This window comes from Streptomyces sp. NPDC037401 (assembly GCF_055602345.1).
On the sequence record NZ_JBVJWO010000006.1, the window covers coordinates 71,932 to 127,687 of the forward strand.

General features: G+C 73.7%; 40 protein-coding genes. 19 read left to right on the plus strand and 21 right to left on the minus strand.

Annotated elements, in window-relative coordinates; genetic code table 11:
• The first annotated feature begins 306 nt into the window (after positions 1 to 306).
• Together ACZ7H1_RS07425 and ACZ7H1_RS07430 are read left to right on the plus strand one after the other, a co-directional pair.
• On the plus strand, positions 307 to 981 hold the full coding sequence (locus ACZ7H1_RS07425) for a DUF6545 domain-containing protein (protein WP_470784528.1): 675 nt from the start codon (positions 307 to 309) through the stop codon (positions 979 to 981).
• On the plus strand, positions 978 to 2,168 hold the full coding sequence (locus tag ACZ7H1_RS07430) for a cytochrome P450 family protein (protein WP_470784529.1): 1,191 nt from the start codon (positions 978 to 980) through the stop codon (positions 2,166 to 2,168). The genes ACZ7H1_RS07425 and ACZ7H1_RS07430 overlap by 4 nt, the downstream gene beginning before the upstream one ends.
• Before the next feature lie 165 nt (positions 2,169 to 2,333).
• On the opposite strand, the gene ACZ7H1_RS07435 is transcribed toward ACZ7H1_RS07430, so the two are convergent.
• Complete coding sequence (locus ACZ7H1_RS07435) at positions 2,334 to 3,422, minus strand: hypothetical protein (protein WP_470784531.1); 1,089 nt, start codon at positions 3,420 to 3,422, stop codon at positions 2,334 to 2,336.
• A gap of 347 nt (positions 3,423 to 3,769) precedes the next feature.
• Here ACZ7H1_RS07435 and ACZ7H1_RS07440 point away from each other — a divergent pair, with 347 nt between their 5' ends.
• On the plus strand, positions 3,770 to 4,075 hold the full coding sequence (locus ACZ7H1_RS07440; RefSeq protein WP_470784533.1) for a hypothetical protein: 306 nt from the start codon (positions 3,770 to 3,772) through the stop codon (positions 4,073 to 4,075).
• 149 nt (positions 4,076 to 4,224) lie between these two features.
• Here the strand turns inward: ACZ7H1_RS07440 and ACZ7H1_RS07445 are convergent, their stop codons facing one another.
• On the minus strand, positions 4,225 to 4,791 hold the full coding sequence (locus ACZ7H1_RS07445) for an Imm21 family immunity protein (protein WP_470784534.1): 567 nt from the start codon (positions 4,789 to 4,791) through the stop codon (positions 4,225 to 4,227).
• Positions 4,792 to 6,050: 1,259 nt separating this feature from the next.
• Here ACZ7H1_RS07445 and ACZ7H1_RS07450 point away from each other — a divergent pair.
• The 11 genes from ACZ7H1_RS07450 (at position 6,051) to ACZ7H1_RS07500 (ending at position 20,612) form a co-directional block, all read left to right on the plus strand.
• Complete coding sequence (locus ACZ7H1_RS07450; protein ID WP_470784536.1) at positions 6,051 to 8,144, plus strand: AfsR/SARP family transcriptional regulator; 2,094 nt, start codon at positions 6,051 to 6,053, stop codon at positions 8,142 to 8,144.
• Positions 8,145 to 8,303: 159 nt separating this feature from the next.
• Positions 8,304 to 11,459: an AfsR/SARP family transcriptional regulator gene (locus tag ACZ7H1_RS07455; RefSeq protein WP_470784537.1), complete on the plus strand. Its 3,156-nt coding sequence runs from the start codon at positions 8,304 to 8,306 to the stop codon at positions 11,457 to 11,459.
• Between the two features lie 255 nt (positions 11,460 to 11,714).
• Positions 11,715 to 12,989: a cytochrome P450 gene (locus ACZ7H1_RS07460; RefSeq protein WP_470784539.1), complete on the plus strand. Its 1,275-nt coding sequence runs from the start codon at positions 11,715 to 11,717 to the stop codon at positions 12,987 to 12,989.
• A gap of 2 nt (positions 12,990 to 12,991) precedes the next feature.
• The gene (locus ACZ7H1_RS07465) at positions 12,992 to 14,125 is read left to right on the plus strand and encodes an acyl-CoA dehydrogenase family protein (RefSeq protein ID WP_470784540.1); all 1,134 of its coding nucleotides are present in this window, start codon (positions 12,992 to 12,994) and stop codon (positions 14,123 to 14,125) included.
• Positions 14,115 to 15,353, plus strand: coding sequence for a GNAT family N-acetyltransferase (locus tag ACZ7H1_RS07470; RefSeq protein ID WP_470784542.1), 1,239 nt, complete (start codon positions 14,115 to 14,117; stop codon positions 15,351 to 15,353). Before ACZ7H1_RS07465 ends, ACZ7H1_RS07470 begins: the two co-directional genes overlap by 11 nt.
• Before the next feature lie 160 nt (positions 15,354 to 15,513).
• On the plus strand, positions 15,514 to 15,969 hold the full coding sequence (locus ACZ7H1_RS07475) for a type II toxin-antitoxin system RatA family toxin (protein ID WP_470784544.1): 456 nt from the start codon (positions 15,514 to 15,516) through the stop codon (positions 15,967 to 15,969).
• Between the two features lie 66 nt (positions 15,970 to 16,035).
• On the plus strand, positions 16,036 to 17,301 hold the full coding sequence (locus tag ACZ7H1_RS07480) for a class-III pyridoxal-phosphate-dependent aminotransferase (protein ID WP_470784545.1): 1,266 nt from the start codon (positions 16,036 to 16,038) through the stop codon (positions 17,299 to 17,301).
• 74 nt (positions 17,302 to 17,375) lie between these two features.
• Complete coding sequence (locus ACZ7H1_RS07485; RefSeq protein ID WP_470784547.1) at positions 17,376 to 17,678, plus strand: acyl carrier protein; 303 nt, start codon at positions 17,376 to 17,378, stop codon at positions 17,676 to 17,678.
• Entirely contained in the window at positions 17,675 to 18,940 is a 1,266-nt protein-coding gene (locus ACZ7H1_RS07490) for a beta-ketoacyl-[acyl-carrier-protein] synthase family protein (RefSeq protein WP_470784549.1), read from the plus strand. The genes ACZ7H1_RS07485 and ACZ7H1_RS07490 overlap by 4 nt, the downstream gene beginning before the upstream one ends.
• An 18-nt stretch (positions 18,941 to 18,958) precedes the next feature.
• The gene (locus tag ACZ7H1_RS07495) at positions 18,959 to 20,023 is read left to right on the plus strand and encodes an SDR family oxidoreductase (protein WP_470784550.1); all 1,065 of its coding nucleotides are present in this window, start codon (positions 18,959 to 18,961) and stop codon (positions 20,021 to 20,023) included.
• A 70-nt stretch (positions 20,024 to 20,093) separates the two neighbouring features.
• Positions 20,094 to 20,612, plus strand: coding sequence for an NADPH-dependent FMN reductase (locus ACZ7H1_RS07500; RefSeq protein ID WP_470784552.1), 519 nt, complete (start codon positions 20,094 to 20,096; stop codon positions 20,610 to 20,612).
• Between the two features lie 373 nt (positions 20,613 to 20,985).
• On the opposite strand, the gene ACZ7H1_RS07505 is transcribed toward ACZ7H1_RS07500, so the two are convergent.
• From ACZ7H1_RS07505 to ACZ7H1_RS07520, 4 genes are all read right to left on the minus strand, one after another.
• On the minus strand, positions 20,986 to 22,275 hold the full coding sequence (locus tag ACZ7H1_RS07505) for an anhydro-N-acetylmuramic acid kinase (protein ID WP_470784782.1): 1,290 nt from the start codon (positions 22,273 to 22,275) through the stop codon (positions 20,986 to 20,988).
• A gap of 5 nt (positions 22,276 to 22,280) precedes the next feature.
• A complete protein-coding gene (locus tag ACZ7H1_RS07510; RefSeq protein WP_470784553.1) occupies positions 22,281 to 23,651 on the minus strand; it encodes an MFS transporter in 1,371 nt (456 codons plus the stop codon).
• 210 nt (positions 23,652 to 23,861) lie between these two features.
• Positions 23,862 to 25,421, minus strand: coding sequence for a DUF4139 domain-containing protein (locus tag ACZ7H1_RS07515; RefSeq protein WP_470784555.1), 1,560 nt, complete (start codon positions 25,419 to 25,421; stop codon positions 23,862 to 23,864).
• A gap of 7 nt (positions 25,422 to 25,428) precedes the next feature.
• Positions 25,429 to 27,540 carry a DUF4139 domain-containing protein gene (locus tag ACZ7H1_RS07520; protein ID WP_470784557.1) on the minus strand — a complete coding sequence of 704 codons (2,112 nt, stop codon included), beginning with the start codon at positions 27,538 to 27,540 and terminating at the stop codon, positions 25,429 to 25,431.
• A 358-nt stretch (positions 27,541 to 27,898) separates the two neighbouring features.
• On the opposite strand from ACZ7H1_RS07520, the gene ACZ7H1_RS07525 reads away from it, so the two are divergent.
• On the plus strand, positions 27,899 to 29,179 hold the full coding sequence (locus ACZ7H1_RS07525; protein WP_470784558.1) for a hypothetical protein: 1,281 nt from the start codon (positions 27,899 to 27,901) through the stop codon (positions 29,177 to 29,179).
• Between the two features lie 57 nt (positions 29,180 to 29,236).
• Positions 29,237 to 29,791: a hypothetical protein gene (locus ACZ7H1_RS07530; RefSeq protein ID WP_470784560.1), complete on the plus strand. Its 555-nt coding sequence runs from the start codon at positions 29,237 to 29,239 to the stop codon at positions 29,789 to 29,791.
• Here the strand turns inward: ACZ7H1_RS07530 and ACZ7H1_RS07535 are convergent.
• The 4 genes from ACZ7H1_RS07535 to ACZ7H1_RS07550 form a co-directional block, all read right to left on the minus strand.
• Positions 29,784 to 30,863, minus strand: coding sequence for an LLM class flavin-dependent oxidoreductase (locus ACZ7H1_RS07535; protein WP_470784562.1), 1,080 nt, complete (start codon positions 30,861 to 30,863; stop codon positions 29,784 to 29,786). The two genes, ACZ7H1_RS07530 and ACZ7H1_RS07535, sit on opposite strands and share 8 nt — an antisense overlap.
• A gap of 203 nt (positions 30,864 to 31,066) precedes the next feature.
• Positions 31,067 to 31,819, minus strand: a complete 753-nt coding sequence (locus ACZ7H1_RS07540) for a DUF6193 family natural product biosynthesis protein (RefSeq protein WP_470784564.1) — start codon at positions 31,817 to 31,819, stop codon at positions 31,067 to 31,069.
• An 85-nt stretch (positions 31,820 to 31,904) separates the two neighbouring features.
• A complete protein-coding gene (locus tag ACZ7H1_RS07545) occupies positions 31,905 to 36,101 on the minus strand; it encodes a polymorphic toxin type 27 domain-containing protein (RefSeq protein ID WP_470784566.1) in 4,197 nt (1,398 codons plus the stop codon).
• 475 nt (positions 36,102 to 36,576) lie between these two features.
• Positions 36,577 to 36,897, minus strand: coding sequence for a hypothetical protein (locus ACZ7H1_RS07550; RefSeq protein WP_470784568.1), 321 nt, complete (start codon positions 36,895 to 36,897; stop codon positions 36,577 to 36,579).
• Between the two features lie 608 nt (positions 36,898 to 37,505).
• Between ACZ7H1_RS07550 and ACZ7H1_RS07555 the strand changes: the two genes are divergently transcribed.
• Complete coding sequence (locus ACZ7H1_RS07555) at positions 37,506 to 38,582, plus strand: serine hydrolase domain-containing protein (protein WP_470784570.1); 1,077 nt, start codon at positions 37,506 to 37,508, stop codon at positions 38,580 to 38,582.
• Between the two features lie 30 nt (positions 38,583 to 38,612).
• On the opposite strand, the gene ACZ7H1_RS07560 is transcribed toward ACZ7H1_RS07555, so the two are convergent.
• From ACZ7H1_RS07560 to pgfA, 8 genes are all read right to left on the minus strand, one after another.
• Positions 38,613 to 38,819, minus strand: a complete 207-nt coding sequence (locus ACZ7H1_RS07560) for a Trm112 family protein (RefSeq protein ID WP_470784572.1) — start codon at positions 38,817 to 38,819, stop codon at positions 38,613 to 38,615.
• Entirely contained in the window at positions 38,816 to 39,727 is a 912-nt protein-coding gene (locus tag ACZ7H1_RS07565; RefSeq protein WP_470784574.1) for a DMT family transporter, read from the minus strand. The genes ACZ7H1_RS07560 and ACZ7H1_RS07565 overlap by 4 nt, the downstream gene beginning before the upstream one ends.
• A gap of 3 nt (positions 39,728 to 39,730) precedes the next feature.
• A complete protein-coding gene (locus tag ACZ7H1_RS07570; protein WP_470784575.1) occupies positions 39,731 to 40,510 on the minus strand; it encodes a class I SAM-dependent methyltransferase in 780 nt (259 codons plus the stop codon).
• Positions 40,507 to 42,030 carry a condensation protein gene (locus tag ACZ7H1_RS07575; protein ID WP_470784576.1) on the minus strand — a complete coding sequence of 508 codons (1,524 nt, stop codon included), beginning with the start codon at positions 42,028 to 42,030 and terminating at the stop codon, positions 40,507 to 40,509. The genes ACZ7H1_RS07570 and ACZ7H1_RS07575 overlap by 4 nt, the downstream gene beginning before the upstream one ends.
• Positions 42,027 to 46,334 carry an alpha-(1->3)-arabinofuranosyltransferase domain-containing protein gene (locus ACZ7H1_RS07580; protein ID WP_470784577.1) on the minus strand — a complete coding sequence of 1,436 codons (4,308 nt, stop codon included), beginning with the start codon at positions 46,332 to 46,334 and terminating at the stop codon, positions 42,027 to 42,029. Before ACZ7H1_RS07580 ends, ACZ7H1_RS07575 begins: the two co-directional genes overlap by 4 nt.
• Positions 46,335 to 46,356: 22 nt before the next feature.
• Positions 46,357 to 47,106: a class I SAM-dependent methyltransferase gene (locus tag ACZ7H1_RS07585; protein WP_470784579.1), complete on the minus strand. Its 750-nt coding sequence runs from the start codon at positions 47,104 to 47,106 to the stop codon at positions 46,357 to 46,359.
• On the minus strand, positions 47,099 to 48,310 hold the full coding sequence (locus ACZ7H1_RS07590; RefSeq protein WP_470784581.1) for a glycosyltransferase family 4 protein: 1,212 nt from the start codon (positions 48,308 to 48,310) through the stop codon (positions 47,099 to 47,101). Before ACZ7H1_RS07590 ends, ACZ7H1_RS07585 begins: the two co-directional genes overlap by 8 nt.
• A 200-nt stretch (positions 48,311 to 48,510) precedes the next feature.
• Positions 48,511 to 49,521: a cell envelope lipid trafficking protein PgfA gene (pgfA, locus tag ACZ7H1_RS07595; RefSeq protein WP_470784582.1), complete on the minus strand. Its 1,011-nt coding sequence runs from the start codon at positions 49,519 to 49,521 to the stop codon at positions 48,511 to 48,513.
• 238 nt (positions 49,522 to 49,759) lie between these two features.
• On the opposite strand from pgfA, the gene ACZ7H1_RS07600 reads away from it, so the two are divergent.
• The gene (locus ACZ7H1_RS07600; RefSeq protein WP_470784584.1) at positions 49,760 to 49,924 is read left to right on the plus strand and encodes a hypothetical protein; all 165 of its coding nucleotides are present in this window, start codon (positions 49,760 to 49,762) and stop codon (positions 49,922 to 49,924) included.
• 106 nt (positions 49,925 to 50,030) lie between these two features.
• Positions 50,031 to 51,218: a PucR family transcriptional regulator gene (locus ACZ7H1_RS07605; protein ID WP_470784586.1), complete on the plus strand. Its 1,188-nt coding sequence runs from the start codon at positions 50,031 to 50,033 to the stop codon at positions 51,216 to 51,218.
• 24 nt (positions 51,219 to 51,242) lie between these two features.
• Here the strand turns inward: ACZ7H1_RS07605 and ACZ7H1_RS07610 are convergent, their stop codons facing one another.
• The 3 genes from ACZ7H1_RS07610 to ACZ7H1_RS07620 all read right to left on the minus strand — a co-directional run bounded on the left by ACZ7H1_RS07610 (position 51,243) and on the right by ACZ7H1_RS07620 (position 55,417).
• Positions 51,243 to 51,983 carry a class I SAM-dependent methyltransferase gene (locus ACZ7H1_RS07610; protein WP_470784588.1) on the minus strand — a complete coding sequence of 247 codons (741 nt, stop codon included), beginning with the start codon at positions 51,981 to 51,983 and terminating at the stop codon, positions 51,243 to 51,245.
• A 119-nt stretch (positions 51,984 to 52,102) separates the two neighbouring features.
• Positions 52,103 to 54,172: a phosphocholine-specific phospholipase C gene (locus ACZ7H1_RS07615; protein WP_470784589.1), complete on the minus strand. Its 2,070-nt coding sequence runs from the start codon at positions 54,170 to 54,172 to the stop codon at positions 52,103 to 52,105.
• A gap of 141 nt (positions 54,173 to 54,313) precedes the next feature.
• On the minus strand, positions 54,314 to 55,417 hold the full coding sequence (locus ACZ7H1_RS07620; protein WP_470784591.1) for a TolB family protein: 1,104 nt from the start codon (positions 55,415 to 55,417) through the stop codon (positions 54,314 to 54,316).
• Positions 55,418 to 55,756 lie beyond the last annotated feature (339 nt).

A 55,756-nucleotide genomic window follows, 5' to 3' on the forward strand; every position in this document is an offset into this window, starting at 1 on the left:
GGACCGGTAACTCCCGCCTCTAGAAGCCCCCCAACCACGACACCAACCCCTGGGGTGGTGGGGGCAGGGTGGCGGGGGGAAACCCCCCCCCCCCCGGGGGGGGGGGGGAGGGGGGTTCCCCCCCCCCCGCCGTGGCACGCTCCCGTGCCTGATCGACCGGTGAGCTCGCGTATCCAACTGTGGCGAGCCAACTGTCCGCTCCTGCAACCGGGCGGTGACACCGGCCAAATCGGCCCGACACGTGGTGAGTGCGTCTACAGCCCACCCCGGGCGCGCTTCGACAGTGCGCCCTACATACTGGTGGAAATGATCAACATTCTCCTCACCGGCACGGCCGTCGTGCTGCTGTGCTTCGCCGCCTGTTGGGCTCGAGGAAGCGGCGGACACCGCCCCACGGGCACCTGGGCGGTGTCGGCAGCCACCTCGGTCCTCGCCCTCCTGCTCCAGGCCTGGGCCCAGTCCGAGCGCTCGACCCGCCGTAGTCAGCGCTGGGGCCTGCGCACGACCTCGGTCGGCTGTGGCTCCGCCCCCGTCTACGCCACGTACAAGCCCTTCGCCCTGGTCTCCATAGGCCTCAGCCTGGGCCTGGTGCCCGACCACGCCCGGTGCTCGAGCCCGCTGATCCCCTTCCCCTGCACGTTCAGCGTGACCGTGCCCGCCGCCGCCATCCTCCTCGGCACCGTAGGACTCGCCCTCAACGCCCTGCTGTGGCCGCTCGTCCAACTGCGCCGCCACCTCCACCTCCACCGCCGGGGCACGGCCGACACCCCCGAGGACGATGCCGGGGTGGAAGGGGCGGTCATCGCCGCGGCCGTCGACGTGAAGCACGCCGGACTCCCCCTCGGTGGCGACGAGGCCCCGCCCGCCGCCGGCACCCGCTCCCGCAAGGGCGGCCTCCTGGCGGAGACCGCGTGGCTGCTGCTCGTGGCGGACGCCTTTGCCCGGCGTCCGGCACTCAAGAACGCGGGCGCGGCCTCATGACCGCACCGCGCCAGGACCCCCTGCGCGACCCGCGCTTCTTCGCCGACCCCCACCCCGCCTACGACCGGCTGCGCGAAGGCTGCCCGGTCCAACGGATCCCCACCGGCTCCGGCGGGCACCACGCCTACCTGATCACCGGCCACCCCGAGGCCCGCGAGGCGTTCACCGACCCCCGCCTGTCCAAGGACACGGCCCGCTTCTTCGCCGACCGGCCCTCGAACCGCGACCTGCACCCGGCGATCTCCCGCAACATGCTGGCGAGCGACCCGCCCGCGCACACCCGCCACCGGCGGGTCACGACGCCCCTGTTCACCACCGGACGCGTCCGGGAACTGCGCCCGTACATCACCAGGGCCGTCGACGCCCTCATGACCGCGTGGCGACCGGGCACGGAGGTCGACCTGGTGGCGGACCTGGCAGTACCCCTGCCGGTCACCGTCGTCTGCGAGCTGCTGGGGGTGCCCGAATCCGACCGCGCCACGCTCGCCGGCTGGTCCCACGACCTCTTCGACGCGACCGACACCGCTCGCATCGACGCCGCCTCGCACCACATCGGCGACTACCTCACGCACATGATCGACACGGCCCTCGCGAACCCCGCCGACGGCCCGCTCCACTCCCTCCTGCGCGACTGCGACGAGGGCGGCCTCGACCGCGACGAGAGCGTCTCCCTGGCCGCCCTCCTCCTGGTCGCCGGACACGAGACGACCGGCCACTTCATCGGCAACGCCGTCCTGGCCCTGCTCCGGCACCCGGAGGCCTTCGACCGCCTGCGCCGGGACCCGGACCTGATTCCCGGCGCCCTCGACGAACTGCTCCGCTACGACTCCCCGGTGAGCGTGGCCACCTTCCGTCACAGCACGGAGGACCTGCGCGTCGGCGGCTTCGACATCCCGGCGGGCTTCCCGGTGCTCATCGCCCCCGGGGCCGCGAACCGCGACCCATCGGCGTTCCCCGACCCGCACCGCCTCGACCTCGACCGCGACGCCGGCGGCCACCTCTCCTTCGGCCACGGCATCCACCGCTGCCCGGGCGCTCCCCTGGCCCGGGCCGAGGCGGAAATCGCCCTCCGTACCCTGGTGACCCGATTCCCGAACACGCGCCTGGCCGTCACCGCGGAATGCCTGACCTGGCGCCGGACCCGCCTCACCCGCGGCCTGACCACCCTCCCCCTCACCCTCGCCTGACCCGCCCCATCACTGCCCGACCCCCGCCCGGACCCCCTCAGGGGCAGGGATGCAACCACACGGCAGGCCGACGGACGGACGGGCAGGTCGGTGGGTTCACCGGCCCGCCCGCACCCGGGGTCGCACCGTTGGGGGCGGCCGGAGCCGCCGAGGGCCAGCCGGCTGTCAGCGCTGGAAGGACACGTCGTAGTACGTGTCGGTCGGGGCGCCGGAGCCGGTGTAGCAGCGGATCTGCACGCCCGTGCTCGGCGTCCAGTAGTCGACCTTGCAGTATTTGGAGTCGTGCCCGTAGGCCGTCACCTGCACGTTTCCGTTGCCGAGCGGCATGTTGGGCGGATGGAAGCGGTAGACACCCTGGCTCACCCGGGTAATCCGGTTCACGACCCCCGAGGAGTTGTACGCGTACGCGGACGCCGGGTTGTAGGCCCCGGTGGTCGGCAGGTTCGCCCAGGCGTACGCGGCGGGCGTCGTGCGCAGCAGCCCGGTGCTGCGCGTGTACGTCATCGTGAACCGGTGGTCCTTGCCGGCGCCGGCCGCGTTCGTGCAGCGCACGCTGACCAACTGGGCCGAACCGGACACGTACCAGTTGCCGACCTTGCAGCGGGCCGCCTGATCACCGTAGGCCGTGACCTGGACGTGCCCGGCGGAGGAGCCGATCGAAGGGAGCCGGACGGTGTAGCTGCCGGTGCCGGAGCGGGTGATGGTGTTCACCGCGCCCGAGGAGTTGAACTGGTACGAGTGCGAAGGGGTGTACGAGGCGCTGGTGGGCTGGTTGGCCCACACGTACGCGAACCGCGAACCGCCGAGGGCGGCGGTGTTCACGAAGCTCGCGGTGAACAGGGTGTTCGCCCGGACACCGGCGCGGGTGAAGCAGCTGACGCGTACGTCGAGCCGACTGCCGTTGGGCGTCCAGTAGTTGACGCCGCAGGTGTGCGTGGTGGCGCCGTAGGCCGTCACGTGCACGGTCCCGCCGACGCGGCCGAGATTGGGCATCCGGACGGTGTACTGGCCGGTTCCGGTGCGGACGACGGTGTTGGTCGCTCCGGTGGAGTTGTGGCTGTAGTGGACGGATGGCGTGTACGGCGTGTTCAGCGCGTGGGCCGGCGAATTGGCCCACACGTAGGCACGCCCGAAGCTGGGCGCCGCGTGGGCAGCAGTGGATGTCAGGGCCACGTGGGCGCCGGCGAGCGCCAGCGTGGCGGCCATGGCCAGGGCGCGGACACGCCATCGCTTGAACCGGCTCGATACGTTCACGTACGTCTCCCCCTCCTCGGTACCGACGCCGTGCGATCACCGTCGCAGGTCGGCGTTCGGGAACCTACACATCAGGCCTCTGGCCGACTACCGGCCCTCGGGGGGTGCGGCGGTGCACACGAGCGGTGCCAAGGAGCAGTCGCCGGCGCTCGCCGCAACCCGAGCGCCCCACCGATGCGACGAAGAGCAGGCCCGAGGGAGGTCCGGCTGCCTGCCCCCGCGGGAGTGACCCCGCTCCACGGATGGACCCGCGGGCATGCCCGGGCGACCCGATCCACCTAGCGTCGTCGGCGAAAGCCACGTGCCAACCAGCCGCGAAGCCTGCGCCCGAACGAGAGGGACCATCCATGGCGGTCGTCATGACCTTTTCCTGGCCCGAGATCACACCCGCGGTCTACGACGCGGTGCGTCAGAGGGTGCGCTGGGAAGAAGACTCTCCGGACGGGTGTGTGCTGCACGCAGCGTGGTTCGTCTCCAACGGGCTCAACGTGCTCGACGTCTGGGAGTCGGAGGACCACTTCAACCGGTTCATCGCCGCGAGGATCGCACCCGTAGTCAAGGGCGAAATGGGCGTGCAGAGCGACCCCGAGCCCCAGTTCTTCCCGCTGCACCGGCGCTTCGTCGCACCTGGAATCAGCGGCGGCGGCGCCTGACGCGGTCACCCTCGATCGCGGCGAGCCTGGCGGCTGTGGACTGGCGCTTCGGCATGACGCATCCCCAGCCGTCCGGGCCGTGTCCCCGGACCGACCGACGGGTATCGCGACGGCGGAGCGACGGACAGGTTGTGACGGAGGGCTCCGATCTACTCGGCCATGTCCCCAAGCAATACTCCCTGCCCCTCGGGTGAGAGTCGCGTGAGTCCGACAAGGACCATGGTCGTCCCTGGCTCGGGCTGGGCATGGGCAGCGCGGACCAGGTAGCGCCCTGCCTCCAGGTCGATGCGCAGGAGGTCGAGGTCGTCGTACTCGGTGTCGGGCCCGGGAACCCCGGGCCGGCCGGAGTCCAGCAGGAAGACCGGGCCCGGAACCTCCCAGAGCGCCTCCGCCTCCCACGACGCGGCCTCGAGCGCCGGTTCGACGCTGTCCAGCATGGCGTCCTGCGAGTCGGCGCCGATCCAGCGCACGAAGCAACCGTGTTCGGGCACGTAGGTGGTTGCCCAGGGCTCCCCGAGAACCAGGCCCTGCGCGCGTCCGACGGGGATCACACCGAGGTAGCCCTCCACCTCGCATGCCCTGCTGTAGTCGTCATCGCCGGTGGTCGACTCGAAGTCGCATCCCCGCCAGGACGTCAGGGCCTGTTCGGGCACGACGATGAGCGGCCCTCCCCCGGACCCGATCCACTCCCATGACCCGATCCCGCCTTTGACCATGCGGGAAAAACTACAGCGGGGTGCTGACACCGGGTACGGCGGCCGGGGAACCGCTTGTCCGGCCCAGGACCGGGCTTCGGCGTTCTCCGCGCCCAGGGCCGGGCCGCCTTGGCCACAACGTCGAGTGGTACGAGGTCCGATGCCAGATCCTGCAGCTTGAGAGACCTGGCGGCCGTCGGTCACGGTGAGCAACGCCGCCACCGCGCAATTCCACCCTCCGGGGAGGTCCGTGACCGGCCAACGGCTCCCGTAACCCCTGGTGGATCAGCGCACGGCGTCGGATGCGGTGCATCGCAAGGCGGAGGAACATCCGCACACCGGGTGTATTCGGATGTTCCGACAACGCAGCGAGGTGCCGTAGCCGACGCCGTGCGCCCGCCGGGGGTTACGGGACAGCCCTTGGGCACTGTGCAGTGTGGACGGGGCCGCGACCGAGAGGCTCACTCGCAGGCGCCTTGACGCATCAGCTTCAGCGCGGCGCACCTGCGGATCCACACGTGGGACGCGGCGCGGCGGCCTTCCGGGGGCTGGTCGGCTCCCAGAAGGCCGCTGTCGCTCATGCCGCTGACGACGGGAGGCGGTCGAGAGCCGCAGGCAGCGGGCTACCGGACGTCGAGCGTGACGAGAACAGCCGGAAGAACACTGCCGGTTAGTGGCTGTGCCCGTCGTTGTGTTCGGGGGCCTTTGGTGTCGGCTTTGCCGCGCGTTCGATGGCGGCGAGCCCGTCCTTCAGCCGGATGATCGGACCGCTGAGGGAGGCCGTATTGCTGCTGCGGCTGGAGCACGAAGCAAGCCGTAGCGGCGCACCCCTGCCCCGGCGGTCGGACGCCGCCACCTCTACTCTCGGTAACCGCGCGGGCGGAAGGTAAGAATCCGGCCAACTCTGCGTGCCGGTGTCGGGGGACGGCAGTTGGGGTCGGCGGGACGTCGGCATTCTGGAACGCCTGTGCGGGCCTGGCGGGATGGCGTTCGCTCCGCCCGCGTCTCCTGCGGGGCGGGGTTCGGGGTGCCCGCGCATAGTCGTCACCGGGCGGGACCGTGGTGGCCGGGCGAGGCCGTCCGGACCGCGGCCATGGGAGAAACTGCTGTTCAGGCGGGCTTTTCGCACGGCCGGGGTGACTTCCCGGTCGCGTGCGGCGTAGTCCGCCGGGTGCTTGACGGGGCGACCTCCCGCAGCACTCGAACGCCTTCCCGGCGGGGAACCGGAGGAGGACCGGCGGCGCCGCGCCGGGGAACAGTACGGAACATGGGGGCATGACATGACCACCGAGGCGACAACCCTGAAATTCGCCCTGCTCGGCCACCTCCGAGCCTGGCGGGGTACGCAGGAACTCGACCTGGGGTCGCGCCAGCAGCGGACGCTGCTGGCGATGCTGCTGCTGCGGGAGGGCCGGCTCGTGGCCGTCAAAGCGCTGGTGGCGGACATCTGGGGCGAGGACCAGGCGCCCGCCCGGGCCGTGGGATCGCTGCGCACGTACATCTCGCGGCTGCGCAAGGAGATCGAGGCACCGGACGGCGAGGGGCCGCGGGTGCTGGTCTCCGAGCACGGGGCCTACGCCCTGAGGGTCCCGCCCGAGGCGGTCGACTTCGGGCTGTTCCGGCGGGACGTGGCCGCCGCCGACCTCGCCCGCGCGGCGAGCCGCCCCGAGGAGGCGCGGGCCCTGTTGCGGACGGCGCTGGCCCGGTGGGAGGACGAACCGCTGGCGGGACTGGGCGGCCCGGGTGTCGAGGCGGAGCGGGACAGACTGGCCGGACAGCGGCTCGCGGCGCTGGAGACGCGCCTGTCCCTGGATGTGGAGCTCGGCGAGTACGCCGCCGTCATTCCCGACCTGCGCGAGCTGACGGAGCGCCACCCCCTGCGGGAGCGGCTGGGCGTGCTGCTGATGCGGGCGTACGCGCTGAGCGGGCAGGACGCCGAGGCGCTGGCCGTCCACGAGCGGACCAGGCGGCTCCTTGCGGCGGAGTTCGGGATCGATCCGGGGCGCGAGATGGCCTCGTTGGCCGAGGGCATCACGAGCGGGGCAGATGGGGCCGCCCAGGCGCGCAACGCGGGCACGACGAGCAACGCGGGCTCGGCGGCCACGGCGGACGGGGGTGTTGTCACCGGGAGTCACCTCACGGAAGGGGCTGCGGGGGCCGACGGCGCGCCTCGTGCGGTAGCCGCCGCGGGGGGCGCCGTCGTCCGGTCCGGGCTGGAACCCGCGGCGGGCGGAGGCCCGAGGCCCGCTCAGATACCGCGCGATCTGGCGGATTTCACGGGCCGGGAGGAGGCGCTGGCGCAGGTGGCCGGGGCGCTGACCGGTTCGGGGGGCCGTCCCCGCGAGGGTCGGCCGGCTCCGGCTGCCGTGGTCGTCGTTTCCGGTGCGACCGGTACGGGCAAGAGCGCCCTGGCCGTGCATGCCGCGCACCGGGTGCGCGCTGATTTCCCCGACGGCCAGCTCTACGCCGACCTGCGTGCCCCGGACGGCGCCCCGATCCGCCCGGCTGTGGTCCTGGAGTCCTTCCTGCGGGCGCTCGGGGGACCCGGCGCGCCGGTCCCCGCGCAGCAGGCCGACCGTGTCGCGCTGTTCCGGTCGGAGCTCGCCGAGCGGCGTGTCCTGGTGGTCCTCGACAACGTCGCGGAGCCCGAAGCCGTCGGCGCGCTGTTGCCCGGCGGGCCGGGCTGCGGCGTACTCATCACCAGCACCGCACGGCTCTCCGGTCTCGCCGGGGCCCATCACGCGCACCTGGGCGTGCTGTCCCGCGCCGAGTCCCTGACATGGCTGGAGACGGCGATCGGCGCGGAGCGCGTCGCGGCGGAACCGCAGGCCTGCGCCGAGCTCGCGGACCTGTGCGGCGGACTGCCCCTGGCCCTGCGCATCGTGACGATGCGGCTGGCCACGCGTCCGGCATGGGCCATCGCCTCGGTTGCGGCGGCCCTGCGCGGCCGCGACCGGCTGCCCCTGCTCGGGATCGCGAACCTTTCCGTACGGGAGGCGTTCCAGCGCGAGTACGAGCTCCTGCCCGCGTCCCTGCGGGCGGCGTTCGCCCGGGTGGCGCCGCTGCGGGAGCCGGACGGGCAGTTCGGACCGACCGCGGTGGCACTGGCCCTGGGGCTGCCGTCGGGCGAGGCCCGCGCCCTGTGCGAGGAACTCGTGGACCGCAGCTGGCTGGAGTCGGCGCGGCCCGACCGCTACCACGTGCACGGCCTGCTGCGGGAGTTCGCCGTCTCGGTCCGGCAGGACGAGCTGGCCCCCCGGGCGGGCCGGGACTGTCCCGCGCCCGTGCTCTTCGCTCCCGGCGGCGCGGATCTCCGCCTGGGCGGCGGACCGCACCGGGCCCCCGCCGGGACGCGGCAGGGCCTGGCCTCCTGACGCGCGCGTCGCCGTCCCCGTCCTCGCCCTCGCCCTCGCCCCGCATCCGGCGTCGGCTCCGTACCCGGACGCCTCGCCGGAGCCCGCACGCCCCGGCGTCGTTCCGTCGGTGTTCAGTCGGCGTTTGTTCCTGCCCGTACCCCCGTTGGAGAACCTCTCGTGTCAGCCGTCCCGCCTCCCTCCCGCGCCGCCGCCCTCCACGCTCCGCCGGCCGCCCTGTCGTTCCGGGTGCTCGGCCCGCTGCACGTGTGCACCGAGGCGGGTGTGACGGACGTGCGGCCGCCCCTGAGGGCCGCCCTGCTCACCACCCTGCTGCTGCGCCACGGACGCAGGGGCAGCACGGAGGCCCTCATCGACGCCGTCTGGGGCGACGCGGCGCCCGGCGGGGCGCCCGGGGCGCTGCGCGGGCACGTGGCGGCGCTGCGCCGGATGGTCGAACCCGGTCGGGCGCCGCGGACCCCGGCGCGGGTGCTGGTGTCCCGGCCGAACGGCTACGCCCTGCACCTGCCGCCGGACGCCCTGGACCTGACCGTCTTCGACCGCCGGGCGGGCAGCGCGGCCCGGGCGCTGCGCGACGGCCGGCCCGGTGAAGCACTCGCCCTGTACGACTCCGCGCTGGGGCTCTGGGAGGGGGAGGAAGCCCTGACGGGGGTGCCCGGTCCGTTCGCCACAGCCCAGCGTGCCGTGCTGTGCGAGCGGCGGCTCGCGGTGCTGGAGGCCCGGTGGGAGGTGGCGCTGTTGCTGGGCGGCCACGCCCAGGCCGTGGAGGAGCTGCACTCGGCGGCCGGGGCCCATCCCCGGCGCGTACGGCTCCAGGAACTCCTGATGACCGCCCTGTACGAGACGGGCCGTCAGACCGAGGCCCTGGACCTGTACGCCCGGACCCGCGAGGCCCTGCGCGGCACGGGCGGAGCGGGACCGGCGACGGGTCTCGACCGGATCCGGCGGCGCATCCTGGCCGGTCCCGGCGCTGCCGGCGGTGCGGGGACGGACGGGACGGGCGCGGTGCCCGGCCCGGGCGGTGTGGCTTCTCCTCCGCCCGGCCGTGTTCCGGTCGGGGGTGCCGTTCCGGTGCCGGTGCGTGGCGCGGTGCCCGGTGCGGCTCCGCCCGCCGCGGCGGGCGGGCCCGTTCCCGTGTCCGCGCCCACGGCCGTGATGTCGCCGACGCTGAGCCTGCCGCTTGACCCGGTGGACCTGGTGGGCCGGGATGCGGAGGTCGTACGTCTGCGGCAGGCCCTGGAGAGCGGTTCGGTGGCGGCCGTCGGCGCGATCAGCGGGATGGGCGGTGTCGGGAAGACGGCGGTGGCGGTGCGCGTGGCGCACGAGGTGGCCGCGAGCTTCCCCGACGGAGTGTTCTTCGTCGACCTGGGCGGGATGGACGCCCGGCCGGCCGATCCCCACCAGGTCCTGGGTGACCTGCTGCGGGCCCTCGGGGTGGCGCCGTCGCAGCTTCCGGCCGAGACCGCCGAGCGTGCCGCGCTCCACCGCTCTCTGCTGGCCGGGCGGCGCGTGCTCCTGGTCCTCGACAACGCCCACGACCTGGCCCAGGTACGTGATCTGCTGCCGGCCTCGCCGGGCTGCGGCTGCCTCGTGACCAGCAGGACCTGGCTCACCGGCCTCGGCAGCCTGGCGGGCGCGACGCTGGTTCACCTGGAGGAACTGGCCGACGGCGTGGCGCTGGAGCTGCTGGTCCGGCTCGTCGGGGAGCGGCGCGTGCGGCGGGAGGAGGAGGCCGCGCGGGCGCTGGTGGCGGGGTGCGGGCGGCTCCCGCTGGCCCTGCGGGTCGTGGGCGCCCGGATGGCCGCCTCCCCGGCCCTGTCGGTCGCGGAGACGGCTCGGCGGCTCGCGGACGAGCGGCGGCGGCTGGCGGAGCTGGGCGGGGACGGCGGCGCCGTGGACGCCAGTTTCCGGCTGGGTACGGCGCGGCTCGGTCCGGAGCAGTTGCGGGCGTTCCGCCTGCTGGCCCTGCCCGAGGTCCCGGAGCTGGGCCGGCTGAGCGCTGCCGCCCTGCTGGACCGGACCCGGGAGGAGGCGGAGGCCCTGTGCGAGGACCTCGTCGATGCGAGCCTGCTCCAGTCGCCGGCACCGGGCCGCTACCGCTACCAGGACCTGCTGCGCCTGTTCGCCCGGACGTCCGAGGCCGAGGAGCTGCCCGCGGCGGAGCGCGGGGGCGCGATGCTGCGGCTGCTGAGCACGTACGCCGACATCGCCTGCGAGGCGTACCGGGCCTCGACGGCGGGGGATCCCTTTCCCGCCGACACGGAACCGTCCGCGGAACGGGCCACGGAACCGGTACCGACGGGCCGGCCCGGCTTCGGCACGCCGGTCGCCCGCCGGTTCACAGGGCCGGTGGATGCCACGATCTGGCTGTACGACGAACAGCCGCACCTGCTGGCCCTGCTCGAACAGGCCGCTGCTTTCGCGGGGGTCCCGGCGGCCGTCGGCGCGCGCCTGCTGCTGGCGACCGACCCGCTCGGGCGCGGCAGCGCCGGTACGCAGAACCAGGAGCGTGCCGCCCGGGCCGTCCTGGCGGCGTCCCGGCGGACGGGCGACGCGGTCGCGGGCGGCATCGCCCACTACATGCTGGGCGGTTCCTTCGCGATCCGGTTCGAGATGGGCCGCGCGGTGCCGCACCTGCACGAGGCGGCCGAGGTCTTCCGCCGCGAGGGGCGGTGGCCGCTGCTCGCGCACGCGCTCAACGCCCTGGGCGGGTGCGCGCTCGCCGGGCGGGACTTCCCGGCCGCCGTGCGCCACCTCACGGAGGCACTGCCGCTCAGCCGGGAGGCGCGCAGCCCCGCCTGCGAGGCACTCACCCTCGGCTACCTCGGCCTGGCGCAGCTGGCGACCGGGCGCGCCGGGGAGGCCGTCGTGTCGGGCCGTACCGCCGTCGAGCTGGCGCGGTCCTGCGGCGACGGCCCGGGTGAGGCCAACGCGCTGCGCGCGCTGGGGCAGGTCCTGCTGTACACGGGGCAGCGGCAGGAGGCCCTGGCCTGTCTGCGCACCAGCCTGCGGCTGTGGCGCACGACGGGCTCGGCGTTCCGGGAGGCACTGCTGCTGGGCGGGATCGCCGAGGCCCTCAACCACCTGGGCCGCCACGAGGAAGCCGCGGCCCACGCCACGGAGGCGCGGGACGTCGCCACCCGGCACGGCGACCGGTACCTGCTCGGACGGGCGCTGGTGCAGCTCGGCGACGCGGTCGGCGCCCTGGGCCGGGCGAGCCAGGCGGCGTACTACCACCGGCAGTCCCTGCAGGTCTTCCGTGAGCTGGGCATGCCGGAGGCGGCGGACGTCGAGGCCCGGCTCGGCGCCGGATGACACGGCGGCCTCGTCCCCCCGGGGCTTCCCGGGCCTTTCCGGGGGCCTACAAGGGCCTTCCCGCCGGGGGCGGCCGGTCCGGTTGACCTTCCGTTGATGTGCTGTTGAGGCCGCGCGAGCAGGGCGGTGACAGGCTCGTTGTCACCGCCCCCCGCACGGATCTTCCGGCCCCTTCGGACGGAGCCGGCGGGGGGCGGCCCGGGCACACCGCGGTATCCCGGGCCGCCGCACGCCGATCTGCCGAGGACCCCTCTTGTGAACCCCCAGGCCCTGCTCTTCTCGCTCTTCACACCGGAAGGCCGGGAGAATCCGTTCCCCGCGCTGGAAGCGCTCCGCGAGAACTTCCCGGTCTACTACGACCGGGACCTCGACACCTACTTCCTGACGACGTACGCCGACTGCCAAGCGGTCCTGACCGATTCCTCGTTCCGCACGCCCGACCTGAGCTGGTGCGAGGACAACCTGCCGGACTGGCGCGAGCACCCCGCCGCCGACTTCTTCTACGCCTCGATGCTCCGCGCGAACCAGCCCGACCACACCCGGCTGCGCCGGCTGATCGGTGCCGGGTTCACCCCGCGGCGGGTCTCCGCCCTCACCGGCGCCGTCGAGGAACTCACCGACTCCCTCCTCGACGCCTTCGCCGAGGCCACGGCGGACGGCGCCGCGGCCAACTTCCAGGAGCTGGTGGGCTATCCGCTGCCCGTCGCCGTCGTCGGCGAGCTGATCGGCGTCCCGGCCTGCGACCGGCTCCGCTTCCAGCGCCTGGGCGGTGACGCCAGCCGGCTGCTGGAGCCGGTGCGCACCGAGGAGGACTGGGCCCGCGCCGACGCCGCCGTGACCGAACTGCGCGCGTATTTCGAAGACATGGTGCAGCGCAGGGCGGCCGAGCCCCGCGAGGACCTCGCCACCGTACTGCTGGAGACCGGGGAGGGGCAGGAGCGGCTCACCAGAAAAGAGGTGGTCGACACCCTGATCCTCACGTTCGTCGCCGGCTTCGAGACAACCGCCGCCATGCTGGGCATCGTCACCCACGCCCTGCTGACCCATCCCGGGCAGCGGGCCGCCTTGGACGCCGATCCGGACCTCGCGGCGCAGGCCGTCGACGAGGCGCTCCGCTGGGACACGCCCGTCCAGATGACCGAGCGGATCGCGTCCGTGCCGACCGTGATCGGCGGGGTGACCGTACCGGCCGGCGCCAACGTCACCACCGTGCTGTCCGCCGCCAACCGCGACCCGGCCCACTTCCCCGACCCGCACCGGTTCGACGTACGGCGGTCCGGGAGCAGGGTCATGAGCTTCAGCGCGGGCCCGCACTACTGCCTCGGGGCGGCCCTGGCCCGGCTGGAGGGAGCCGTCGCCGTCCGGCGGCTCTTCGCCCGCTTCCCCCACCTCGCCCTGGCGGGGACTCCGGTACGGCGCGAGTCCTTCAGCCTGCGCATGTACGAGGACCTCCCCCTGACCACCACCGCTGCCGGACCCGGAACCGCCCGTACGGGCACCGCGGCCGGCGCCACGAAGACGAAGGACTGACCATGGCCTTTCTGGACACCGAGCGCGCGGTGCTCGAAGCGCTGCTCCCCGGCCTCGACGCCGAGCTCGCCCGCCATCCGCTGGCCGAGCTGGAACGACCGGGCAGCCCGGCCGTCGCCGCGTTCCGCGAGGCGGGCGGCGCGGGCCTGCTGGTGCCGCGGCAGAACACCGGGATCGGCGCGGACCCCCTCCAGGCCGTGCGCCTGCAGCGCGCCGTCGGCGCCCGCTGCCCGTCGCTCGCCGTCGCCACGACGATGCACCACTTCTCCGTGGCGAGCCTGGTGGAGGCCGCCAAGAACGGCGCCGGCTTCGAATGGATGCTCCTGGAGGCCATCGTGGGCAAGCGGATGCTGCTGGCTTCCGGCTTCTCCGAGGGCCGCACGGGCCAGTCCATCCTGCGGCCCGGCATCCGGGCGGAGCGGCGTGGCGGCGAGGTGGTGCTGAACGGCAGCAAGAAGCCCTGCAGCCTGGCCCGTTCGATGGACCTGCTGACGGCCTCGGTGGTGATGACCGGCGAGGACGGCAGCGAGCGGCTCGCGGTCGCCATCGTGCCCGCCGACACTCCGGGCGTCTCGGTCCGGCCCTTCTGGCGGAGCACGGTGCTGGCCGGCGCGGAGAGCGACGAGGTCGTCCTGGAGGACGTGGCCCTCGACCCGCAGATGGTCGTGGCGACCGAGGTCACCGCCGATTCCGTACTGGACTCCCTGAACGTGGCGGGGTTCCTCTGGTTCGAACTGCTGATGACGGCCGGCTACCTGGGCACCGCCAGCGCCCTGGTCGAACGCGTCACGCTGCACGGGCGCGCCCCCGCGGCGGTGCGGGCGGCCCTGGTGACCGAGGTCGACGCGGCGATGCTCGCCGTCGAGGCCGTGGCCCGGACCATGGGGGAATCCCCGGAGTGGGGCGAACCCCTGCTGGTCTCCGCGCTGACGGCGCGCTACGCCGCCCAGGACGCCATCGCGCGGACCACGGCGATGGCCCTGGAGGCGCTGGGTGGCATGTCGTTCATCGGCTCCGACGAGGGCACCTACCTGGCCTCGGCGGCCGCGGGCCTGAACTTCCACCCGCCGTCCCGGGGCCGGATGGCCGAGCCGCTGTGCGCGGCGCTCGACGGCGAGCCGCTCCGTGTCGGCTGACGGCGGTGCGGCCGCGACCTCGCCGGGCGGCCTGACCAAGGGAGCCGACGGGGCCGACGCGGCCGAGCGGGCAGCGGCGTACACGGTGGAGCGGCTGGGCCGCGCCGAGGACCTGCCCCGGCAGCTGTGGGACGAACTGGCCCCGTCCGACGACCCCATGTGGGGCCAGGACGTGTTCACCGCCATGCAGCAGGCCCGGATCGGACCGGACGCGTACGCCTACCTGCTCGTACGCCGGGACGGGCTGCCGTTCGCGGCCCTGCCGCTCAGCGCCGTGCGCGGCCTGCAACTCGACCGGGTCGTGGGGCCCCGCGAACGCCGCCTGATGGCGCCGGTGGCCCGGGCCTTCCCCCGGCTCGTGCGGGTGCCGATGCTGTTCTGCGGCAACTTCCTCGGCCAGGGCCACGTCATGGGCCGGGGACCGCTCCCGGCTCCGGCGGCCCGGCTGCTGGTGCGGGAGGTCATGGCCTTCGCCCGCGAGCACCGCCTGGGCACGGTCGTCTTCAAGGACTTCGCCCCGCATGACCTCGACGCACTGCGACCGGCCTTGGAGGCGGCGGGCTTCTTCACCGTCGCCTCCCTGCCGGACACGCAGCTCGAGTTGGGGTACACGGACTTCGAGAGCTTCCTGGCGTCGCTGCCGGCCAAGCCGCGGCGCAACGCGCGGAACAAGATAAGGAAGTTCCGGCAGCAGGAGGACCTGCGGATCGAGGTGCTCGACGGGTTCGGACACCTCGTCCCCGAGATGATGGGGCTGTACCGGCAGGTCATGGACCGCGCCGACCAGACCCTCGACGTACTCGACGAGGAGTTCGTGCGCGCCCTGGCCGACGGCGCCGCGCGCGACGGCGACAGCGACAGCGACAGCACCGAACAGCGGCTGGTCGCCTGCTTCGAGGGCGAGCGCCTCGTGGGCTACCTGCACTGCCTGTTCCGCGGCCACGGTGCGGTCGGTGCCCGGATCGGCCTGGACTACGGGCTGGCCCACCGGGCGCGGCTCTACCACAACCTCCACTATGCGGCGATCGAGCTGGCCATCGGCCGGGGCTGCCGCCACATCCGCTTCGCGCAGACGGCGTACGAGCCGAAGCGGGAGTTCGGCTGCCAGCTGGTCGAGCAGTCGTACGCGCTCACCCACACCGGACGGCTGCCCCGTGCGGTCCTGCGCCTGCTGCTGCCGCCGGCCCTCGAGGCCGCCCGCGAGCAGGCCCTCGCGCCCAAGTCCTGACGGGCCCGCCCGCACCCGCACCCGCACCCGCACCCGCACCCGCAGCATGAACCGGAGCCGGCTCCGGCTGCCGTTCCGGGCCGGCTGCGGCCCCGGAAGCCGCCCGAAACCGAAGACCGACGAGCCCTGCACGGGCTCCCCATTCCGAAGGAGAACCACCATGCCCCTCGTCCAGGTAGAGATCCCCATCGCCGCCCGCCCCGAGGACAGCTGGAACGCCGTCATCGACGTCGAGAGCTACTCCTCCTGCATGGACAGCGTCCAGTCCGTCACGATCGTCGACCACAGCGGCGAGAACGAGCGCACGACGGCCTGGTCCGTCCACCTCAAGGGCTCGGTCCTCGAGTGGGTGGAGGCCGAACGGCTCGACCACGCCGCCCGTCGCTTCGACTTCCACCAGGTCAGCGGCGACCTGGCGCACTTCGTGGGGCACTGGGCCGTGCGGCCTTCCGACGACGGCGGCAGCCACGTCTCCCTGACCGTCGAGTTCGAGATCGGGATCCCCCTGCTCGCCGACATGCTCAATCCCGTCGCCGCCACCGCCCTGCGCGAAAACGCCGAGCAGATGCTGCACGCGCTGGACCAGCGGCTCACCGGCGGCGTCGCCGCCCGCTGACGCGACCCGACCAGGCGGCCCGCGGTGCCCGCGTCCGCCATCCCACCCCTCTCCAGGAGGTCCCCCGTGGCTCCTACGTCCACGACCGCTCTGCCCACCACCGCCGCGGAAGTGTTCGACCAGCTCCGCCGTCACCAGTCCCCCAAGCTCGCCCTCACCGGCAAGTTCGCCGGCCAGGGAGCGGTGGAGGCCGGCGCGCTGGGCTCTCGCGTGACCCTCTCCGACGGCCGCTCGGCGCTCGACTTCGGCTCCTACGCAGTCGCCCTGCTGGGCCACCGGCACCCCGGCGTGGTGGCGGCGGTGGCACGGCAGCTGGAGGTGATGCCTACGTCGACGCGCAGCCTGGCCAACCCGGTGGCCGCGCGGGCGGCGGCCCTGCTCTCCGACTACCTGGGCGGCCGGCTCCCCAAGGTCTACTTCGGCCTGAACGGAGCCGACGCCGTCGAGGTTTCCGTGAAACTCGCCCGGCTCGCCACGGGCCGTGAACGGGTCCTCGCCGTCACCGGCGGCTACCACGGCAAGACCCTGGGCGCCCTCTCCCTGACGCACAGCCCGCTGTTCCGGGCCGGACTGCGGGGCGCGGTCGTCGACGTGGTCCACATCGACCCCGAGGACCCGTACGCCGTTCGCGCCCAGATCGCAGCGGCCCCCGTCGCGGCCGTCGTCTTCGAACCCGTACAGGGCGAGAACGGCGCCGTACCCCTGCGGACCGATGTCCTGCACCAGTGGTGCGAGGACGCGCACTCCCACGGCGCGTTCGCCATCGCGGACGAGATCCAGTGCGGGCTGCGCCGCTGCGGGGAGCCCTCGGTCGCGCTCGCGGACGGCCTGCCGGTGGACGCCGTGCTCGTGGGCAAGCCGCTCGGCGGGGGCGTGGTGCCGCTCTCGGCCGTGGTGTGCAGCGAGGAACTGTACGCCCCGCTGGCGCAGGACCCGTTCCTCCACTCGGCGACCTTCGGCGGCCACCCGCTGAGCTGCGCCGCGCTCCCGGCGGCCCTGGAAGCCGTCGAGGAACTCGCGGAACACGGCGCGAAGTTGTCGGCACAGCTCGCCGAGGGGCTGCGCGCCCTCGCCGAACGCCACCCCCGCGTGATGGCCGGACATCACGGCCGGGGACTGCTGTGGGGCATCGACTTCACCACCCCTGCGGCGGCCGGCGAGGCAGTGGTCGGCCTGGCCAACCACGGCCTGCTCGTCTCGCCCTGCCTGGGACGCCCGACCACCGTCCGGCTGCTGCCCCCGCTCGTCACCACCGCGGCGGAGCTCGAAGAGGCCCTGGCCATCCTCGACACCGCACTGCGCGCAGCGGCCCCCGCCGGGCTCCCCGGCTGACGCCCGCCGCCCGCACCACAACCACCACCGCAACTCACCACCACAACTCACCACCAGCTCACCGGAGGAACCAGGTGAACCCCACCGACGCCACCACCGCGTCTCCCGCATCTCTCCCGTCTCCGGCGTCCCCCGCCGACTACTTCGGCATCATCCGCGAGACCATCGCCGAGGTCCTGGGCACCACCCCCGACGCCATCACGGAGCGCACGGACCTGCGGGCCGAGTACGACGTCGACAGCCTGGAGATGATGTCGATCGGCGCCCAGCTCGAGCGCGCCCTCGGCGTACCGATCGCGGCCGAGGACCTGATGCGGGCCGAAACCGTCGGCCACGCCGTCACGCTCCTCACCGAGCGCGAGGCGGGCCGCTCATGACCCGGCAGCACACCGCCCCGGCCGCGGGCCGGGCCGCGGAGCGCCCGCGCGTGGTCGTCACCGGCATCGGCGTGAAGTCCCCGGCCGGCCTCACCCTCGACGAGGTCATGGAGACCGTCCTCGCGGCGCGCCCCGCCGCCGCGGTGCACACGGACCTGATCGACTCGGGCTCTCCCGTCCACATCGCCTGCCGGGTCCCCGAGTTCGACATCGACGCGTACATCACCCGCCGCGAGCGCCGCCAGATCGACCGGCCCACCGAGCTGGCCCTGTGCGCTGCCGCCGACGCGGTGGCGCAGGCCGGGCTCCCCGAGCTCCCACCCTCCCGGGTGGGCGTCCACCTCGGTACCGGTATCGGCGGACTGCCCACCATGGAGGGGCTCGTACGGGACAACGACGCCGACCCCACGGGCATGCCGGTGTTCTCCGTCCCCCGGACCATGGCCAATTCCGCGGCCGCCCGGGTGGCCATGCGCTTCGGCTTCCAGGGTTCCTGCGTCACGTACGCCACCGCCTGCGCCAGCGGCGCCACGGCCATCGGGGAGGCCGCCCGCCGCATCCAGTACGGCGAGCTCGACGTGGCCGTCGCCGGCGGGTTCGACTCCGCGGTGACCACCTTCATGCTCAGCGGCTTCTCCCGGATGCAGGCGCTGTCCACCCGCAACGGCGACCCCGAGAAGGCCAGCCGTCCGTTCGACGCCGACCGCGACGGGTTCGTCATGGGCGAGGGCGCGGCCGTGCTCGTTCTGGAGCGCCGCGACGCCGCGCTGGAGCGCGGGGCGACCATCCTCGGCGAGATCGCCGGGTACGCCACCAACGCCGACGCCCACCACATCGTGGCCCCGCACGCGGACGGCGCCGTCGCCGCCGCGTGCATGGCGCAGGCCATCGCGGACGCCGGGCTGCTGCCGTCCGACATCGGCCAGATCAGCGCGCACGGGACGTCCACCGCGGCCAACGACCGGTCCGAGGCCGCCGCCATCCACCGGTGCTTCAACGGTCAGGCCCCTCCGGTGACCGCCGTCAAGGGGGTCACCGGGCACCTCATCGGAGGCTCCGGAGCGCTGGAGGCCGCGATCGCCCTGGTCTGTGCCGAGCGGCGGATCGTACCGCCGGTCGCGAACCTCACCACCGCCTCGGAGGCCGACCGGATCGACGTGGTCGCAGGATCCCCGCGCCGCGTGGACGGCGCCCCGGTGCTCTCCAACTCCTTCGGCTTCGGCGGGCAGAACGTCTGCCTGGTCCTGCAGCCCTCGACCTGAACCCCCAGGAGACTTGCCATGCGCATCCTCGTCACCGGCGCCAACGGCGTCGTCGGCACCGAAGTGGCCGAGCACCTCGCCGCGGAAGCCGCCGGGGCGTCCGGGGCCGACGGCCGTACCGGCCCCGCCATCGTCCGTACCGCACGCCGTGCGGCCGGCGGCGATGCGGGCCCCGTGCCCTGGAACATCGGCGCCGAACCCGCCCCGGACGCCCTGACCGCACGCCCGTGGGACGTCATCGTGCACACCGCGGCGTCCACCCGGTGGACCATGAGCCGCCAGGAGGCCACGGACGCCAACATACGGCCCCTGCGCGAGGTGCTCGCGCTCGCCGGCCCGGACACCCACGTCGTCCACGTCTCCACCGCCTACGTGGGCGGAGTACGCGCCCCCGAGGACCTCAGGGGCGAGGAGTTCGAGGGCTACCGCAACGGCTACGAGTGGTCGAAGGCCGTCTGCGAGGAGATCGTGGCCACCGAGCACCGCGGACCGACGACGGTCGTCCGCCCGCCGCTGGTACTGGGCCGCCGCGGCGACGGCCGCATCTCCCGGTTCTCCGGCCCGTACAGCCTCTTCCCGGCGCTGGTCTCCGGCCTGGCCGCGGTGGTCGTCGGTGACCCCGACGGCTACGCCGAGATCAGCCCCGTCGACGAGGTCGCCGAGGTGATCGCGCGCGCAGCCCTCGGCACGGCCCCCGGGTCGCTGCGCACCGAGGTGATCTCGGCGGGGCAGGGCAGCATGCGCCTGTCCGACCTGGTCCGCATCACCTGCGACACCCTCAACGCCTTCCGTGCCGAGCACGGCGTCGACCCGATCGCGCAGCCCCCGACCGTGTCCACCGACAGCTGGAACCGCTTCTTCCTGCCGCTGGCCGCGCAGTGGCTCTCGCCCGTCCAGCAGGAGGCCGTGAGGCTGCTGGCGATGTTCCAGTCCTACACCAGCATGAGCGAGCCCTTCGAGCCCACGCACGAGGTCGTCGATCCGGGCGGGGTGATGGCGGCGTCGGTGCTGCACTGGGCGCGGAGCAAGCCCCGCCAGGCCCTCGGCCGTACGGTGCCGTGGACGCTGGTCAACGCCGCATGAGGACGGGGGGCGCGCCCCCACCTCGTCCGCCATCTCTCCTGCCATCCGCCCGAGGAAGGGACAACCCACCGTGCACGCCCTACTGATCAGCGGGAGCCCCCGGGCGGGTTCCGCCACCGCCGCGCTGGCCGCGCTGGTGGGCGATGCCCTGCGCGCCCGCGGCGCCACCGTGACCCCGCTCGAACTGTCGGGGCCCCCGGGCCCCCGGCTCCGGGACGCGCCGGGGGACTACGACGCCGTCGTCCTGGCCAGCCCCGTCCACCACGCCAGTTACTCGGGCCTGCTCAAGCTCGCGCTGGACGACGTGCCGGGCGACTGGCTGGCCGACACGGCGGTGGGACTCGTCGCCCACGGCTCCGGCCCCCGTACGGGCAGCGTGGTGTGCGAACACCTGCGTACGGTGGCCAAGGCGCTGGGGGGCTGGGTGGCACCGACTCAGATCGCCGCCTGCCCGGCCGACTTCGCCCCCGGCCCGCCGGGCACGGCCCCGGTGCCCGACGGGGCCCTGCTGCGGCGCTGCGACACCCTCGCAGCGGAACTCCACCGCTGCGCGGCCATGCTCCGCGCTCCGCTCCCGGAGCACGTCTGACTTCGATCGGGCGATGCCGGCCGCAGTCGGGCAGCCGCCGGCCGGCACGGCGGCGACCGCCTGCCGGATCAGATCGGCCGTCGCCCGGTCGGAGACCCGCACCACAGCCGCGCTCGACCCGAGAAGTTGCATGGTCGCCACTGGCGCGTAGGGAAGCGTGCCCGGCATGCGTCCAGGCTCCACGCTGATCGTGAAAGACCCCTGGCCGTCGGGGAGGAGTACCCGGCTCCCCACCACACGGGCCCCGGCGGGGAGAGGCCCGGCGGTCAGCGCGGCCGTGATGGCGGCCGCCGTGCGGCCCGCCCTTGCCAGCCGGGCACGAACGTACCGTCGCGGACAGAGCCGCACAATAGGTCTAGGCCAATACGTCAGATCATCCCGAACCGGAATCTCGCACCGCGGTCGGCACCACCGGGGGCCGCCCGGTCGCCGTGACCTCGCCGGAGGCGGCGGCGCCGACGGTGAGACGGGTGGGCGCAGTCGTCGGCCGCCCCGGCCCGGCCAGGGGCGGGCGACCGGGGCCGCCGGGGGTGACCGAGCCCAGGACGCTCGCGTGCCGGGCCCCGGTGCAGGAGGGGACCGTGCCGGCCAGGCCGTGCACGGTGAGCCAGCCCAGGACCGCGAAGGCGTACGCCTCCTTGGCGCCCGACGGCAGGCCGAGTTCGTCCGAGGTCCGCAGCGTCACGGGCCCCTCCTCGCCGCCCAGTTCCTCCCGCAGCCGGCGCATCAGCACCGGGTTGCGGGTGCCGCCGCCCGATGCGATGACCTCGGTCGCCCCGAACGGCCGGACGGCGTCGGCGACGGTCCGCGCCGTGAGCCGGGTCAGTGTGGCGACCACGTCCTCGGCGGGCAGCGGCCCGCATCCCTCCAGCGCCGCACGCAGGTACGGCAGGTGGAAGAGCTCCTTGCCCGTGGTCTTCGGGGCGGGCAGCGCGTAGTACGGGTCGTCCAGCAGCCGTCGCAGCAGCGGCTGGTGGACGCGCCCCTGCGCGGCGAGCAGGCCGTCCACGTCCATCGCGAACGCCTGCCCCGAAGGGTCGCGCCCGGCCAGTTCCCGTACCGCGGCGTCGATCAGTGCGTTGGCGGGCCCGGTGTCGAAGGCCAGCGGTCCGCCGCCCGGCCGGTCCGACGACACGACCGTCACGTTCCCGATACCGCCCAGGTTGAGGGCCACGGACACCCCCGGTCGCCCCCGCAGCCACAGGACGTCGACCGCGCTCACCAGCGGCGCACCCTGCCCTCCGGCGGCCACGTCCCGGGTACGGAAGCCCGAGACGACGGGGCGGCCGGTCGCCTCGGCGATCCACGCCGGCTCGCCAATCTGGAGCGTGCCGTGCACCCGGCCGGCCTCGGCCCAGTGGTACACGGTCTGCCCGTGCGACGCCACCAGGTCGGCCCGCCCTGCGCACAGTTCGGCGTCGGCCCGTACCGCCGCCGCGGCGAAGGCCAGCCCGATGCGGGTGTCGAGCCGGCACACAGCGGCGAGGTCCGTCCGCGCGGGCGGCAGCGCCGCGGCCAGCTCCTCCCTCAGGTCGTCGTCGTACGCCGTACTGACCATCCCCAGCGGCGTGAGCACCAGCGTCTCCCCGTCGAGAGCGATATCGGCGGCGGCCGCGTCGATGGCGTCGTACGACGTGCCCGACATCAGCCCGACCACGCGCAGGGCGCTCACCGCAGCGGCCGCAGGTGGTCGTCGCCGCGCAGGGTCAGCAGCGCTGCGGCACTGACCGCGCAGGCCGCCGCTGCGTAGTAGCCGGGGATGTCGACGTCCCCGGTCCGCGCGACGGCCTCGGTGATGATCAGCCCCGCGCAGCCGGAGAACACGGCATTGGAGAGCGCGTACGCCAGTCCGAGCCCCGTGCAGCGCACCCGGGTCGGGAACATCTCGGCCAGCATCGCGGGCCCGGGCCCCGCCATCAGCCCGACGACAGCCCCTGCACCGAGGAGCGCCGCTGCTTTCGCGTACCGCGGCACGCCGGGGTCCTGCACCAGGTCCAGCAGCGGCAGCGCGAGTACGGCGACCAGCAGCGCCCCCGCCGCCATCACCGTCCGCCGGCCGATCCGGTCGCTCAGGACTCCGGCGGGCAGGATCGACGCCGCGAACCCCAGGTTGGCCAGGGCGGTGGCGACCAGCGCCTGCTGGAACGTCGCGTTCAGCGTGCTCTGCAAGTAGGAGGGCAGCACCACCAGGAAGGTGTAGCCGGCCGCCGACCACCCCATCACCCGCCCGGCGCCCAGTACCACGGCCCGGGCCGTCTCCCCTGCGCGCGGCCGCGCCACGCCTCCGCTCGCCGTGGCTCCGGCCGACCCGTCCCCGCCGGCAGATCCGTCCCCATCGGCCGCCGCGACCACGGCGGGCGACTCGTCCAGCCGCAACCTCAGCCACAGGGCAGCGAGCCCCATCGGCAGCGCCAGCAGGAAGGGCACCCGCCAGCCCCAGCCGTGCAGTTGCGACGCGGTCAGCACGGTCGCCAGTACCGCCGCCGCGCCGGCGCCCGCGAGCAGCCCCAGCGCAACCGTGAACGACTGCCAGGCCCCGTACCGGCCCCGGCTCCCGGGCGGCGCGAACTCCGTCATCAGCGACACCGCACCGCCGAACTCCCCGCCCGCCGAAAGCCCTTGCAGGATCCGCAGCAACGTCAGCAGCCACGGCGCCGCCGCTCCGATCGAGGCGTGCGTCGGCAGTGCGCCGATCAGCGCCGTGGCGCCGGTCATCAGGCAGATGACCAGGATGAGCGTGGGCCGGCGGCCGATCCGGTCACCGAGGCGCCCGAACACCGCCGCCCCGACGGGCCGGAAGAAGAAGGCGAGCGCGAACGACGCGTACGTCCTGACCAGCCCCTCCACCGCGCTGCCACCCTCGGGGGTGAAGAAGTGCCCGGCGATGACGGTGGCGAAGCAGCCGTAGATGCCGAACTCGTACCACTCGATGAAATTGCCGACGGATCCCGCCACCAAAGCCCGGCGCGCCTCGGCCGGCCGGGCCGTCCGGGCGGTTGGAGCAGGCTGTACCACCGGACCGGCAGCGGGTGTGACCATGCAGCAAGCGTGCTGACAGCGCGCCCGTGCCACAAGCCCCATCCGCCATATGCCGTACACCCCGGCTGCGTCCCGTACGGGCCCGGTGACCCCGGGCGCGTACGGGCCTACCGCACGTATCGCTGTCGCACCGGGCGAGTTCGGTCGCCCTCCTCCAAGGGCAGGCCAACCCCGTGCCCGGCGGGCTCGTGTGGCGGGGCCGCTGGATGCTCAGAGGCCGGCGACCCTGGCTTTCGCCGACAGCTCGTAGACCAGGGTGACCGTGCGGCGGCCGCCGGGCGGAACGGCGATGTCCCAGCGGGCGATGCCGTCGGCGTCGAGCGCATCGGGGGCCGGGGAGCAGGCGTCGGCGTGCAGGCGTACCTCCACCGCGGCGACCTCGGCGACCGGGATCCGCTCGCGGAGGACGACGAGTTGTTCTCCGTCTTCCGCCGGGGCGGAAAAGCGGGAGACGTGCAGCCGGACCGTCCGGGTGATCACGGTCCGCTGGGCGAGTCCGGCCGTGTCTCGGGACTCCTCCGTGTCGCGGACCACCCGCCAGTCGTCGCTGCTGCCGAAGGCGAGCTCACCGACGGCGCCGGGGGCGGTGAAGTCCAGCGTGCCGCGGCCGCTGAATCCGCTGCCGCGGACCAGGTCCACGGGCCCGGCGAGCAGGGCGTGGCCCGAGCGGTTGTCGAACCGCACCACCTGGGTGACCAGCGGGGACAGCTCGGGCGCGCAGGCGTACTCGCTGCTCGCGGCGGTGGTGAAGGCGGAGACCGGCACGCGGTGCGCACGGCCGTCGCCGGGCACGGAGACGGGGGCGGGCGAGCGCAGTACCCGGGGCTCGCCGCCGTCGTCCAGCCCAGGCAGACCCACTACGGAGGCCGGGCCGAGGTGCCCGGTCTCCTCCTCGCGCAGCTCGACGTCGATGGTGCGGCGCTCCGCGACGGAGCGGTCCTTGAGCGTCAGCCGGTCCTCGGTCAGCCGCGGTGGTTCGGTGGCCAGTGCCGACCGGGCCGTCGACAGGGTCAGCCGTACGTCCGACCAGTCCTCGCCGGTGCGCTGCCAGACCATCGCCTCGGTCTCCACCGTCAGGGAGTCCCCGTCGAGCACGGCCCGGTAGGCGGGCCGCCACAGCGCACACGGGGTGAGGTGGCTCAGGCGCAGCTCGGCCGGGCCTGCGGCCGCAGCGTCGACCGTCAGCTCGATGTGGCCGACCAGCTCGGCGGGCTGCGCCTCGGTGAGGTCCAATGCCTGCCGGGTGGCGCCGAGTTCGGCTTCGAGGGCGGCCAGTTGAGCTTCGACGGTGTGGAGCCGTTCTCCGGACGCACCGCGCTCGCCGTCCACCCGGTCCAGCTCGACCGCCCAGCGGGCCCCTTCGGTCTCTCCGTGGCCGACGCCTTCACCGATCTCGCGCAGCAGATCCGCCGCGAGGCGGCCGAGCAGGTCGAGGCGGGCGGTCAGCCGATCGCGCTGCCGCCCGAGGGCGAGCCGCTCCGTTTCGAGGGTGTGCACGCGGTGACGCAGGACGGAGTCGTCGCCGGAGGGCACCGGGCCGCGCGGCGTCCAGCTGCGGACGATCCGCACGTCGAGCAGGGTGGCCGGATGGTCGGCGGTCAGCTCGGCGTGGAGGGTCCGGTCGACGGCCAGCGCGCTGACCGGTCCCAGACGCAGCCGCTGGACGCCCGCCGTCAGGTCGAGCACGGCGGAGCGCTCGACCTGGGCGCGGTCTTCCAGGCAGGTGACGGCCGTGACGGGGAGGGCGATCGGCTTCGGGGTGGGGGACACGGTTGGGTCAGCTCCTGCGGTTGCCGCCGGCCAGGGCCTTGCCGGACGGGATGCGGATCTCGTAGCCGCCGTCGAGGGCGGTGCTGCCGCCGGCGGGCAGATCCACCCGCCAGAAGCGGGTACCCGGGGCGTACTCCTCCGGCCCCGCGTCCTTCTCGGGAGCCGTCCAGTCGGACCGCTCCTCGATCCGGACTTCCGGTTCGGTCGTGACGGGCACCCGCTCGCGGACCTCGACGGTGACGGGCCTCGCCAGCCGGTTGGCCAGCTCCACGTGCACGCGGTGGGCGAGCACGGTGGTGTTGTTGCGCAGGCCGGCGGTCGACTCCTGGACGTGGACACGGCGGGTGACGCGGATCCCCTCGGCCGGCCCGAGCCCGACGCGGCGGACAGCGCCCGGGGCGAGCGTGGGCAGCGCGGCGGTCAGCAGGAACTCGTCGTCGACGGTGACCTCGACCGGGCCTGCCAGCAGGGGCCGGTCGGTGGCGTTGGTGAGCACCAGCGTCGCGTACACGGTCTGCTCCACGGACGGCACGCAGAGGTACTCGGCGTGGAGACCGACGGGGATCTCGGAGATGGTGACGGTGTGCCAGGTCCCGTCGGACGGGATGTCCGCGCGGGCCGTGGCATCGAAGCGGTGGTCGAAGGAACCAGCCGACTCGCGGGGCCGCACGGCGTGTCCGGGCAGCGGCAGAGCAGCCACGGATCCGGCGAGGCGCCGTTGCTCGGCCGTCGCCGCGTCGAAGGGCATGCCGGGGAACAACCGGCCCCTGCGGCCGCCCTGTTCTCCGGGGCCGCACAGGACGAGGGATGCGTAGTCGAGCTCGGCGCCGGTCGGCTGCGGCGGGCCTGCGGCCGGAAGCGGCGGGGGTGGGGGTGACGGCGCGGCTGCGCCCGGTGCGGCCGGTGCGGCTGCGCGGGCGGCTGCGAAGGACCCGCCGGCGAAGCCCTCCGGGGAGGGGCCGCTCGGGCCACCTGGCGCAGCGAGCGGCGGCGGGGCGCCGTATGCCTGCGTGACCGGGGCCGGGGCTCGTACGCGTGCGGGGGCCGGAGCGGGCGGTTGTGGCGGAACGGATCCGGCCGAAGTGACCGGGGGTGCCACGGGCGGGCGCCGGGCCGCGAAAACCGCCGGTGGGACGGCAGCAAGTGGGACGGCCGGGGCAGGAGACGGTCCCGGGCCGGCGGCGTCGTACCCGGCGAACAGGTCGGCGAGGCCCGCCGGCGGCTCGCGCCATCCGCAGGGCGCGGGGGCGGGCTGCCGGCGGCCGACGCGGATCGAGCGGAGCCTCGGCAGGTCGGTCCTGCGCCGCAGGTCGGCGGTGGCCAGGGCGATCCGCACGCCGGTCCAGTCCTCGCCGGTGCGCTGGGCGAGCGAGGCCCGCAGCGTCAGTCGGCCGTGGCTGTCGCCCTGGCGGTGGGCGAGGCGGTAGGACGGCACCCACACGGCGCCCGGCACGCCGTACTCCAGCTCCACCTCCACCTCGAGGTCTTCCGTCTCGAGGTCACCGGTTCCGTCGAGAACGAGGACCGCGGAGACCGTGGTGTCCACGTGCGCTGACGGTGTGTCGGTGGAGGCGCGGGCGAACCGGTCCGCGGCGGCCGTGAGCTCGTGCTCGGAGCGTTGCAGATCCCGGTCCAGCTCGACGAGGCGGGAGTGCAGCGCCGTCAGCCGGTCGTCGACGAAGTCGGCCAGCTTCAGCCACGCGTCGACCGGAGTACGGCGGTGCGGGTCCTCGGGGTTGCGGTCCGGCGGGACGGGGCGCAGGTTCCTGATCTCTTCGATCAGGCCGATCTGCCGGTCCCGGCGTCGTTGCGCGGCCGCGTGCTCGCCGCGCAGCCGCTCCACCTCACGGCGCAACGCGTCGGGTGTGTCGGTAACGGCGCCCGGACCGAGGGGCTCGGCCCCGACCTCCACGCGGGCCTCGGTGACGCGGATCCCGGGGGCGCCCAGGACCCGGGCCCGCAGCGAGTCCGGGTCCACCGAGCGGGGCAGCCCGGTCACCCGCACCCGGCCGTTCGGCGGCACGGTGCCGCGGGCCAGCCGGTGGCAGAGCGCGCCTTCCGCGTACACCACGACCGAATCGAGGGTCGACCCCCAGCGCTCTTCCGGCTCTGCCGTCATGTGCTCCGTCCCCTGCCCTCGTGCTGAGCGAAGCCTAGCCCGAGGGGCCCGCCCGTACGCATGGAGTCGCGAGGCCGGCGGACTACGGCGCGACCGGATGCGCCGGGGCTGCCGACGACCGCTCCGTGGTCGGCCGCACGGATCTCGGCGTACGCGTACGCGTCTCGCCACGCCTCCGCGGAGGCGTCCGCCGCCCGCGTCGCGATGGACGCCCGCAGCCCCGGGCACGCGACGCCTGTCGTGCCGCGGGCTCCGGCACCGTGACCCGACTCCCGCGTTGAGCTGGGGCAGTGTCAGTGTCGGTCGCTAGCGTGCTGGTGTGAGCGGTCCGGGACGGCCGGGCCAGGGGCGAGGGGGAATGGTGGCAGTCTTACGGACGCCGGTGGCGGGCGAGGTGGACGTCCACTACGGCCAGATCTGCGTCGAGAGCGACCCGTATCACCCAGGGGCCGCCTTTAAGGGGGCGTTCGCCGGGCAGAGCACGGGCCTGTGCGGCGCAGCCGTACCGGGCACGCTCGTGCTGATGACCGGCCTCCACACGGGCAGCGTCGCCTTCACCGTCGAGGTCCACGACCGGGCCCCGCATCTCGACCCACCGTGGGAGGACGTCGTCGAAGTGTCCTTCCGCCCTCTGTCGGAAAGCAGCGGCCTCTTCGAGTGGGCGGGCGAGTCGCGGGAGCTGAACCTGGAGGTGAGCGACTACCGCGTGCGCTACTGCGCCAGGGGCATGGATGCGGCCCGTCGGGTGGACACGCGTCTGGACGACGAGCCCCTGCTCGACTCGTACCTTCTGCAGTTCTGGCCGGCCCCGGCCGCGCCCGACCGCCTGCTGCGGCACACGTCGGAGATCGCCGCGTACTGGCACGCCTGGGCCGCCCGGCTCCCGCCGCCGCCCGCCCCGGCCGAGCGCGCGGAAGCCGAACGCCTCGCCCGGCCGGCCCGGGAGGAAGCCGAGCGGGAACGGGCCCTGGCCTACGAACGGTGGACGTGGGGCGGGCAGTTGCCGAGCCCGGCCCTGCGTCGGGTTCGCGGCAACGTGAGCGGTCTGCTCGCGTTCGATCCGGCACTCGTCCACGCCCTCGACGCCGCCGGACCGGACGTCCAGCGCGCCGTGGCCGTCATGGCCGCCCACCGCGCCTGCGAAGCAGCCGGCCTCCACGGGCTCGACTGGATCGCCGCAGGACTCGCCGCCCTCACCGACGGACGCCCGCTGCCACCGCCCCTGGACGATGAGGAACACGCCTTCCGGCACCTCGCATCCGACCCGCGTGTCCCGGATCGGGACGTCGGCGAAGCCCTTCCCCCGGAACGCCCGCCCCTCGACCTGCCCGCCGACGACGAGAACGCACCCTCGCCGGGGCCCGTGGAGCCCGAAGAGGCAACACTGTGGTTCGTCGGCCCGGCCGCGGCGTACGCAGCACTGCACTCCCCGGAACAGGCCGCGCCGCCGCCACCGCCCCTGCGCTGCTCCCAGCCGCACATGGCCCTGCCCGCGCTGCTCGCTGCCGCACACCCCGACCCGCTCGAAGCCGCCATCGACGCGGTGCACGCAGCCGTCTCCGCCTTCGGTGAAGACCATCCAGCGCTCCTTGCGCAGGCTTGGGCCACCTGCCGCAGCACTCCTCGGGCCGACTGCTGAAGGTTGGTCCCGGCATGATCGCTGCGCACCACCCACCAGAACTCGGACCGCTTCCCCGTGGCGCCGTTGTCGGTGCCCCGCGAGCGCGTGGCCGAGGCGGCACGAAAGCAGATGCGCAGACTGGTCGTCGAGACGGGGCTGGCCAAGTACGCCGAGGTCAAAGGTGCCCTGGACACCCTGGACCAGGGCGGGGCCGCTCCGGAGCGGGACCAGGGCGCGCCGTTGGCCTTGCGGCTGCGCAAAGTGATCGTCCAGGCGAACGCCCACCGGGACGACCACCGCAGATGGGCCGCGGAGAGGATGGCAGAAGCCGTATGGGGCTCGCCGTACGAGTCAGCGTCCGCCGTCGCGAGCACACGCAGCCACCTGAGCATCACCTGGCGCGCCGACCTGCTCGCCGACCTCGGCAACCCACCGGTACCCCCGGTACCCGATGACCGCCTCTGGGCCGCCCTGCGCAACCCCGACATCGACGCCGGGTGGTACGCAGCCAACTACCCCCAGGACCCGGACCGACAGCGACACTCGCAGGATCCAGGGCGAGGGAATGACCCTGGTGTTCTTGTGGGGGTGCAGGTCAACGACGTGCGGCACGCGGGTCACGTCAGGTGAGGAGTTTCGCGAGCAGGGCCATCTCGGTGGGCGGGTCGATCACCGGCTGGACGAGGAGTTCGTCGACGCCGGCCTGTTCCAGGGTGGTGATACGGGCGAGGAGCTCGTCGCGGGTGCCGACCAGGGCCAGGGCGTTCATCAGCGAGGGCAGAACCAGGTCCCGGTCCTGCGGTGAGATGCGTCCGAGGTAGTTGGGGTAGAGCTTGGTGTGCCGGTCCGGCGCGGTGGCCGTAGTGCCGCGCCGGTCGAGGAGCCGCCGCACCGCCTCGCGTTCCTCGGGGCGGAGCTGCTCGGCGAAGGCGGGTGCGCCGGCGGCTGTGTCGGCGACGAAGGCCAGCAGCGACAGGACGAGGTGGCCCGTCGCGTCCCGGGCCGCGTCGCCGTGGGGGTCCTCGCCCTCGTCGAGCAGGTGGAGCGAGGTGACCACGTAGGAGTCCGCCCGGGAGTCCGTGTGGGAGTCGGGGGCGCGGGTTGTGCCCTGGGCGGCGTGGCGGCGGGTGTCGTGCAGCGCGTGCCAGGCGGTGGGGTCCAGCAGGCCGAAGGAGATGAGGCCGGTGCCGCGGCGGCCGGCGACGGCGGCGGCCTTCGGTCCGAGGAGCGCGGCCACGACGAACTCGATCGGGTCGTCGGTGTTCACGTGCGCCCCGGCGTGCAGGAACCGGATCTCCCGGACCCGGTCACCTTCGCGGTACTCGGTCGACCGTCCGGCGCACAGGTCCTGCAGTGCGACGGTGAAGTCCTCCAGCCTGGCCGCCGTGGTCGGCCGCATCCCCAGGGTGCGCCGGGCGGTGTTTCCGGTGCCGACTCCGCAGATGATCCGGCCCGGTGCCAGGGCGTTGAGGCTGGCGAGCCCGCTCGCGGTGGCCGGGGCCGAGCGCAACGCCGGTGAGGTCACGCCGATGCCGAGCCTGATGCGGCTGGTGGCCTTCGCACACAGGCCCAAAGCCACGAAGGGGTCGCCGTGGACCATGGGGGTGTCGTTGACCCAGAAGCTGTGCAAGCCCAACTCCTCGGCCCGCACGGCGAGGTCCTCCACACCGGGTTGCGGGGCGACAACGACGCCTGCACGCACCAGAACCTCCAAGGTGTGAGGATCGACTCGAACCCGCTCAGCATGGCAGGTCCCGGCGCGGGTCCGTTGCGGAGTCGCGTGATCGTCGTCACCGCCGACGCGCTGCACACCCAGCGCGAGCACGTCCGCCGGGGGTGCCCTGCCGTCCCGCGAAGAAGCCGGGGGCGGCAGGTCGGGTGATCCGGCGAGGTCGAACGCCGGGCTCAGCAGGCCTCTTCGGAGGAACTGCGCCCGTCTCCCGTGCCCGGCAGCAGCCGGACGAGGGCGTCGACGGCCTCTTCGACGGTGGTCGCGAGCAGGTGCGCGGAGGCGGGTTCCTGCCGGCTGCCGACGAGCCATCCGTGCCGGCCGTCCGGTGTGGCCCGGGGGAAGTGGTGGGGGTGGGGCGGGAGGGGGGTGTCACTGAAGGCGAGGGAGGCGTGGGAGACGATCGGGTAGAGGGCGCGCAGGCGGGGGGACGCGTAGGCCGCCTCGACGAGGTCCTTGTCGATCGTGTGCTCGGGCAGTGAGCGGGCTTCCTGCCAGCGGTAGGAGAGGGCGCGGCCCTGTTCGAGTGCGAGGGCGAAGGGCGCGATGGTGAGGAAGGGCCACCGGCTGCCCATCTCGTCGAGCGGCAGCTGCCGGTGCCAGGCGTCCAGCAGGGCGACGGTGTCCTGGAGCGTGGGGGCGTCGACCGTGGCGGCGTTGCCGATCCAGGGCTTGGTGAAGCGGACCCTGACGGCGTACCGGTGGCGTTCGAACTCGACGACGCAGACTCCGCGGTCGCTCTCCACGGCGACGGAGAGCGGGTCCTGCGAGGCGTCCCAGTTGCCCCAGGGCCGGGTCGGGGCGAGGGTGACGCCCTGGGCGGCGGCGATGCGGCCGAGGCCGGCGAGGGGGTCGCCGGCGTCCGGCGCGAGTTCCGGGTAGGTACGGGGGTCCAGTGCGGCGTGAGGGGCGGCGGGCTCGGGGTGCATGGTTCTTCCGTGGTCGTCCGGTGGGGAGGGTGGTGCCGACTGCCGGGGCAGCCCGGTCAGGCTGCCCCGGCAGGGGGTGTCGCGTCTACTTCTCGATGCTGAAGGTCTCCCTCCAGTCAAAGGCCGGAGGGGTCTCCAGCTTCTTTCCGTTCCAGTACCAGTCGATGTCCTTCAGGTCGCGTACCTCGTCCAGTACGGAGGCCTTGACGACGGTCGCCAGCTCCCAGGCGGTCTGGTTCCCCGGCTGCCGGACCACCTCCGGCTTGTTGTAGGTCCTGCCCCGCGCCACGGTGTACCGGAGGGCCTCCTCGGCCGTCTCGAACGCCGATCCGTCGGCCTTCGTCAGGTTGTCCAGCGAGAAGGTGAGCTTGACGCTCGACTTCTTCGCTGCCTCTTCGACCGCGACCATCCACAGCTGCTTGTTCTTGTCTGCCGTGCTCGTGTGGCCCCACACACCGCCGTTCAGCGTGAAGTAGTCCTTGCCGGTCTGCTCCTTGAGCGCCTTGGCCAGGACGTCGCCGCTGTCGGGTCCGTTGACGCCCAGCACCAGTTGGTCGCCGTCGTTGAGGAGGCAGCCCTCCGTCTTGGGGTCGGCGGCCGGAACCGCCATGACGCCGGCCGGCACGGCGTACGTACGCCGGTCGTTGACGGACAGGCCGGAGGCGGCCCGAGCCGGCTTCCACTGGTGGACCTTGGCGGTCCGGGCGGAGCCGGTCCAGACGGCCGGCGCGGCGAACGACACCGCGGAGGCGCGCTGGGCGCTCGACTTCTTGCCTCCCGAGCCGCCCGCCAGGCAGGTGGCGGCCGACTTGATGCGGTCCAGCGCCTGCTCGTACTTCTTGAGGTTCTTGCGCGCGTCCGCGACCTTGTCGAGGAAGGAGTTGATGCCGGCGATGGCCTTCGCGATCTTCGGGATCTTGCTGGCGATCTTGAGTGCCTTGACCGGGCCGAGGTTCTGGACGATGGCCCACAGGCAGGTGCCGATGTCCGGGTCGTCGATGCAGGCCTTGATGTCCTCCAGGAAGAGCTCGACGAGGATCTCCCCGCCGTTCTCCAGCAGGTAGTCGATCAGGTCCTTCTCGGCGAGGTCCTGCATCTCCTTGAACTGCTCGGGCGACAGGCCGGCCTCCGCGAGGGCCTTCTTCACCTGCTCGTCGACGGCGGGGTCGCCCTGCCGGGGCTTTCCGGCCTCCTCGCGCTCCTTGCGCTGCTGCTCCCGCTGGTACTCCTCCGCCCGCTTGGCGGCGGCGTCGGCCTCGCCGGCGTACTGCCGGGCGTTGGCAGCCGCGGCCTCCGCGGACTTGGCGTGCTGCTCGGCCGAGTCGGCGAGCTTGGCCGCGTCGGCGGCGTCCCTCTCCGCCTGGGCGGCGGCGGCCTGGGCCGTGCTCGCCTCCCGCTCCGCGTGGGAAGCCGAGGCGTTCGCGGCCGCGGCGTGGTTCTCCGCCTCGGCGGCCGCGCCACGGGCGCGCTGCGCCTCGCCCTCGGCCGCGGTGGCGGCGTTGCGGGCTGCCACCGCGTCCGCGAACGCGGCGTTCGCGGCCTGGCGGGCCTGCTTGGCATCGGCCTGGGCCTGGGCGTCCGCCTGCAGGGCGCGCCCGGCGGCCGCACGGGCCTTGGCGCCGTCCTGTGCCGCCTGGGCGGCCGAGTTCATGGCGGCGGCCGAGGAGCGTGCGGCGGCGGCCGAGGAGCGGGCCGCTGCCGCGGCCTCCTTGAAGGCCGGGGCCACCTGGGCGTTGGCGCTCTTCGCGGCCGCCTCGGCGGCTTCCGCCGCCTTCAGGGCCTCTGCCGCCTTGGCCTGCGCCGAGGCGACCTGCTCCTGGCCCGTCTTGATGGCGGCGTTGGCCACCGCGAGCGCGAAGTCCGCGTCGACGTCCGTACCGGCGAACGGCGCGACCAGCGCGATGGCGTTGTTCGCCGGGTCGGCGATGCCGGCCGCGGTCGAGCGGGCCGCGGAGGCGGCCTGGACCGCCGCGACGGCCTGGAGCTGCGCCATGGCCGACTCGCGGACGGCGCCGTCGGCCTCGTCGCGAGTACGGCCGGCGGCCTGGAAGGCCAGGTTGGCGTGGACGGCGGCGAGACCGGCGAGGCGGGAGGCCTCGTGGGCGGCGATGCCGGCCCGGCCTTCCTGGGCGGTGGCCTCGGCGGCCTTGGTGAGGGCGCGGTGGGCGGCAGCGCGCGTCAGCGCGGCCTCGCGCTCGGCCTTGTTCGCCGCGGCGTTGGCCGCGTGGGCCGCGGCCTCCGCCTTGTTGGCGGCGGCGTTGGCGCGGGCGGCGTGTGCCGTCGCCTCGTTGGCCGCCGCCCGCGCGCGGGCGGCGGCGCCGGAGGCCTCGATGGCCGCGGCGCGCGAACGCTGCGCCGCGCCGGAGGAGGCGTCGGCGGCACTGCGGGAGGCCCCGGCTGCCGCGCCGGAGGCGTTCGCGTCCGAGCGAGCCTGGTTGGCGGCCTGGCGGGCCAACCCTTCCTCGGAGGTGCCCCTGACCGCGGCGGCGAGCGCCTCGGTGGCCTTGGCGCGGGCCTCGTCGGCCTTGTGCTGCCGCTCCGCCTCGAAAGCGGCATTGCGGGCGTTGCGGGCCTTGGTCTCCTCGCCACGGGCGTTGCTCGCCGCGCGGGAGGCGTTGCCTTCCTGGGTGGCGGCGCGGGCGCGCATCTCGGACGCGGTGGCCGCGGCGGCCTGCGCCTCGGCCCGCATGGCGGATGCGGTACGGGCCTCCGCGTCGGCGCGGGCGCGCGCCGAGGCGGCGATCTCCTTCTCGCGTTCGGCGCGTGCGCGGGCGGCGGCTGCCAGGGCGCGCTCGCGCTCGGCGATCGCTCGCTGCTCCGCGGCGATCTTCGCCTGCCGCTCGGCCTCGATACGGGCGTCGCGGGTCTTCTTCGCGTGCTCCCAGGCCGCCTTCTCGGCCTGCTCGGCCTCGATGCGGGCCTGCCGGGCCTTGGCCGCTGCGTCAGCCGCGATCTTGGCCTGCTTGTCGGCCTGGCGGGCGAGTTCGGCGGCGGCCTTGGCGTGCTCGGCGGCATTCGCACGCCAGGCCTTGGCCTGCTTCTCGTGCAGCTCGGCGCGGTTCGCCGCGTTGAGGCCGGCCGCGTCGGCGGCGGTGGCGTCGACCGCGTGCTTGGCGGTCTCCGCGGCGCGGGCCGCGGCGTCGGAGGCCGCGGCGATGCCGGCGGCGACCTCGGCCCACTGGACCCCGTGGGTCAGGCCGGTCTCGACGAGGACGTCGGCCTGCACCTTCGCCTGCCCCGCCGCCACCTGGGCCTGCTTGGCCGCGGTCTCGGCGAAGCCGACCTGGAGGGCGACGGTCTTCTTCACCTGGGAGTAGTCCGACAGGCGCTTGCCCGCCCGGTCCGCCGCCAGCAGCCGGTCGGCGTCGCGCGAGGCGGCGGCCGCGAGGCTCATGGCGTTGGAGGCGTTCTTGAGGGCGCGGACCGCGTCCCCGTGCGCGGCGATCAGCTTGGTACGGGCCTCGGCCGCGCGGGCGGAGTTCTCCGCGAGCTTGCGCAGCCGGTCCGCCGCCTCCGCGGCCTCCTTCTGCGCCTTCTCGTGCGCGGCCCGGTCGTCGGCGTCCTGCTGTGCGGCGACCAGGTAGCCCTTCGCCAGGAACTCGGCGATCGCCTTGTCGTCGCCGGTGGCCAGCGCCGCCTGAGCGGCGCGCTTCACCTCCGGCCCGCCCATCGCCGCGAGCATCTCCACGCGCTTGCGGTTCTCGGCCGCGCGCTGCTGCTCGTTCTGCTCGGCGGCCTTGTCGCGCTGCCGGGCGATGTCCGCACCGAAGGCCAGGAAGTCCGCGCGGTCCTGCGCGGTGCCGACGAGAACGCGCTCGACCTCGGCGTTGAAGTGCGGGCCGCCGGTGCCCCGCAGGGCCTCGACGGTGCGCCGGTTCTCGACGTCGGCGGCGTTCCGCTTGTCCTTCGCCCGCTGGCGCGCCTCGGCCTCGCCACGCTCCAGGAACTCCCGGACGGCGTTCGGGTCGGTGCTCTCCAGGGCCTTGCGGGCGGCCTCGCGCACCTCCTCTTCCTCGTCGAACTCCGCGTAGTCCTGCACGAGTTGCCGGTCGCGCTCATCGCTGATCCGGTCCAGTTCGGACCGGGCGGGCGCGGGCGGGACGGCGGCAGCGGCCCGGGCCCGGGCGATCGCGGCGTTCCCGCGCTGGACGAGCTCCAGGGCCCGCGAGTCGAGGACCGCGGCGTCGGGCCGCTCGGCAGCAGTGGCGGAGGCCTGTCCTATCAGGCCCGTGAGCAGCGCCACGGCCATCGCCGTGGACACCGCCCTGGCGGCGGTACGCACGCGGCCGGGCCGCCGCCTTCCGGCCCCTGGCCGGAATATCTCATTCATTGATAAGTCCCCCTGAAAAATGACATGTCGATTGAAACGGGTGGAGGAAAGAGCGGGCCAAGACGCCGGGCGCCCGCCCCTCTCGGGGTGGGAACCGGCTGTCGTCACCCGCTGCTGTCAGGGCCCGGAAGGACGGAGAGTCCGGCCGACGGGCCCTTCGGCGATGACCCCTGAGGCGCGGTCAGCTCCTGGAGCGCGTCTCGCCGTGCTGTGCCTGGCGCAGGATCTCCTGCCAGAAGGCGGCAGCCGCTGCGGCTGCCAGGCCGCGTCCGACTCTCGGGCGTGTCCGGCCACGGCCGGCCAGGCGCGTTCCGCCCCGGCGTGGGCCGCTGCGGCGCCGGATGCGCCGCGCAGCGCCCCCTCGGCCGTGATCGCGGCCTCGAGCAGAAGGGTCAGGGTCCGGTGGGCTGGGCGGTCCGCGCGCCCGTCACGGTGCGAGGGGAGGCGTGATCTCCCAGGCCGGGTAGGCGTGGAGAAGGTCGCGCCACTCGACGTATCTCCCGTCCTCGTGGTCGCTCAGCAGCATCGCGTCCGCCGTCGGGTCCAGTCGCACCACGGCGGCGGCGTCGACGCGCTGGGGCTCGGTGGTGCCGAGGCCCACCGCGCGCGCCTCCTTGTGCGGAGGTGCCGGCACGGCGAACGCCGCGGTCTCGGCGCTCACCGCGAGGACGGCGGCCGTGGCGGTGGTTCCGACGGCGGCACGACGGACGGCGCGACGGTCGGCCGTTGTCTGATTTCCTCTTCGCACGATGGTGTGGATCCCCCGTAGTGATGTTCCAGAGAGAGATCCGGCGCACGGCGAACCGGCCCGCCCGCGTGACGCGAGGTCGCGGAAGACGGGCGCGGGAACGCGCAGCAGAGTGACGACTCCCCCTGTGGTGGGTTCCCCGGAACCCACTGAATAACTGTGCGTGCGACGAGTTGCCACCGGTGACACCCCGCCACAACAAGGTGGTTGGTCAAGCCACCTACACGCACTTTATCAAGACGAAGGAGGAAAGAGGGGGCGATTTCAAGACACTCGATCTTGGCTGACTGCTCTGAGCAGCCACCTGTGGCCCGACGGATCGGTGTCCGTGATCGCGGGCACGAGTCGCGGCAGCATTGCCTGCCGGCGCGAGCCTGGCCTCAGTTCGCACCCTGCCCGCAGGCAGCGACGGGCACCTCGCCGATCCCGTGCCCGCTTTCGGCGGGCCGGCGGGCGTGGGCGCCGTCTCGGTCCGGATCCGACCGCTGCGACTCGGGTCGCTAGCCTCTTTCGTATCGGCCGCGGTCCTTCTCAAGTCGCACGGTGGCGGCCGGGAATCATCATCCGGGCGCTGTCAGCGGGTGATCGCACGCCCGCATGATTCAGGCATGGACAAGGCTCGGGAACTCGGCGCTCTCGCCCAGAAGACCGCGGACCGGCTCGCGCAGCGGCACGTCGGCGTCGTGGTCGCCGCCGTCGCGGACGGGCACGTGGGGTTCGCGGGAGCGGGCACCACCGGCGGGACCGGCGGCGGGACACCGGGGGCGGACACGCTGTTCGAGATCGGCTCGGTGACCAAGACGTTCACCGCGCTGGCCCTCGCGCGGATGGCGGTCGCCGGGACGGTCGACCTCGACGAGCCGCTGGCCCGTCCCCTCCCCGACGGCACGGCCGTACCGTCGCGGGGCGGGCAGGAGATCACCCTGAAGCACCTGGCCACCCACACCTCCGGTCTGCCACGGCTGCCCAAGGGCATGCTGCTCCGGTCCCTGCTGCACCCCCGCACCCCGGATCCCTACGCCGACTGCACCGCCGACGTGCTGCTGTCCGGGCTGGCCCGCACCCGACTCGGCGCTCCCCCGGGCCGGCGGGTCCACTACTCCAACCTCGGCGCCGGACTCCTCGGACTGGCCCTCGCCCGCCGCGCCGGCACCACCTACGAACAGCTGATCACCACTCAGGTGTGCGCCCCGCTCGGCATGTCCGACACCCTGGTGGCAGCGCCCACCGAGCGGCCCGGCCGGCTCGCCCGTGGACACGACGGCAGGCACCGGCCCACCCCGCCGTGGAACCTGGCCGACCTCGCCGGAGCGGGTGGCCTGTGGTCGACCGCGACCGACCTGGCAACGTACGTACGGGCCCAACTGGACGGCGCAGGCCCCGCCGAACTCGCGCAGGCGATCCGGCTCAGCCGCGAGGTCGAGCACCGCCAGAGCCGCTTCGCCTGGATGCACCTCGGCTGGACGGCCCACCGCCTCCACCCCGGACAGGGCGCCCACCTGCAGATCTGGCACAACGGAGGCACCGGGGGCTTCTCCTCCTTCGTGGGATTCGACCCCGAGACCGGCGCGGCCGCGATCGTCCTGAGCAACACGCAGCGCCCCGTCGACGCCCCTGCCTTCGAACTGCTGCGCACACTCCAGAACGAGGCTCCCCCTCGTGAGGCTGCGCCCGGAACGGCCTGAGGGACCGCGTTCCACGGGCGACCCCGGAGCTCATGCGTCGTGTTCGTCCCCCACGGCGGGTTCCTCCGCGAGGGCGGGTATGCCGGAGGAGGGGAGCAGCTGCGGGATGCCGTCGACGATCGGGTAGCTGCGGCGCAGGCGCGGGTTGTAGAGGGCGCTTCCCGTCTCGTCGAGGATCAGCGGGCCCTTGTCGAGCGGACAGGCGAGGATCTTCAGCAGCGGGTTGTCGGGGTTCATGGCCGGGTTCCTTCGGGAGAGGTGTGGTCTGCTTCGTGTCGCGGGAGGGTGAGGAGGACCGTCAGGGCCAGGGCGGTGCCGCCGAGGCGCAGGAGCAGTCGCAGGGGGTCGTCGGGGAGGGGCTCGTCGAAGGCGATGGTGCCGGTCACCACGGCGTAGATGCAGGCGACTGTCGAACAGACCGGGACGATGAGCGACGCTCTGCAGCGTTGCAGGGCGGTCTGTGACAGGACGAGTCCGCTGACCCCCGTCAGGAGCAGGAGGTAGGGGTACGGGGTGGCGAGCAGGGCGGGGGCGGAGCCCAGGAGGTCTCCGGTGTCCAGGCGGCCCGAGACGCCTTTGATGGCGAGGGAGCTGACTCCGTAGATCAGCCCGACGGCGGCGGCGTAGGCGACTCCGCTGCTGGGCTGGCGGTGGCGGCGGCGGGCGCGCTGTTCGGCGGCCGCGTAGAGGGCGAGGCCGGCGGCCAGGCTCGGTATGCACAGGGCCAGCAGGATGCCGGTGGGTGCCGTGCGGCTGATGTTCTCTGTGGTTCCGTAGAGGGAGGAGACCACCATCACCAGGGCCAGCAGGATGACGGCCACCGCGCGCCGTTCGCGGCCTGAGGGGCGCTCGCCGAGGAAGACGGAGGAGAGCACCAGCAGCAGGACCAGCCCGGAGAGGAACAGCCCCTGGGCGGCTGCCATGGGCAGGGTGCGGTAAACGGCCAGCTGGGCCGCAAAACCGAGGCCCAGGGCCGCGGCCCCGCAGATCCACAGGGGCCGGCCGGCGAGCAGGAGGAGCGCCCGGCCGGGCTCGGTGATGCGCAGGGGCGGCATGCCGGCCAGGGCGCGCTTCTCCAGGACGAAGCCGGTGCTGTACAGGACGTTCGCGACCAGTGCGGCGGCCACACCCCAACCCCACACCACGGGCTACGCCTTCCTCGCGTGGACGAGGAGGATGGAGGAGAGGGAGGGCAGGGCGCAGGCCAGGCGGTCCAGCGGGCGGAGCGGGCGCGGTACGCCGTGGAAGGGCGCGCCGGCGAGGGCGACGACCTCGAACCCGGACGCGGCGACGAACTCGCGCAGCGCGCGTGCCGTGTACAGCCGCAGGTGGCCCACGACCTCGCTCCCCGGTCTGCCGTGGATGCCGCGCAGGCTCACCTCGGAGAACACCGGCTGGACCCCGGCGAGCAGCAGGGCACGGTTGTACCAGGCGGCGAGGTTGGGGGTGGAGAGCATGAGGTGCCCGCCGGGCTTGAGCACCCGGTGGAGTTCGTCGAGGGCGCTGTCGGGGTCGACGAGGTGCTCGATGACCTCGCTGAACAGCACGGCGTCGGCGCTGGCGGAGGCGAACGGCAGCCCGTTGCCGGTCAGTTCGCCGCGGACGACCTGGCTCAGGCGCGGGGCCGCGCGGCGCAGGGCGTCCTGCGACCAGTCGATGCCCACGATGCGGTGCCCGCCCAGGACGCGGGCGGCGGTCGCTCCGGCGGAGCCGTCGCCGCAGCCCACGTCGAGTACGGTCGCGGCGGGGCGGCCGGGTCCCACGGGGCCGAGGGCGGCGGCCAGCATGCGGGCCTGGCGCAGGGTGCGGGCTTCGCCCGAGGCGACGGGTACGGCGGGGTTCTCGTAGAACTCGCGCAGGCCGGGGACGCGGCGGCCGGGTGGAGTCACCGCCTCCGCAGACGGCTTCCGGGAGGTGGAGGGGGTCATGACGGCCTTTCGTGGTGGTTCCGGGTGGCGCGGGCGCCGTCGGTGGGCGGCTGCTCGGCCGGGGTTCCCTGGCTTCCCGGGTTTCCCGGGGTGAGGGAGACCGCGGCCAGCGATTGCCCGAAGAGGGTGGCCAGTCGGGCGCCGGCCGCGTCGCCGAGGAGCGCCCGCGACCAGCGCAGGCTCACGTGCAGCCGCCCGTCGGTGGAGGCGGCGGCGACGCTGAGGCCGCGGGGCATCCGCGCGGGTGCGGAGAACCACACGGCCGTGGCCCGGCCCGCGCCGCCGAAGTCCAGGGCGTACGGCACGCGTCCGATGTTGGTGACGAGCGCCGTGGAGGTCCAGGGTGCGGTCGCCCGCCGTGCGCCGCGGGTGAGGGCGCCCCGGATGCCGACGGGAAGCAGGGGTGCGGTCAGCAGCCCCGTACCGGCGCCCAGGGGTGAGCCTTGGGTGGAGGTGAGGGCGCGGGTGCGCAGGGCGGTGGTGCGCAGCAGCCGCTCCACGGCCGCCGGGTCGGGGTGCTCGCCGAGCAGGAGGTCCGTGTCGCGCGGGTCTTCGGCGGTCATGGCCACCTCGACGAGGCGGGTGCCGTTGCCCATCGGCATCTCCGTGCCGCGGGGGCGGTCGTCCACGGGCATGGTGAGCCGTACGGGGCCGGCGGGGCGGCCGTGCTCGGCGTTCCAGCGGCCCGCCATCAGGGCGACGGCGACCAGCAGTTGGTCGTTGACGGTCCACGGCGGCGGGTGTCCGGCCGGTGCCGCGCGCGGCGGGACGGGCAGGTCCGCCTGGAGCATGCCGTTGCCCGCCGCGCGGGCCCGTACGGGCCCGGGGCGGGAGTCGGCTGCGAGGCGTACCGGGCGGGTGCGTACGGTACGGCCGGTGCCGCGGGCCCCGCTGGGGGCCGCACCGTCGGTGCGGTCCGGGCCTGCGGGGCGGGGGCGCCCGGGGACGGGGAGGGCGGCCGTGCCCGCGTACCGTTCGGCGGTCGTGGCAAGGATCCGCAGCCCCGACGGGGCGTCGAGGGCGGTGTGGTGCAGGGTCAGCAGCAGTACGGTCCCGGCGGCGGGACCGGCGGCCCCGGCGCCGGTTGCCCCTGCCGCTTCCTCCGCTGCTTCGGCTGCCTCTACGACGTCCAGGCGCATCGGCGGCGACTGGGTGAGCGAGGGGCAGTCCGCGAGGGCCCGGGCCCTGGCCTGGGCCAGGGCGCCGGGTCCGCGTCCCGCGAAGTGCACCGGTTCGCCGTCCGGTTCGCCGGTCAGCTCCCAGGCGAGGATCAGCCGGTGCCCGCGGCCGGGCACCTCCCGCATCAGCGCCCTGGGGTGCGTCTGCAGGGCCTCCCGGAACGCGGCGCGCAGGCGCGCCGGGTCCAGCCGTCCGGGCAGGTGGACCTCGATGTGCACGCTCTCCGGCTCGTCGGCGCTGAGGCAGTGAAGCGACACCTCGTCGACGGTCGGAAAGGGGATCCGGACCCCGCCGGGAGGGGTTGTGGAACCCCTCCCGGCGGTGGTCCACGGTGCCGTCACGTAGAGGCCCCGCCGTCCGGCTTGCGGAGGGACGGCCCGGGCAGGTCCCCGTCACCGTCGCCGACCGGTCCGGCGCCGACCGGTCCGGCGTTGACCACCGGTCCGGCATCCGGCTCCGCGGAACCGCCGTCCTCGTCCCGTCCGGCTGCACCGGACTGCTCGCCGGCGCGGTCCTGCGGCGTGGCCGCGGTGACCAGCGCGGCCGACAGGGCCACCAGCGCGAGCACCTGGGCGAGGCCGCTGTACGCGCCTTCCCCGGCGGCGACCGGTTCCCCGGCGCCGAGGGCCGCGACCACACCGGCCGCTGCCATCGCGGCGGCCGCGGTCGGCACCAGCACGGCCGGCCGGAACCGGGCCGCCACGGCGAGTGCGGGCACGATCAGGGCCAGCGGCCCGGCGGCCACCGCGACGACCGCGGTCAGGACCAGCGTGCCGAGGATCACCCCCGGGGCCGCCGGCTGCGGCTGCGGCTGCGCGTCCTCGGTGACGCCGGCTGCACGCCGGCGGCCGACGAAGGCCAGGCCGATGAGGGCGACGAGGGCGAGCGCGCCGCCGATCAGGGCGGCCCGGTAGGTCCCGGAGGGCTCGAACTCCATGGTGACCGTGCCGGAGGCACCGGCCGGGACCACCCAGGCCTGCTGCCAGCCGTCGAGGCGCACCGACTGGAGCTCCTTGCCGTCGAGGGTGGCCTTCCAGCCGTCGTTGGCGTTCTCGTAGGTCCGCAGGTACGCAGCCCCGCCGGAGCCCGCCGACACCTCGACGGTCCGCTCGTCGTCGGCCCAGCTGCGGACGGTGGCCTCGCGGCCGGCCGTTCCCTCCAGGGCCTGCGGGGTGCCGCGGGTCAGCGTCACGTCGGTGATCGCCAGCGGGCCGGCGTCACCGGCCTCCACCTCGTGGTCGCCGGCCGGCAGCTCCAGGGTGCCGTCGGCCTCCTCCCCCGCGCAGAGGGAGACGGTGACGGGGCGGCGCTCGGTGAGGTCCCGGACGAGTCCGGAGGCCTTCGTCTTGTGCAGGGTCCCGCCGACGGCGAGGTCGGGGCCCTCGCCGCAGGCCAGCTCGAAGCGGGCGGAAGCCGCCGGGCGCGGCACCCGCAGGTCGGCCAGGGCGGGGACGTGCACCTCGCTCAGCCCGACGGGCAGCTGCACCTGCGCGTTGGCCACCGGGTTGTGGACGGTGAGCGGGGCGACCCGGCTGATGGTGATGTCGAGCCGGTTCGTCTCGATGGCCGGGAAGCTGACCCGTCCGTTCAGGTCCACGTCGGCGATCGCGGCGCCGTGCGGAGAGGTGATCATCACCTGCTCGGGCCGGGTGGATACCCCGCCCGCCGCCACGAGGATGACCTCGTCGATCTTCTTCATCCCGGTCCAGGAGAGGTGGACGACCGGCTTGTCGCCCGCGATCCAGGCGGTCGTCAGATCGCCGTCGACCAGGTTGCGGGCACCGAGGGACGTACCGCTGCGGCTGGTGGAGTCCACGGTGGCCGTGATCCGGTCCTTCTTGCCGGGGGCCGCACGGTCCAGCAGGGCGTCCAGGGCGCTTCCGGGCACGGCGGCGGCCTTCGCCGTCACCGCGTACTCGCCCGCGTCCTTGGTGGTGAACTGCCGGCGCAGTCCCGCCTCGGCCGAGGCGGGCGACAGGCCGCCCGCGTCGGTGCCGCGGTGGACGGAGTACACGCTCGCCGGGGCGTCGGTGCGCTGTCCGTCAGCGGGCAGCACCAGCATGCGCGTGACCTGCACGCCGGGGATCTTCACCTCGGAGAATCCGGCGCCGGACAGGCCCGGGCGGGCCTGCTGGGCCGTCAGGATGGTGATCTTCATCCAGGAGGCCTCGCCGGCGGGGGCCTTGACGGTCTGCGGCTGGCCGTTGGTCTTCAGCGGGCTGTCCGCGGAGCCGCGGTCGGTCTCGATCCGCACCTGCGTGGGCGCCGCGCGCATGGCGTCGCCCGGCAGGGGCGCGAGCTGGATCGAGTCGGGGACCTCGGTGGGCCGCTCGAACTCGACCTTGAGCCACTGTCCGGCCGGATCGCCGGGGCTGCCCTCGGCCCACGCGGTGCCGGGGTCGCCGTCGAAGGCGTTGACCGGGTCGAACTGCGGCAGGTGGAAAAGCCAGTTGCCGCTGCTGGACGCCGTCACGGTACGGGCGCCGCGCAGCACCGCCGTCGTCTGGTGCTCGCTGCCCTCCCTCGGCAGGATCTGCTTGGGCTGCTCGCCCGGGTTCTGCAGGCTGCCGGAGTGGTTGCGCTCCTTCGCGGTGTACGTGTACGAGGTGTTGTTGTTGACCAGGCCGAACCGGGTGTCGGCGCGGCGCAGTCCGTCCGCGACCACCTTCACCGGTGCGGTGAGGCCCTTGGGCAGTCCGTCCCCGGCCAGTACGGCGGGCCGGTCGGCCATCGAGGGGTCGGCGGACAGCTGGAGCAGCGACTCGGGTCCGCCGCTGACCACGGCCGTGTCGGCCACGGCCGAGACTCCGACCCGGCCGGGCCGCGCGGAGCGGGCCTGCGGCTCGTAGATCTCCACGGCCTGGAGGCGCGGGTAGAGCGCCTGCACCTGGAGCGGGGTGTCGGCGGCGATGCGGCCGCCGGTCACCAGCGGGCCGAAGCCGGTCACCTTGCGGTAGCCGGAGGATTCCAGGGTCCGCTTGACGGTCTGCGGGGGGACCCAGCCGATCTGGTCGGGGTCGAGGTCGTTGCGGACGACGACCTCGTGCATGCCGGCGCGGGCCAGGTAGGCCTGGAGGCCGGGGACCTCGGTGCCGGACAGCAGGGCCTGTTCGACGGCATCCGTCATGCGGCGGGCGCCGGGGGTGCCGAAGGGGACGAAGTCCCGCTGCGCCCAGGGGGTGTCGGCCAGCACGTCGAAGGGCTGGTCGATGGGGGAACCCCAGGTGTAGATGCCGTGCGCGGTGGCGGGTACGACCAGCGCGCGGCTCTGCGGGGCGTTGTCCTTGAGCCAGTCGGCGGCCTGCGCCCAGTGGGAGGGCAGCTTGCTGAACGCGCCGGGCTGGAGGATGGCGCCGGTGGCGTACGGGAGCGCCAGGCCGGGGACGACCAGGACCGCGGCGGCCGCGGGCACCCAGCGGGATGCGCGCAGGGCGTGCGTACCCCTGCTGAGGGACAGGACGGCGGTCAGGTGGGCCAGGCCGAGGGTGAGCGCGAGCGCCAGTCCCGGCTGGAACTTGTAGATGTTGCGGAAGGGCTTGAGCGGCCCGTTCAGCCAGTCCTGGACGATCCCGTGGAAGGGGGCGCCGAACGCGCCGGCGTACCCGGCGAGGGTGATCAGGACGACGGCCAGGACGGTCAGCAGCAGCCAGCGGCGCTCCGGCAGGTCCCGCCGGGCCAGGCCGGCCAGGCCGAGGGCCGCGGCGAAGGCCGAGCCGAGGACGGCGAGGACGGAGGTGGCGACGGTCCAGCCGGCGGGCAGCCAGGCCTCGCCGAAGTTGAGGTACGCCACCCAGTTGCCGGCGCCGCGCAGCAGCTCGGTCGCGGACATGGTGGCGGTGGTGGTGTCGGCCTGCTCGACGTACGGCATGAAGTTCTCGCCGTGGAGGCCGAGGAGGAGCAGCGGTACGACCCACCACACGGTGGCGAGGAAGACGCCGGGGATCCACCAGGCCAGCAGGGCGCGGCGGCGCGGGCCGGCCGGGCGGCTGAGCAGGTAGAGGCCCACGGGCAGCAGCGCGGCCAGGGTCGAGGCCGCGTTGACCCCGCCCATGAAGGGAATGAGCAGCGCGGAACGCGCGGCGGCGATCCGGGGGCTGAGGGCCGCGGACGTGAGCGGCAGCAGCACCCAGGGCAGCAGGGCGCCGGGCAGTGCGGCGGCGGAGGTGGATCCGACGACGATGGTGAAGGTGGGCCACAGGGCGTAGACCACGGCCGCGAGGACGCGGGACGCGGGGCTGCCGACGCCGAGCCGCTCGGCGAGCCGGAGGGCTCCCCAGAAGGCGGCGGTCACGATGGCGGACAGCCAGAGCCGCTCGGCCAGCCAGACCGGGACCTGGATCAGGTCCATGAAGGCGTAGTAGGGGAGGGCCGGGAAGGCGTAGCCGACGTACTGGTTGGCTATGCCGCCGAGGCCCACGTTGCCGTTCCACAGCGAACCGAGGTCGCCGAGGAAGCGCCAGGGGTCGAGGGCGACGCCGAGTTTGGTCTCGAACGTCATCTTCCCCGGGGACACCGCTACGAAGGCCGCCAGCACGACGGCCCAGAAGCCGAACAGCAGGCGTCTTCCGCGCGGCTCGCCGGACGCCTCCGACGGCGTCGGGCCGGGCTGCGGCGCCCGGGTGGGCGCCTGGACCGCAGTGGTCATGACCGTTCCTCGCTTCGCATGTTCATGGGCTTCGCCTGAGAATCAGCAGCAGATTCCAGGTGGCGATCTCGCGGAGTCCCGGCACCCGGGTGATCGTGCTCGCGAAGAACGGCCAGTAACGCGATCGGGCCGTGACGACCTGGACGTCGTCGCGGCCGCGGACGTGCCGCAGGGTGGGACCGATGTGGACGGCGAAGAGGTTCTCGCCGAGGGTGTGCTTCGCCTCGTGGCCGGTGCGCCGTTTGTAGCGCGCGCGGGCCCGGTCGGCACCGAGGTAGTGCCAGGGCGCGGTCTCGTGGCCTCCCCAGGGGGAGAGCCAGTTGGTAAACGACAGGTAGATCAGTCCGCCGGGGCGGGTGACCCGCGCCATCTCGCTGATGAACGTCTGCGGGTCCGAGACGTGCTCCAGTACGTTGGACGAGAAGCACACGTCCGCCGCTCCGTCGGCAAGCGGCAGCAGGTATCCGTCCGCGAGCACCGCGTCCTCGGGGGGACGGCCGCGGGCATTCAACTCCCGCAGGTCGGGCTCGAAGAGGTAGCTCTGCGCGCCGCGGCGGCGGAACTCCTCGGTGAAGTGGCCGCTGCCGCCGCCGATGTCGACGACGATCTTGCCGGGCAGGTCGATGTGGCGTGCCACCTGTGCGACCGAGTCGCGGGCCAGCAGCGTGTAGCACCGCTCGGGATCGGTGGGTTCGCGCATGAACGCCCGGAAGAGGGCGGCCGACCGCCTCAGCGACGGGTCCTTGAACCCGCGTTCGGTGATCTCAGCCATGACCGCCCTTGCCGCGGCCCGGCACGACGGCGCGGGCCGCGGCCTCGGCGGCGACCGCCTGGAACTGACGGACCGTCTCGCTCCAGCGGAATCGCTCGGCGCGCCGGGCGGCCGCACGTCCCATGGCCGCTCGCCGCTCGCCGCTGAGGGCCAGGGTGCACCACGCGGCGGCGAACGAACTCTCGCCCCGGGCGAGCACACCGGTCTCCCCGTCCACGACGGAGTCGCACAGACCGGGTATGTCGAAGCCGATCGCGGGGGTGGCCCGGGCGGCCGCCTCGGTGACGACCAGCCCCCAGCCCTCGACGAGGGAGGGGTGCAGCAGGAGCCACGCCTCGCACATCAGGCGGTGCTTCTCGGCGTCCGAGACCCGGCCGGCGAAGGTGACGCCGGGACCGGCCATGGCCTCCAGGCGCTGCCGCTCGGGGCCGTCGCCGACGATGACGAGCCGGCCCCCGGTGACCGGGCGGACCCGCTCCCAGAGGCGCAGGAGCAGGTCGATGCGCTTGTACTCCACGAGCCGTCCCACGGCCAGGAACAGCGGTTCCCCGGCCTCGGGAAGCAGCGGGCCGGGTTCTTCGACTCCGTTGTTGACGATGCGGATGCGGTCCGCGGCCACGCCGATGGCGCGCAGCTCGGCGGCGGTCGACTCGGAGACGGCCACCATCAGGTTGTCTCTGTGGGTGCCCGCCAGCGCCCAGTGCTCCAGCCGGCGCCCGAGCCGTGCCGCCGGGCCCGGGTAGCGCATCTGCCAGAGGTCGGTGTGGACGTGGTTGACGAAGCAGAGCGTGGGTCCGCGGTGCCACAGCGGCGCCAGGTACGGCATGCCGTTGCACACCTCGACCAGCAGGTCGCAGTCGCCGACCTCGCGGGCGAAGGTCGACTTGGCGCGCAGGAAGTGACCTGCGTCACCCCCTGCGGAGACCACCCGGTAGTCGCGGGCGGCGGCGGGGCCGCCGCACACGAGGGTGACCTCGTGGCCGCCGGCGGTCAGGCCGTCGGCGATCCGGTCGATGAGCAGTTCCGAGCCCCCCGCGGCCTGGTTGCCCAGGTCGCGGCGGGCGAGGAAGGTGATCCGGTGCGGCAGCGGCGCCGCGGGCTGTACGGGGTGCGGTCCGGCGGTGTGGATGCCGGTGCGGGGCTGGGCGGGGACGAGCAGGGAGTCCTTCTGGCCGGGGGCCAGGGCGGACGCGCGCTGGGGCATAAAGGTGCTCCAACTCGGCGGCTGCGGGAGGCAGGAGGGTCAGGGACGGCCGGGCTTCCGGGGATGAAGCGCTGGGCTGGCTGGGTGTGCGGGTGGTGCGCGTGCCGGCTGTGCCGGAAGTGCTTCGGTGCAGGTAGGGGGACGGTTTCGCCAGGTAACACTGGCCTTACCGAGGGGTAACGTCAGTGTTCGGTTCGCGGTTAGTTCCGGCTACTCACACTGGTGATAATTTCCAGGCCTTCACCGGGGGCGTTTTCATCACTCTGGTGAGTACCGCGGTTGCGGCCCCGGACGAGCAGCACGGTGCCGGCGAGGATCAGCAGGCCTCCTGCAAGGCCTCCCGCCACGGGCGCGGTCTCGCCGAGCAGCTTCAGCAGGCCGCTGCCGTCCTTGGCCAGTTCGACCTGCTCACGGCGGGTCTGCTCGGTGAACTCCAGCTTGTCGCTCGACAGCAGGGTGACCGCGTCCTCCTGCGAACCCGGGGCCCGCAGGGTCTTCGTCGGCGCGAGCACCGCGTTGATGATCCGGCCCGTCGCCGGGTCCGCGGTCAGCTCGATCCGGGCGTTCGAATACCACTCCTCCGCCGCAACCTGACCCGGCTTCGAGCTGCCCACAAGTACGCCGGGCACCAGGCGGCTGCCCGTACGGGTGGGCTTGACGGAGCCGGTGAAGCGGTAGCCCTCGTGGCCCTGGATGCGGGTGACCGCGTCGAACTCCAGCGGCACGGTGGCGCCCAGGCTGCTGTCCCACCAGGAGTAGGTGCGCTTCTCCACGTCGAACGGGAACTTCAGGTAGGCCTCGCCCTCGAAGCGGGGCTTCTCCGCGCAGCAGTGGACGGGCAGGTTGGTCTTGCGGTCGGTCACCCAGCGCTCGGTGGCCCACTGCAGGGACTTGCGCGGGTCGGCCAGCGGCAGGGTCTTCGGGGTGTCGATCTGGGTGGAAACGTCCCAGACCGCGTTTCCGCTGCGCTCACTGGCGGCGACGTCCCCGACCACGCGGCGGGTGATCGTGAGCTTCTGGCCCTCGACCGTGGACACGGAACCCGTGTCGAAGTAGCTGCCCTGGCCCTCGAAGACCGTGGTGGAGAGGGTGTCGGTGGGGGTGCGCTTGGCGCGCGGCTCCACGTACCAGACGAGGAGTTGGGTGAGCACCAGCAAAAAGACACCGGTGCCCAGCAGGATCAGGGACAAGGGCGATATGGGACGACGCATGCGGGTACTCCGATACGGACGCGAGAATGCGGAAGTTCGGGGCGGTGCGGGAACGGCCGCGCGTACGGATCACAACCCGTCCGGGGCGATAAGCGACTTACCCGGTGGTAACACTGCCGTGAACGGCGAAGCTAGGTGGAGCTTGACCACCTGTCAATGCGCCTCGCATACTGACCGGGCCGGACCGGGCCGGCGCGCTGGGTGACTGACCTCATCGACTGAGAGGCCGATCATCCCCATGTCCAGACTGCTCGCCGCCTTCCTGACCTGCGTAGCCGCCGCCGCTCTGGCGACAGGCGCCGCGTTCGGAATCGTCGCCGCCCTCGACGCCACGCCCGAGCACCAGAACGTGCCGCTCGTCACATTCCCCGACCCGCCCGCCGACGGACCGTCCGGCTCCTGAGGCCCCGGGCCGCACTAAGTTGGGCCCGGTCAGGCCGGCCGGCCTGACCCGTGGAGACCGGACATCCAGGAGCAGTGGATTGGAAGCCTCGTCAGCGTGGCGCAACGTGCCACGTGAACGGATCCGGCGGTTCGCCGACCGCGCCCTGGAGGAGATCCCCAAGCTGGCGCAGGACATCCTCGCCGAGATCCGGCGGGAATACCCGGGCCTGGTGTTCATCGTCGACGAGTCCGGGGAGCCGAAGGCGCTGGTGGCGATCCGGCACGCGCTGCAGGTCTTCGTGGAGCAGATGACCGCCGGTTCGGACCGCCCGAGCGCCCTTCCCGAGATGTTCCGGGACTTCGGGCGCGGCGAGGTCGCGCACGGGCGCAGCCTGGACTCCCTGCAGGGGATCTACCGGCTGGGCGTGCGGCTTTCCTGGCGGCGCATGGCGGAGATCGGCCAGGAAGCCGAGATCCCGTCCTCGGCCATGTACGAGCTCGCCGAGTCCGCGTTCGAGTACCTCGACGTGATGGTGGCCCAGTCCGTACGCGGCTACGCCGAGGCCATCGCCCGCCAGGCCGGGGAGCGGCTGCGCCTGCAGCGCCTCCTCGTCGATCTCCTGCTCTCCGAGCACCGCTCGGATCCGTCGGCCGTCCTTGCCGACCGCGCGGCGGACGTGGGCTGGCAGCTGCCCGAGAAGGTCGCCGTGGCCGTGCTGCTCCGCCCCGCCGCGGAGGCGGTCGCGCCTGCCGTGGGCGACGAGGTGCTGGTCGACATGGAGGGCGAGCGGCCGCGCCTGGTCGTACCGGACCCGGATGCCCCGGGACGCGCAGAGCTGCTGCACCGGGCCGTCACCGGCTGGTCCGGGGCGATCGGCCCGTCGGTTCCGGTGGCGGAGGCCGCCACGTCGCTGCGCTGGGCGGAGACCGCCGTCCGCATGATCGAGCAGGGTGTCCTGCCACAGGGGCGGCTCCTGCACTGCGCCGAGCACGTCGAAGCCCTGGTACTGCTGCCCGCGGGCGAGCTGATCGACGACCTGGCGCGGCGGCGGCTGGCGCGGCTGGACGAGGCCGGCGGCCCGGCACACGCCCACCGCCTCGCCGAAACACTGCTGGCCTGGCTGGAAACGCGGGGTGGCGCCCCGGAGGTCGCCGCCCGGCTCGGGGTCCACCCGCAGACCGTGCGCTACCGGCTGAGGCAGCTCCGCGAGCTGTGGGGCGACGACCTGGACGACCCGGACCGCCGCTTCGAACTGGAACTGGTGCTGCGCACCCGGCGACTGCGCGGAGACCTCGCCCCACCGCCCGACTGACCTCGGTACCGCCGCTCGCCTTTGCTACAGGTCGGCGATGACGAGCCGGTAGCCGAGGTCGAGTGTTCCGCGGTTGAGCAGGTCGGCATGGCGTTCGCGCCACACGCCGGAAGACAGGTCGTCGGACAGCCGGGCCAGTCCCGGACGGAGCACTTCCTCGTCCGTCTGGGCGAGCATGGATATGCCGGCACGCACTTTCGGATCGAGGTAGGCCCCGGGCCGGCGCCAGAACGCGGCGCCGAATCCGTCGGTGCAGTCGTGCGGGATCGGGACCGTCTCGACGCGGGCGCCTCCCAGCAGGGCAGTCAGCCGGTCGATCGGGACGGCCCGCGTGTCGTCGAATGCGGCCACCTCCGGCAGGTACTCGTCCACCAGCCAGAACCTGCGGAGGATCGTCTGGTCCCAGGTGAAGATGACGACGCGCCGCCGGGCGATGCGCAGCAGCTCCCCGATACCCGCTTCCAGGTCGGTCCAGTGGTGCACCGTCAGAAGGGCCATCACCGCGTCGGCGGAGTCGTCGGCGAGAGGGATCGATTCTGCGGAAGCCTGCAGGGCACGCGCGGATCCGGCCGGACGCTGGGCGATCATCACCGAGCTGGGTTCAACCGCCAGCACCGTTTCCGGCGGCTCGTAGGAGCCGGTGCCGGCGCCTACGTTGATCACCGTCGCAGCATCGCCGAGCGCCGCGTGGATCCTGGCGGCGATCCGGGGATCCGGTCGTCGGGTCTGACCATAGGTCACACCAATGCCGTCATAAATCGTCACGACGGACAGTATGCCGCCTCGATGCTCAGGCATTTCGGCGCCGTGCAGCCGCCCCGGCCGACCGTCCCGCTCCGCGGAGGGTTCCGGGGAGCGGGACGCGGGTGAGGAGAGTCGTTCCGTCAGGAGGACTGGTCCGTCAGGATGGCCGGGTCGGAGAAGCCGGCCGCGCCGGTTTCGACCTTGCCGGCGAAGCGGCGGCGGAAGTCCGCGGCTTCGGACGCGGTGACCGTCACGTCGTACCAGCGCCGCGTGTTCCTCAGGGGAACGCTGTACGTGACGGTGGCCCCCTTGGCGACCGTGAGGCGCTTCGAGCCGCCGCCGTAGCTGTTGGTGACCGTGAGCGTCGCGGTCGACGTTCCGGCGTTGGTGAGGGTGAGGTCCAGGTTCCCCGTGGCGGCATTGTGGCGGGCGGTGACCTCGGGGCCGGGCGTGGTGCCGGGGTTGCGGAAGCCGCGCAGGAAGCCGTTGGGGCCGTGGACCGTCAGGTCGGTGACGCCCGCGGAGTAGCGGGTGTTCCAGGTGTCCGCGATCGACTTGCCCGCCTCGGTGGTGTAGGTCCACGGGGCGTCGGTGCGGTTGCCGGACGTGACGTAGAACTGCGCGCCCAGGTCCGGGCCGCCGCTGAACGTCAGCCGGAACTTGCCCTCGCCGGTGAGCGCCGCGCCGTCCACGTACGGCGCGTACTTCAGCGCACGGGTGGGGCGCAGGCCCTTCTCCTGGCGCGGCATGGTCGCCACGGCCGGCGGGGTGGCCCGGAAGTCGGGGTGACGCTCGCGGTCCTGCGGCTCGAAGCCGCCGGTGTCGGGCAGCTCGACCGCGCCGGTGTCCTTGCGGGCGAAGTCGAAGGCGGAGGTCAGGTCGCCGCAGACGGCGCGGCGCCAGGGCGAGATGTTGGGCTCCTCCACACCGAAGCGCTGCTCCATGAAGCGGATGACCGAGGTGTGGTCGAAGGTCTCGGAGCAGGAGTAGCCGCCGGTGCTCCACGGCGAGACCACGAGCATCGGGACGCGCGGGCCCAGCCCGTACGGTCCGGCGACGTAGCCGGGCTTGCCGGGGAAGACGTCGAGCGCGGTCGGCGCGGTCGACAGGCCCTGATTGGCGTTCGCGGGGGCGTACGGCGGGACGACGTGGTCGAAGAAGCCGTCGTTCTCGTCGTACGTGATGAACAGGGCCGTGCGGGCCCACACGTCCGGGTTGGAGGTCAGCGCGTCGAGGACCTGCGCGATGTACCAGGCGCCGAAGTTGGCCGGCCAGTTGGAGTGCTCGCTGAAGGCCTCGGGCGCGGCGATCCAGGAGATCTGCGGCAGGGTGCCGGCCGCGACGTCCGCGCGCAGCTGGTCGAAGTAACCCTCGCCCGCCTTGGCATTGGTGCCGGTACGCGCCTTGTCGTAGAGCGGGTTGCCCGGCTGCGCGCCCCGGTAGTTGTTGAAGTAGAGCAGCGAGTTGTCGCCGTAGTTGCCGCGGAAGGCATCGTTGATCCAGCCCCAGGAGCCGGCGGCGTTCAGGCCGTCGCCGATGTCCTGGTAGACCTTCCAGGAGACGCCGGCCGCCTCCAGGCGCTCCGGGTAGGTGGTCCAGCCGTAGCCGAGCTCGGCGTTGTTGAGGACGGGTCCGCCGCCGGTGCCGTCGTTGCCCGTGTAGCCCGACCACAGGTAGTAGCGGTTCGGGTCCGTCGAGCCGATGAACGAGCAGTGGTAGGCGTCGCAGACGGTGAACGCGTCCGCGAGGGCGTAGTGGAACGGGATGTCGTCGCGCGTCAGGTACGCCATGGTGGCCGGGGTCTTGGCGGGCACCCAGTTGTCGTACCTGCCCTTGTTGAACGCGCTCTGACCGCCCGCCCAGTCGTGGTTGAGGCCCTGGAGGTACTCCATGCCGAGGTCGTCCGACGGCGGCCGGAACGGCAGCGTCTCCTTGCCCGCGTTGTCGGCCTGGTGCCAGACCGGCTTGCCGCTGGGCAGGGTGACCGGGCGCGGGTCGCCGAAGCCGCGGACGCCTCGCAGCGCGCCGAAGTAGTGGTCGAAGGAACGGTTCTCCTGCATCAGGACCACGATGTGCTCGACGTCCGCGATGGTCCCCGTCGTCCCCTGCGCGGGGATGGCGGCGGCGCGCGCGATGCTCTCGTTGAGCAGAGTCAGTGCGGTGGCGCCACCGGTGAGCTGGAGAAAACGGCGTCGGTTGAGTTCTGCCATGACGAGAGAGACCCCTGCTTCGGTCGAGGAATGCTTGAGCGCCCCCAGAACAGCCTGCCTGAGATACCGGAGAGGGATTCCGGGGTGACGGCGACGAAGACGCCAGGCGAACGGCAGTCGGATTTCACGGGAGTCCGGTCATCAGAAGAAGCGGCGGAGGAACAGGTCCGACTTGCCGTTGGTGTCGCCGGGCACGATGTCGTCGGCCGTGGACTGGAAGACCACGTCCCGCCCACCGGCGCTGACCGCGTCGGTCCCGGCCGAGGCGGGCCGGGCCGAGACGGTCTCGTCGGTGCCCGTCTGCAGGTCGCGCAGCGCGAGCGACGGTCCGTTCGGGTCGTGCGGGGCGTACAGCAGATGGCGGCCGGTGGGATCGATGGCCACGCCCCGCACGTTCGGCACCAGTTGGGCGGTGCCCGAAGACACGTCGTGGACGTACGTGTCGGAGCCCGAGAGGTAGAGGACCTTGCTGCCGTCGTCGCTGAGCTGGACGAGTGCCGCCGCGGACGGGCCCTCGATCGGGCCGGAGGTGGTGCCGGTGGTGCGGTCCCGCACGAAGACGTCCTGCGCCTTCCCGTCCTGGTAGGCGACACGGCGGCCGTCGCCGCTGATGGAGGGCCGTGACGGCTGGGTGTGGGCGAGGTCGGCGACGGTCTCCTTGGCGCCGGTGCTCGAGTCCTGGACCTCGATGCGCTGGCTGGACGACTGGTACTTGAGGATGGCAAGGGCGGTGTAGCGGCCGTCCGCGCCCAGCGACGGCTGGTTGCAGCTGTAGGCCGAGCAGTCGGCGGAGACCGTCCTTCCCGTGCTCACCTGGTACTGGCGAATGCGCACGTTGTTCATCCACTGCACGGGATAGGCGACGTACTGCCCGTCACCGCTGATGGCCGGGGGCCGGAGCGGGGTCAGGTGCCCCATCCGCTGGTTCTGTCCGGTCTGCTGGTCGCGGACGTACACCCGGTCGCCTCCCGTCGTACCGTCGGGTGTGAGGTTCCCCGCCGACGACGAGAAGACGACGTGGCGGCCGTCGGGCGTGATCGAGGCGCCGGCGGAGTTGTCGTCGGCCTGGGTGCCGTCGGCCGCGACACTGATCCTCTCGACACCGGCTCCGAGGGCACCCGCGACGCCCGCGGGCGCGGCAGAGGCCGCTCCGGGCAGCACCGCCGTGACCGCGCAGACCGCGACCGCCGCACGCAGGGCGGCCCGCACACCTCTGGTGGAGCTCCGGTTCGCGTTTCCCCTCATTTTTCCCCCAGGTAGAACACGGTCTCTCTCCGGTCCCCTACCGGAGGGCCACGGGCATGCAACCGCGTCGGCGCTGTGGGGTCAATGAGGCACATGACCGGGAGGCACGGTTCCGGCCATTCGAGGACGGTCCGCTCCGCAGCCACGTGGTGTGCCCGGCGGCCGGCATCCGCGGTGCCGGCCGGCACCGGCACCGGCGTCGCCCGGCCGGTACCGGCACCGGGGGGGGGGGGGGGGGGGGGGGGGGGGTTGGGGGCGGGGTCTGGGGGGGGGTGGGGGGGGGGGGGATTTTTCAAAGTGTGTGGGGGGGGTTGGGGGGGGGGTTTGGGGATGGCGGAC

Bases quoted from the DNA above. Each gene is read 5' to 3' on its own strand.
- ACZ7H1_RS07600 (WP_470784584.1), top strand. From the start codon at position 49,760: ATGTCCAGACTGCTCGCCGCCTTCCTGACCTGCGTAGCCGCCGCCGCT.
- ACZ7H1_RS07555 (WP_470784570.1), top strand. From the start codon at position 37,506: ATGGACAAGGCTCGGGAACTCGGCGCTCTCGCCCAGAAGACCGCGGAC.
- ACZ7H1_RS07495 (WP_470784550.1), top strand. From the start codon at position 18,959: ATGCGCATCCTCGTCACCGGCGCCAACGGCGTCGTCGGCACCGAAGTG.
- ACZ7H1_RS07590 (WP_470784581.1), bottom strand. From the start codon at position 48,310: ATGCCCCAGCGCGCGTCCGCCCTGGCCCCCGGCCAGAAGGACTCCCTG.
- ACZ7H1_RS07525 (WP_470784558.1), top strand. From the start codon at position 27,899: ATGGTGGCAGTCTTACGGACGCCGGTGGCGGGCGAGGTGGACGTCCAC.
- ACZ7H1_RS07430 (WP_470784529.1), top strand. From the start codon at position 978: ATGACCGCACCGCGCCAGGACCCCCTGCGCGACCCGCGCTTCTTCGCC.
- ACZ7H1_RS07445 (WP_470784534.1), bottom strand. From the start codon at position 4,791: ATGGTCAAAGGCGGGATCGGGTCATGGGAGTGGATCGGGTCCGGGGGA.
- ACZ7H1_RS07570 (WP_470784575.1), bottom strand. From the start codon at position 40,510: ATGACCCCCTCCACCTCCCGGAAGCCGTCTGCGGAGGCGGTGACTCCA.
- ACZ7H1_RS07520 (WP_470784557.1), bottom strand. From the start codon at position 27,540: ATGACGGCAGAGCCGGAAGAGCGCTGGGGGTCGACCCTCGATTCGGTC.
- ACZ7H1_RS07620 (WP_470784591.1), bottom strand. From the start codon at position 55,417: ATGAGGGGAAACGCGAACCGGAGCTCCACCAGAGGTGTGCGGGCCGCC.
- ACZ7H1_RS07425 (WP_470784528.1), top strand. From the start codon at position 307: ATGATCAACATTCTCCTCACCGGCACGGCCGTCGTGCTGCTGTGCTTC.
- ACZ7H1_RS07490 (WP_470784549.1), top strand. From the start codon at position 17,675: ATGACCCGGCAGCACACCGCCCCGGCCGCGGGCCGGGCCGCGGAGCGC.
- ACZ7H1_RS07440 (WP_470784533.1), top strand. From the start codon at position 3,770: ATGGCGGTCGTCATGACCTTTTCCTGGCCCGAGATCACACCCGCGGTC.
- ACZ7H1_RS07465 (WP_470784540.1), top strand. From the start codon at position 12,992: ATGGCCTTTCTGGACACCGAGCGCGCGGTGCTCGAAGCGCTGCTCCCC.
- ACZ7H1_RS07450 (WP_470784536.1), top strand. From the start codon at position 6,051: ATGACCACCGAGGCGACAACCCTGAAATTCGCCCTGCTCGGCCACCTC.
- ACZ7H1_RS07475 (WP_470784544.1), top strand. From the start codon at position 15,514: ATGCCCCTCGTCCAGGTAGAGATCCCCATCGCCGCCCGCCCCGAGGAC.
- ACZ7H1_RS07540 (WP_470784564.1), bottom strand. From the start codon at position 31,819: ATGCACCCCGAGCCCGCCGCCCCTCACGCCGCACTGGACCCCCGTACC.
- pgfA (WP_470784582.1), bottom strand. From the start codon at position 49,521: ATGCGTCGTCCCATATCGCCCTTGTCCCTGATCCTGCTGGGCACCGGT.
- ACZ7H1_RS07580 (WP_470784577.1), bottom strand. From the start codon at position 46,334: ATGACCACTGCGGTCCAGGCGCCCACCCGGGCGCCGCAGCCCGGCCCG.
- ACZ7H1_RS07615 (WP_470784589.1), bottom strand. From the start codon at position 54,172: ATGGCAGAACTCAACCGACGCCGTTTTCTCCAGCTCACCGGTGGCGCC.
- ACZ7H1_RS07510 (WP_470784553.1), bottom strand. From the start codon at position 23,651: ATGGTCACACCCGCTGCCGGTCCGGTGGTACAGCCTGCTCCAACCGCC.
- ACZ7H1_RS07585 (WP_470784579.1), bottom strand. From the start codon at position 47,106: ATGGCTGAGATCACCGAACGCGGGTTCAAGGACCCGTCGCTGAGGCGG.
- ACZ7H1_RS07560 (WP_470784572.1), bottom strand. From the start codon at position 38,819: ATGAACCCCGACAACCCGCTGCTGAAGATCCTCGCCTGTCCGCTCGAC.